Origin of the sequence: Streptomyces sp. x-80, from assembly GCF_046549095.1 — a bacterium.
Lineage (GTDB): Bacteria > Actinomycetota > Actinomycetes > Streptomycetales > Streptomycetaceae > Streptomyces > Streptomyces celluloflavus.
Map to the genome: position 1 here is coordinate 224895 of NZ_JAJPWM010000003.1, position 57671 is coordinate 282565.

At 71.9% G+C, this 57671-nt stretch carries 49 protein-coding genes and 2 pseudogenes (1 of these 51 only partly in view); 22 read left to right on the forward strand and 29 right to left on the reverse strand.

Going from position 1 to position 57671, the window contains the following annotated elements:
• Positions 1–75 precede the first annotated feature (75 nt).
• Both ACLJWH_RS06555 and ACLJWH_RS06560 read left to right on the forward strand, forming a co-directional pair.
• The gene (locus ACLJWH_RS06555) at positions 76–300 is read left to right on the forward strand and encodes an Atu4866 domain-containing protein (RefSeq protein ID WP_411140887.1); all 225 of its coding nucleotides are present in this window, start codon (positions 76–78) and stop codon (positions 298–300) included.
• Positions 297–1031, forward strand: a complete 735-nt coding sequence (locus ACLJWH_RS06560) for an SDR family oxidoreductase (protein WP_411140624.1) — start codon at positions 297–299, stop codon at positions 1029–1031. Before ACLJWH_RS06555 ends, ACLJWH_RS06560 begins: the two co-directional genes overlap by 4 nt.
• 943 nt (positions 1032–1974) lie before the next feature.
• On the opposite strand, the gene ACLJWH_RS06565 is transcribed toward ACLJWH_RS06560, so the two are convergent.
• A complete protein-coding gene (locus ACLJWH_RS06565) occupies positions 1975–2874 on the reverse strand; it encodes a hypothetical protein (protein ID WP_411140625.1) in 900 nt (299 codons plus the stop codon).
• A 335-nt stretch (positions 2875–3209) separates the two neighbouring features.
• Here ACLJWH_RS06565 and ACLJWH_RS06570 point away from each other — a divergent pair, with 335 nt between their 5' ends.
• From ACLJWH_RS06570 to ACLJWH_RS06600, 7 genes and pseudogenes are all read left to right on the forward strand, one after another.
• Positions 3210–3761, forward strand: a complete 552-nt coding sequence (locus ACLJWH_RS06570) for a hypothetical protein (protein ID WP_411140626.1) — start codon at positions 3210–3212, stop codon at positions 3759–3761.
• 108 nt (positions 3762–3869) lie between these two features.
• A pseudogene (locus tag ACLJWH_RS06575) lies at positions 3870–4667 on the forward strand (tetratricopeptide repeat protein); the annotation flags it as partial.
• 1 nt (position 4668) lies between these two features.
• Positions 4669–5201: pseudogene (locus ACLJWH_RS06580) on the forward strand (NUDIX domain-containing protein).
• Positions 5202–5318: 117 nt separating this feature from the next.
• Positions 5319–5759 (forward strand): hypothetical protein, encoded by a 441-nt coding sequence (locus ACLJWH_RS06585; protein WP_411140627.1) that lies wholly within the window; start codon positions 5319–5321, stop codon positions 5757–5759.
• Positions 5756–6193, forward strand: coding sequence for a hypothetical protein (locus ACLJWH_RS06590; protein ID WP_411140628.1), 438 nt, complete (start codon positions 5756–5758; stop codon positions 6191–6193). Before ACLJWH_RS06585 ends, ACLJWH_RS06590 begins: the two co-directional genes overlap by 4 nt.
• Before the next feature lie 6 nt (positions 6194–6199).
• Entirely contained in the window at positions 6200–6853 is a 654-nt protein-coding gene (locus ACLJWH_RS06595) for a hypothetical protein (protein ID WP_411140629.1), read from the forward strand.
• A gap of 10 nt (positions 6854–6863) precedes the next feature.
• Complete coding sequence (locus ACLJWH_RS06600; protein ID WP_411140630.1) at positions 6864–6986, forward strand: hypothetical protein; 123 nt, start codon at positions 6864–6866, stop codon at positions 6984–6986.
• A gap of 278 nt (positions 6987–7264) precedes the next feature.
• On the opposite strand, the gene glnA is transcribed toward ACLJWH_RS06600, so the two are convergent.
• Positions 7265–8674 (reverse strand): type I glutamate--ammonia ligase, encoded by a 1410-nt coding sequence (glnA, locus tag ACLJWH_RS06605; protein ID WP_411140631.1) that lies wholly within the window; start codon positions 8672–8674, stop codon positions 7265–7267.
• Positions 8675–8923: 249 nt separating this feature from the next.
• On the opposite strand from glnA, the gene ACLJWH_RS06610 reads away from it, so the two are divergent.
• On the forward strand, positions 8924–9391 hold the full coding sequence (locus ACLJWH_RS06610) for an RDD family protein (protein ID WP_411140632.1): 468 nt from the start codon (positions 8924–8926) through the stop codon (positions 9389–9391).
• A 289-nt stretch (positions 9392–9680) separates the two neighbouring features.
• Here the strand turns inward: ACLJWH_RS06610 and ACLJWH_RS06615 are convergent, their stop codons facing one another.
• From ACLJWH_RS06615 to lipB, 4 genes are all read right to left on the reverse strand, one after another.
• The gene (locus ACLJWH_RS06615) at positions 9681–10391 is read right to left on the reverse strand and encodes a DUF4191 domain-containing protein (protein ID WP_411140633.1); all 711 of its coding nucleotides are present in this window, start codon (positions 10389–10391) and stop codon (positions 9681–9683) included.
• Positions 10392–10401: 10 nt separating this feature from the next.
• Positions 10402–10617: a hypothetical protein gene (locus tag ACLJWH_RS06620; RefSeq protein WP_052860214.1), complete on the reverse strand. Its 216-nt coding sequence runs from the start codon at positions 10615–10617 to the stop codon at positions 10402–10404.
• A 200-nt stretch (positions 10618–10817) separates the two neighbouring features.
• Positions 10818–11762 (reverse strand): lipoyl synthase, encoded by a 945-nt coding sequence (gene lipA / locus ACLJWH_RS06625; RefSeq protein WP_411140888.1) that lies wholly within the window; start codon positions 11760–11762, stop codon positions 10818–10820.
• A 144-nt stretch (positions 11763–11906) separates the two neighbouring features.
• Positions 11907–12722 (reverse strand): lipoyl(octanoyl) transferase LipB, encoded by an 816-nt coding sequence (gene lipB, locus ACLJWH_RS06630; RefSeq protein ID WP_411140634.1) that lies wholly within the window; start codon positions 12720–12722, stop codon positions 11907–11909.
• Positions 12723–13045: 323 nt separating this feature from the next.
• Here lipB and ACLJWH_RS06635 point away from each other — a divergent pair, with 323 nt between their 5' ends.
• Entirely contained in the window at positions 13046–14500 is a 1455-nt protein-coding gene (locus ACLJWH_RS06635; RefSeq protein WP_411140635.1) for a regulator, read from the forward strand.
• 76 nt (positions 14501–14576) lie between these two features.
• On the opposite strand, the gene ACLJWH_RS06640 is transcribed toward ACLJWH_RS06635, so the two are convergent.
• From ACLJWH_RS06640 to ACLJWH_RS06650, 3 genes are all read right to left on the reverse strand, one after another.
• Positions 14577–15884, reverse strand: coding sequence for an NAD(P)/FAD-dependent oxidoreductase (locus tag ACLJWH_RS06640; RefSeq protein ID WP_411140636.1), 1308 nt, complete (start codon positions 15882–15884; stop codon positions 14577–14579).
• A 266-nt stretch (positions 15885–16150) separates the two neighbouring features.
• Positions 16151–17065, reverse strand: a complete 915-nt coding sequence (locus ACLJWH_RS06645) for a TIGR01777 family oxidoreductase (RefSeq protein WP_411140637.1) — start codon at positions 17063–17065, stop codon at positions 16151–16153.
• Positions 17066–17135: 70 nt separating this feature from the next.
• A complete protein-coding gene (locus tag ACLJWH_RS06650) occupies positions 17136–17654 on the reverse strand; it encodes a DUF4240 domain-containing protein (RefSeq protein ID WP_411140638.1) in 519 nt (172 codons plus the stop codon).
• A gap of 193 nt (positions 17655–17847) precedes the next feature.
• On the opposite strand from ACLJWH_RS06650, the gene ACLJWH_RS06655 reads away from it, so the two are divergent.
• Entirely contained in the window at positions 17848–19782 is a 1935-nt protein-coding gene (locus ACLJWH_RS06655) for a hypothetical protein (RefSeq protein ID WP_411140639.1), read from the forward strand.
• A 250-nt stretch (positions 19783–20032) separates the two neighbouring features.
• Complete coding sequence (locus ACLJWH_RS06660; protein WP_411140640.1) at positions 20033–20992, forward strand: SDR family oxidoreductase; 960 nt, start codon at positions 20033–20035, stop codon at positions 20990–20992.
• Positions 20993–20998: 6 nt separating this feature from the next.
• Here ACLJWH_RS06660 and ACLJWH_RS06665 read toward each other — a convergent pair whose 3' ends face one another.
• From ACLJWH_RS06665 to ACLJWH_RS06695, 7 genes are all read right to left on the reverse strand, one after another.
• Positions 20999–22030, reverse strand: a complete 1032-nt coding sequence (locus ACLJWH_RS06665) for a helix-turn-helix transcriptional regulator (RefSeq protein WP_411140641.1) — start codon at positions 22028–22030, stop codon at positions 20999–21001.
• A gap of 204 nt (positions 22031–22234) precedes the next feature.
• Complete coding sequence (gene aceE, locus ACLJWH_RS06670; protein ID WP_411140642.1) at positions 22235–24907, reverse strand: pyruvate dehydrogenase (acetyl-transferring), homodimeric type; 2673 nt, start codon at positions 24905–24907, stop codon at positions 22235–22237.
• Positions 24908–25130: 223 nt separating this feature from the next.
• Positions 25131–25754: a GntR family transcriptional regulator gene (locus ACLJWH_RS06675; protein WP_411140643.1), complete on the reverse strand. Its 624-nt coding sequence runs from the start codon at positions 25752–25754 to the stop codon at positions 25131–25133.
• A gap of 141 nt (positions 25755–25895) precedes the next feature.
• Positions 25896–27638 carry a 2-oxoglutarate dehydrogenase, E2 component, dihydrolipoamide succinyltransferase gene (gene sucB / locus ACLJWH_RS06680; protein ID WP_411140644.1) on the reverse strand — a complete coding sequence of 581 codons (1743 nt, stop codon included), beginning with the start codon at positions 27636–27638 and terminating at the stop codon, positions 25896–25898.
• 92 nt (positions 27639–27730) lie between these two features.
• Entirely contained in the window at positions 27731–29119 is a 1389-nt protein-coding gene (gene lpdA, locus ACLJWH_RS06685) for a dihydrolipoyl dehydrogenase (protein ID WP_411140645.1), read from the reverse strand.
• A gap of 300 nt (positions 29120–29419) precedes the next feature.
• Entirely contained in the window at positions 29420–30946 is a 1527-nt protein-coding gene (locus tag ACLJWH_RS06690; protein ID WP_411140646.1) for a leucyl aminopeptidase, read from the reverse strand.
• Between the two features lie 358 nt (positions 30947–31304).
• Complete coding sequence (locus ACLJWH_RS06695) at positions 31305–32120, reverse strand: adenosylcobinamide-GDP ribazoletransferase (RefSeq protein ID WP_411140647.1); 816 nt, start codon at positions 32118–32120, stop codon at positions 31305–31307.
• 84 nt (positions 32121–32204) lie between these two features.
• Between ACLJWH_RS06695 and ACLJWH_RS06700 the strand changes: the two genes are divergently transcribed.
• Positions 32205–32942 carry a hypothetical protein gene (locus tag ACLJWH_RS06700; protein WP_411140648.1) on the forward strand — a complete coding sequence of 246 codons (738 nt, stop codon included), beginning with the start codon at positions 32205–32207 and terminating at the stop codon, positions 32940–32942.
• Here the strand turns inward: ACLJWH_RS06700 and ACLJWH_RS06705 are convergent.
• The 8 genes from ACLJWH_RS06705 to ACLJWH_RS06740 all read right to left on the reverse strand — a co-directional run bounded on the left by ACLJWH_RS06705 (position 32917) and on the right by ACLJWH_RS06740 (position 41804).
• Positions 32917–33624 (reverse strand): hypothetical protein, encoded by a 708-nt coding sequence (locus ACLJWH_RS06705; RefSeq protein WP_411140649.1) that lies wholly within the window; start codon positions 33622–33624, stop codon positions 32917–32919. The genes ACLJWH_RS06700 and ACLJWH_RS06705 overlap by 26 nt on opposite strands.
• Positions 33621–35387 carry a phosphatidylglycerol lysyltransferase domain-containing protein gene (locus ACLJWH_RS06710; protein WP_411140650.1) on the reverse strand — a complete coding sequence of 589 codons (1767 nt, stop codon included), beginning with the start codon at positions 35385–35387 and terminating at the stop codon, positions 33621–33623. Before ACLJWH_RS06710 ends, ACLJWH_RS06705 begins: the two co-directional genes overlap by 4 nt.
• 120 nt (positions 35388–35507) lie before the next feature.
• Complete coding sequence (gene cobT, locus ACLJWH_RS06715; protein ID WP_411140651.1) at positions 35508–36554, reverse strand: nicotinate-nucleotide--dimethylbenzimidazole phosphoribosyltransferase; 1047 nt, start codon at positions 36552–36554, stop codon at positions 35508–35510.
• Between the two features lie 124 nt (positions 36555–36678).
• Positions 36679–37509 carry a class I SAM-dependent methyltransferase gene (locus ACLJWH_RS06720; RefSeq protein WP_411140652.1) on the reverse strand — a complete coding sequence of 277 codons (831 nt, stop codon included), beginning with the start codon at positions 37507–37509 and terminating at the stop codon, positions 36679–36681.
• Positions 37510–37571: 62 nt separating this feature from the next.
• The gene (locus ACLJWH_RS06725) at positions 37572–38900 is read right to left on the reverse strand and encodes a bifunctional adenosylcobinamide kinase/adenosylcobinamide-phosphate guanylyltransferase (protein ID WP_411140653.1); all 1329 of its coding nucleotides are present in this window, start codon (positions 38898–38900) and stop codon (positions 37572–37574) included.
• Positions 38901–39031: 131 nt separating this feature from the next.
• The gene (locus ACLJWH_RS06730) at positions 39032–39526 is read right to left on the reverse strand and encodes a hypothetical protein (protein WP_411140654.1); all 495 of its coding nucleotides are present in this window, start codon (positions 39524–39526) and stop codon (positions 39032–39034) included.
• A gap of 67 nt (positions 39527–39593) precedes the next feature.
• On the reverse strand, positions 39594–41189 hold the full coding sequence (locus tag ACLJWH_RS06735; protein ID WP_411140655.1) for an alpha/beta hydrolase: 1596 nt from the start codon (positions 41187–41189) through the stop codon (positions 39594–39596).
• Between the two features lie 3 nt (positions 41190–41192).
• The gene (locus ACLJWH_RS06740; RefSeq protein WP_411140656.1) at positions 41193–41804 is read right to left on the reverse strand and encodes a type VII secretion target; all 612 of its coding nucleotides are present in this window, start codon (positions 41802–41804) and stop codon (positions 41193–41195) included.
• A 271-nt stretch (positions 41805–42075) separates the two neighbouring features.
• On the opposite strand from ACLJWH_RS06740, the gene ACLJWH_RS06745 reads away from it, so the two are divergent.
• On the forward strand, positions 42076–42288 hold the full coding sequence (locus ACLJWH_RS06745) for a hypothetical protein (protein WP_411140657.1): 213 nt from the start codon (positions 42076–42078) through the stop codon (positions 42286–42288).
• Positions 42289–42382: 94 nt separating this feature from the next.
• On the opposite strand, the gene ACLJWH_RS06750 is transcribed toward ACLJWH_RS06745, so the two are convergent.
• From ACLJWH_RS06750 to ACLJWH_RS06760, 3 genes are all read right to left on the reverse strand, one after another.
• Positions 42383–44329 carry an ABC transporter ATP-binding protein gene (locus ACLJWH_RS06750; RefSeq protein WP_411140658.1) on the reverse strand — a complete coding sequence of 649 codons (1947 nt, stop codon included), beginning with the start codon at positions 44327–44329 and terminating at the stop codon, positions 42383–42385.
• 205 nt (positions 44330–44534) lie between these two features.
• Positions 44535–45242, reverse strand: coding sequence for a class I SAM-dependent methyltransferase (locus ACLJWH_RS06755; RefSeq protein ID WP_411140659.1), 708 nt, complete (start codon positions 45240–45242; stop codon positions 44535–44537).
• An 89-nt stretch (positions 45243–45331) separates the two neighbouring features.
• Positions 45332–45928, reverse strand: coding sequence for a DUF3043 domain-containing protein (locus tag ACLJWH_RS06760; protein ID WP_411140660.1), 597 nt, complete (start codon positions 45926–45928; stop codon positions 45332–45334).
• Positions 45929–46224: 296 nt separating this feature from the next.
• Here ACLJWH_RS06760 and ACLJWH_RS06765 point away from each other — a divergent pair, with 296 nt between their 5' ends.
• The 6 genes from ACLJWH_RS06765 to ACLJWH_RS06790 all read left to right on the forward strand — a co-directional run bounded on the left by ACLJWH_RS06765 (position 46225) and on the right by ACLJWH_RS06790 (position 54141).
• Positions 46225–47022 (forward strand): PspA/IM30 family protein, encoded by a 798-nt coding sequence (locus tag ACLJWH_RS06765; RefSeq protein WP_411140661.1) that lies wholly within the window; start codon positions 46225–46227, stop codon positions 47020–47022.
• Between the two features lie 57 nt (positions 47023–47079).
• The gene (pspAA, locus tag ACLJWH_RS06770; RefSeq protein ID WP_411140662.1) at positions 47080–47358 is read left to right on the forward strand and encodes a PspA-associated protein PspAA; all 279 of its coding nucleotides are present in this window, start codon (positions 47080–47082) and stop codon (positions 47356–47358) included.
• Positions 47359–47475: 117 nt separating this feature from the next.
• A complete protein-coding gene (locus ACLJWH_RS06775) occupies positions 47476–48756 on the forward strand; it encodes a sensor histidine kinase (RefSeq protein ID WP_411140663.1) in 1281 nt (426 codons plus the stop codon).
• Positions 48753–49439: a response regulator gene (locus ACLJWH_RS06780; protein ID WP_411140664.1), complete on the forward strand. Its 687-nt coding sequence runs from the start codon at positions 48753–48755 to the stop codon at positions 49437–49439. The genes ACLJWH_RS06775 and ACLJWH_RS06780 overlap by 4 nt, the downstream gene beginning before the upstream one ends.
• Positions 49440–49601: 162 nt before the next feature.
• A complete protein-coding gene (locus ACLJWH_RS06785) occupies positions 49602–52766 on the forward strand; it encodes an efflux RND transporter permease subunit (protein WP_411140665.1) in 3165 nt (1054 codons plus the stop codon).
• A 271-nt stretch (positions 52767–53037) separates the two neighbouring features.
• A complete protein-coding gene (locus tag ACLJWH_RS06790; RefSeq protein ID WP_411140666.1) occupies positions 53038–54141 on the forward strand; it encodes a methyltransferase domain-containing protein in 1104 nt (367 codons plus the stop codon).
• A gap of 113 nt (positions 54142–54254) precedes the next feature.
• On the opposite strand, the gene nadA is transcribed toward ACLJWH_RS06790, so the two are convergent.
• Positions 54255–55454 (reverse strand): quinolinate synthase NadA, encoded by a 1200-nt coding sequence (gene nadA, locus ACLJWH_RS06795; RefSeq protein WP_411140667.1) that lies wholly within the window; start codon positions 55452–55454, stop codon positions 54255–54257.
• Positions 55455–55772: 318 nt separating this feature from the next.
• Between nadA and ACLJWH_RS06800 the strand changes: the two genes are divergently transcribed.
• Positions 55773–56126 carry a HesB/IscA family protein gene (locus ACLJWH_RS06800; RefSeq protein ID WP_411140668.1) on the forward strand — a complete coding sequence of 118 codons (354 nt, stop codon included), beginning with the start codon at positions 55773–55775 and terminating at the stop codon, positions 56124–56126.
• A 178-nt stretch (positions 56127–56304) separates the two neighbouring features.
• Here the strand turns inward: ACLJWH_RS06800 and ACLJWH_RS06805 are convergent, their stop codons facing one another.
• Positions 56305–57671, reverse strand: the 3' portion of a protein-coding gene (locus ACLJWH_RS06805; RefSeq protein ID WP_411140669.1) for a hypothetical protein. Its footprint extends 232 nt past the window's final position; the window shows 1367 of its 1599 coding nt (coding positions 233–1599); its start codon lies beyond the right edge, outside the window; it ends in the stop codon at positions 56305–56307.

Below are 57671 nucleotides of genomic sequence, written 5' to 3' on the forward strand. Positions count from 1 at the left end.
GGATCCGCATCCATCGACGAGGGGAGTCCGTCCTTGACGGGCAATGCCGAGAAGGGCCGTGCCGATGTGGTCGGCATGTGGGTGACGGCGGACGGTCACATCCGCCAGGAGCCGCAGGCGGACGGACGGTACGACGAGGCCCGCGGCACCCACCGCAGCGCCTTCACAGGCCGCTACACGGTGACTGGCAGTCACATCGACTACGTCGATGACACCGGGTTCACCGCCACGGGCGACATCCGAGACGGGGTCCTGTTCCACGAACACCTCGTGCTCCACCGGGAGGAGAAGCAGGCATGACGCAGACATCCAAGGTCGTGCTGGTCACCGGAGCGAGCAGCGGGATCGGGGAGTCCACCGCCCGCCGTCTCGCCGCCGACGGCCACCGCCTGTTCCTCGGGGCTCGGCGCACCGACCGCCTCGACGAGCTCACCGGCGAGCTCACCGCCGCAGGCGGCACCGCGGCGTTCCGGCGCCTCGACGTCACGGACGCCGCCGACGTCCAGGCCTTCGTGTCCGCCGCCCGTGAGCGCTACGGCCGGGTCGACGTCCTGGTCAACAACGCCGGAGTCATGCCGCTCTCGCCCCTGGAGGCACTGAGAACGGACGAGTGGGACCGCATGATCGACGTGAACCTGCGGGGAGTCCTGCACGGCATCGCCGCCGCGCTGCCCGTGATGCGGGCCCAGGGCGGCGGGCACTTCGTGAACATCGCGTCCGTCGGCGCGTACGAGGCCTCTCCCACCGCCGCCGTCTACTGCGCCACCAAGTTCGCCGTCCGCGCGATCTCCGAAGGGCTGCGCCAGGAGTCCACCGGAGACATCCGGGTCACCCTCGTCTCTCCCGGCGTGACCGAGTCCGAACTCGCCGAAGGCATCTCCGACCCCACCGCCAGGGAGGCCATGAGGGCGTACCGCGCAGTGGCACTGCCCGCCTCCGCCGTCGCGGAGGCCATCGCCTACGCCGTGTCCCAGCCCCGGCAGGTCGACGTCAACGAGCTCGTCGTCCGCCCCGCGGCGAGCGCCCAGTGACCGCCCACGGCTTCCCGTCGGTCGCAGTGCCCCGCTCGCCCCCTGATCAGGTGGCCGCCCCGCCCGGCTGGTGACCGCCGACGCCACCGGTCTCCAGGCGAGCTGGCAGGTCGCTGGACCACGAGGCTCAGGTCTGCCGACGGGAACGATATGACCGACGATGATCTGCTGACGGCCCTGTAGGGCGGTGGCTCGGCTCGCGGCATCTGCGGTGAGCACGGGTGGTGGCCGCTACAGCTGGAGTTTCTGACCGTCCGGTGAAGCCTCTTCGGACAGTGGAATCACCGTCTGCTTGGGTGACAACCGGGCTGAAAAGTCGAGGCAGGTGACAACAAGGCCGACCATCTGGTGACAAGTAGCGTGACCACCGAGCCACTGAAGCCCAGGTCGGCCGTTGAACCGGTGACATCCATCTCGACCAGTCACAACGACACCCCACATCCCCCACATGCTGACTGCCGCATTGCCGCCCCCGGCGGGTGCCAACAGCTGAGCCGAAGCTCACCCCGGCCGAGGTCCCTCGGCCGGGACAGCACTGTGCCCCGTCACCACCGGATGGATGGTGACGGGGCACACGCGTCCGCGTCCGGACCTTGATCTTTAGATGTCGAAGTACAGATGGGGAACGGTCCTGAACTGCACGTTCCCTAGGATCGCGCGATTACCGGTGCACAAGGGGTGCACACGACAGACTCCTCCGCAGTCCGGAGGTCAGAACCTCACCGCGCCGCTGGATCGCTGGGCGACAGTTCGTCCCGCGGCTCGGCTTTCCCAGTCGTGTGTAATGAGGCAGCGAGGATCCGGCAGACCTCAACTCGTTGCCCTTGGTCACAGCCCGCTATAAGTCGTTCCAGGTGGCGAAGCACCGCCAGATCCCGTACGTAGCGTGCGACGACTCTCAGGACCATGCACGCCGGTAGTAAGAGCGCCATCCCGGACAGGGTCATGACTCGTAACCCTCCTTGATGGACTCCACGACATCCTCAGCACTGCGGCCGTACAGACATGACCCGTGCCGATTCAATATCACAGTGCGATCGCCGAGATGAGCAGAGTGCTTTGAGATCAACTCGATCGCCTTTTCCCCGGGCACGTCGTCAGCGAAGCCGTGGGCCAAGAGAACCGCACAGAGCGCTTCAACGGTGTCGCCGCAGCACCACTCGATCACGAGATCGCCAGCGTGATGTGTGTAGCAGTTGGCGAATCCGTGTGGCTCTGCAGTCCTGTTGACCAACCCTGGGAGCCGCAGAATTCGACTCAGCAGCAAATCGCGCACCCGCAGGTCCTCGATCCCCCGCGAGACTGTCCACTCCTCAGTCTCCTGCCTTTCGTCGCGAGAGAGGCCACCGGGAACTCGTTTCCAGAGAAGCACCTCGCCGTCGCGCGCGGAAGGCAGACGGATGGGTCCACCGTCCGCACGCGTTACGGTGACGTGAGCCGAGCTGGCCGCGTCATGGAGGTTCAATTCCCTTTCGTTGCCCCGAACGCGCAGGCCGGCGACCCCGCGCACGCCACCGTAGAAGTGATCGAATCGCGGGAGGAGTTCACGGAGGACCTCGTCCGCCATGTCGGACTCCAGGGTCAGCTTCACGCTCTGACCCTCTGGCTCTGCTTCTCGCACACCAAGGAGAGCAGCATTGAGCTGACGATCCCGGAAGCTGCTGGCCAGCACGTGGGCCATGTGCGCTTCCAGGCGGCGTTGACGTGGGTCGGGGGAATCTACGACCGAGGATCCGAGGTAGACATGGGCCTGCTTCGCCAGTCTTGAAGCAGTCGCCTGTTTGAGCGACGTCTGGCGAACGATTTTCTTCGCCAGACTGTTGGCATTGCGCGACTTGGACATACCTTGCCCCTTCCACTGCCGCCCGGCGACGACAGGAGAGACAGATCGGATGTCCTGATGCGTACTGACTGCCAACTGCGGGTGACTCTCAAGAGCCCACTGCTCGCTCCGGCGCCGGGACCGGATGTAGCGAGACGCACTGCCGCAGCAGCGCCACAGACAAGGTACGCCAGCATCTTGCGCTTGAGTCAGCAAACGGACGGTGAGTGCTGGACAGCGCTGCTCCTGGGCCCTTTCACCGGCATGCGATGGCGTCAGATCTGGGTAGTCCAGCCGTAGCCGTCACCGGGCAACCCTACGGTCATGACCTGTTCGCCGGCCCCAAGGAGGCAGAAGTGAACCGCGATTTGGAGATTCGGGCGTCGAAGATCTTCAAGAAGCAGCGAGGCGAGATTTTGTGGCCCTACGGGCTCGCTACCCCGAATCGGCGACGCAGTGGGCTCGGCGAGGAGCAGTATGAGAAGGCTGCTGCCCACGCGCGCGTGGCTCAACTGGTCATCGTCGAGTGGGCCGAAGACCACGGACTGTGCTGCAGCGAGAGTGGGTGCTGCCCACGATGGCTGTTGCGCAGCGCCAGCAGGCAGTGCGAACCCGACGCGTGTGGCAACTACGGTTCCCGGCCTCGCAACGACAGGCGCTGGCTTGATCACCCCATCTTCTGGCTCAAGGACGGGCTGCCGACCGCGATCACGTCCTCGCCGTATTCGGTGAGTGAGGACGACCGAAGCCGTATCGAGCAGTGGCAGGAGTCTGGCCTTGTGGCAGGGTTCGGTGGGCCAGGTTGGTACGGGTACGGCACAACACAGATCGTCATGTGGCATCCCGAGCGCCTTGCCTCCGTGTACCTAGCAGAAGACGCCGACAGGCTCTTGAGGCACAGCAAGTAGTCGGAGTGGACGGAGTTTCCGGCAGCAGCCCGCATGTTGCGACACCTCGTGCGCCGGAGTCAGACCGCAGCCCGGTACTGTTGTCCGATTGCCTTGCGCGCCTTCTGAACGGCCGCCCCCATGCTCCGCGGATGCTTCCCCAATGAAGCCTTACGCCAAGCCGCCTTCGGTGCAGTGGCCGAACTCGCCTACCTGGCTGGCTGGAAACACCACGACCTCGGCCAGGAAGGTGCCGCCCAGCGCTACTACCAGGTCGGCTACCAACTCGCCTGCGAAGCCGACCCACACGGCCACGCCGCCTGGATGATGCGCGCCCTCGCCCACCAGGCCATCAGCCTCAAACAGCCCCACCACTGCGTCGACCTCGCCGCCGCCGCGCTCACCCACGGCCTCGGCCGCATCGACGGCCAGACCGAAGCCCTCCTCCACATCACCCACGCCCGCGCCTACGCCGCCATCGGAGAGAAACCCTCCGCAGCCCGAGCCCTCCTCGCCGCCGAAGACGCTCTCCTCCGCGACGACCGCCCCCAGCCCAGCTACTCCCGCGGCAGCGGCCCGGCCGCCGGCACTGTCGCCAGCCACACCGCCCGCACCCTGACCGACCTAGCCGACCACATCGGCACCGAGCAGCAGCACCGCGACGCGCTCATCAGCTGGGACCCTCAGAAGTACAAGCGGGTCCATGCCCTCACCTACGCCGACCTCGGCGACAGCCTCGCCGCCCAGGCCCGCGCCGACGAGGCTGTCGCCGCCTGGTCCCAGGCCCTGACCCTCATGGAAGGCATGACCTCCGACCGGACGCGCAAGGCGATCACTTCGCTCAGATCAACCCTTGCCGTCTATCAGCGGCGCAAAGTACCGGGCGCCGCCGAACTCGCCCGCCGCACACGAGAAGTACTGGCCTAAGCTGCCCACCAACCGGCCGACGAAGGGATGCACCGTGGCCCAGCCGAAGATCGACGACCAGCCCAAAGCACTCAAGCCCGCCCTCGACTCCATGACTCTGCTGGTCGCCGCCGTCATCGTCCACGACAAGGCCACCAACCGCGTCGTCCTCCTCCAGCGCAGCGATCAGGCCAAGTTCGCCCAAGGCATGTGGGACCTTCCCGTCGGCAAGAGCGAACCCGGCGAACCGATCACCGAGACCGCCGTCCGCGAGCTCTACGAGGAGACGGGGCTGACGATTAAGCCGGAGTCCTTGAAGGTCGCCCACATCATCCATGGTGCCTGGGGCGTGGAGGCCCCCAATGGCTTCCTTACCGTCGTCTTCGCAGCCCACGATGGACCGGCGAACCCGAAAACTGTGAACCCCACAAGCATGCCCAGGTCTGCTGGATCGACGCCAACGCCATCCCCGAGGAGTTCGTGGACACAACCGCCCATGCCCTTCATCGCTACCTGACAGGTGGCCAGGAAGTCTCCCTCAACGGCTGGGGTTGATCATCCGTGCTTCGTGTAGCAACCATGGCTTGTCTATAAACGACGCAGAATCTCGGCAGCAGCGGTACGTTCCCCCCCCAGCATCACGTCGCACGTGTTACCCGGGGGAACCTGAACATGCTTGATCCCGAGCTTGTCTCGATAGCGACCGGCGCAGCGGGAACGATCGTTGCGTCCATGGTCACTGGCGGAGCGGTTGCTATCCGTCCGAAGATCGCCCAGCTCTTCCGCAAGGGCACCCAGGACGAACAGACCCTAGCCCTCAACGCCCACCACAACGACAGTCGGACGCTTGCAGAGTGGGCCCGCGCAGCAGACTCCGACGCCGCCATCGCGCCCGACCTCGCACGCGCCCAGGAACAGATCGTGCAGGAGTGGGCTCAGCGGCTGGCCGAGTATGTCGCCAGTCACCCGGAAACCCGCTCCGATCTTGAAGCCATCGTCGGGGCAGGGGGCTCCTCAAACAACGGGAGCCAGTACAACACCGGATCGGGAACGTTCGTCAACGGGACCATTGTTGGTGGCATTCACAACACCTACGGCGGGGGATCTCAGTGACGGCGGCAAAAGGAAACCCGGAGCCCGAACCTCGCTCGCAACACAACATCGGCTCAGGAACATTCGTTGCAGGCAACGTGCAAGGCAGCATTCACAACCATTACGAGCAGCTCAGCAAGGGGACCAAAGAGCACCTGAAGATCATCGCCAAGACGTCCCCCGGGCTTGCTGGGTTGCTCACTGCAGCTGCTGTACGGAGTACGCGGGACGCGGATACCGCCGAACTGATCGCCGTCGCAGCGCGGCGGTTCAACCTCGCCGACTCCGCCGAACTCCTCGCAAACGCCGCCGCTACCTTTCAGCGTATTGCGCTCCCCGATACAGCCGTGCTGCTCTCGGACACGGCGCATAAGCTCGAAAAGGTACTACCCAGGCTCCTGGCCGCGGCGGAAACTTTGGATTCCAACCGCAGAGGCCGTGGTGGTTGGACGTGATGAGCAGTGTCTGACAAACAGGGGCGCGAGCAGCGCAACGAAGGACCTGGAACTTTCGTCGGCCGCGACGTCCATGGTGGTGTGTGGAACTTCTTCGTGGGCCATGTATCCCCGAAGCAAGCCAATGCGCGTGCTTCGCGCTCCGCCCGGCGCGACGACAGTGACAAGGAACAGCCCGACGACGTTGACGACTACGACGACTTGCTATTCACCATCGGTGCCATTGCGGTCGTCATAGCTTTCCCTTCGGGAGCGGCCGTCTGGTACTGCCTGCTAGGGAAGCCCTTGACGGCTGGTCACCCACCGCCGGGACTTGGCACACGCATCATTGGAGCGTTGCTTGGCGCCGCGGCGTTTTTCGCCTCTCTGGCGGCAGCACTGGCCAGAGTGGCTCAGGTTTTCGAGCTCTGGTCAGAGCGGGCGGCACAGATAGCCGTGCGCAATGCTCCCAGGTGGAGGCTCATCGCGTGGGGGCCGGCCGCCATCTCCAGCGGGACAGCGTGGGTGGCTGGCGCCGTTGCGGTCGGTGCGGCGGTGCTGGCCGCGATGTACGGATGGACCGAGTTTGCGGGCGAGATTGCCGACCGGGCTCACTTCGCTCGATCGAGGGCAGCAGGTAACGGAGCAACCGCGCGCGCAGCCGTACGCGCCAAGCGCTGAGACTGGCGCCGTGGCTCTGGAGCCCGGCGCCGCGGTCACGCTGGTACAGAACTGGATCGTCAGTGTCACCGCGATCCGCCCACAATCCGTAGGCCACCCGATCGCGGCTGTCAGGCCCATCGCCACCGGCTGAAAAAAGTCGACGTTATCGGCCTACTGAGGGCATCCTCCAACCTGGCCAACTGGCCGGTAAGCGCCCCGCACTGCCAACCCAGTGAGGGCCGCTACCCGGATCCGGGTAGCGGCCCTCACTGGTCAAACTGACATCACGTCAGAAAACTAGCCGGGTGGTGCACACGCGGTGCACAAGGGGGTGGAAAACAGCTGGGAACCATGAGAACTCGCGAGAAGAGTTTTCGCAGGTCACAGTCGGTTTTCCGGGCTCCAGCCCAGGTCGCCCAACCCTACTCTTTAGATGTCGAAGTAAAGCTCGAACTCATGCGGATGCGGCCGCAGCTGGATCGGGGCGATTTCGTTCGTGCGCTTGTAGTCGATCCAGGTTTCGATCAGGTCGGGGGTGAAGACGCCGCCCTGCTGGAGGTACTCGTTGTCGGCCTCGAGGGCTTCGAGGACGGCCGGGAGGGAGGTCGGGACCTGGGGGACGCTCGCGTGCTCCTCGGGGGCGAGTTCGTAGAGGTCCTTGTCGATCGGCTCGGCCGGCTCGATCTTGTTCTTGACGCCGTCCAGGCCCGCGAGGAGGAGTGCGGAGAAGGCGAGGTACGGGTTCGAGGACGGGTCCGGGGCGCGGAACTCGACGCGCTTGGCCTTCGGGTTGGAGCCCGTGATCGGGATGCGCATGGCCGCGGAGCGGTTGCGCTGCGAGTAGACCATGTTGACCGGGGCCTCGAAGCCGGGGACCAGGCGGTGGTAGGAGTTCACCGTCGGGTTGGTGAAGGCCAGCAGCGACGGGGCGTGCTTGAGGATGCCGCCGATGTAGTAGCGGGCGGTGTCCGAGAGGCCCGCGTAGCCCTGCTCGTCGTAGAAGAGCGGGGTGCCGCCGGACCAGAGGGACTGGTGGACGTGCATGCCGGAGCCGTTGTCGCCGAAGATCGGCTTGGGCATGAAGGTCGCGGTCTTGCCGTTGCGCCAGGCGACGTTCTTCACGATGTACTTGAAGAGCATCAGGTCGTCGGCCGCGGCGAGCAGCGTGTTGAACTTGTAGTTGATCTCCGCCTGGCCGGCCGTGCCGACCTCGTGGTGCTGGCGCTCGACCTCCAGGCCGGCCGCCTCCAGCTCCAGGGAGATCTCGGCGCGCAGATCGGCGAAGTGGTCGACCGGCGGGGCCGGGAAGTAGCCGCCCTTGTAGCGGACCTTGTAGCCGCGGTTGTTCTCCTCCGACCCGGTGTTCCAGGCGCCGGCCTCGGAGTCGATGTGGTAGAAGGACTGGTTCGCGCTGGTCTCGAAGCGCACGCTGTCGAAGACGTAGAACTCGGCCTCGGGGCCGAAGTACGCGGTGTCCGCGATGCCGGTGGAGGCGAGGTACGCCTCGGCCTTCTTGGCGATGTTGCGCGGGTCACGGCTGTACTGCTCGCCGGTGATCGGGTCGTGGATGAAGAAGTTGATGTTGACCGTCTTGTCCCGGCGGAACGGGTCCACCCGAGCGGTCGACAGGTCCGCGCGCAGCGCCATGTCGGACTCGTGGATCGCCTGGAAGCCGCGGATCGACGAACCGTCGAAGGCCAGCTCCTCGGTCGGGTCGAACGCCTTCGCCGGGATCGTGAAGTGCTGCATCACACCGGGCAGGTCGCAGAAGCGGACGTCGATGAATTTGACGTCCTCGTCCGCGATGTACTTCTTTGCCTCGTCGGCGTTCTGGAACATCCCTACTCCTCCTAGCCCGGTCACCGGTCGGCGGACGCGGGGTTGCTACGCGGAGCGCGCCCATGTGCGGTGGCGCGCTTGCCCGACCATAAGCAGGCGTGATTTCCCAAGCATGACCCATTTGTTTCGCCGAGGTTAACCGGCGCGCGGCCCGTCGCACGCTCCGGCGTGCGCCGCCGACGGCCCGTCCGGTCCGCGTCTGCCGCCCCTCCGCGAGGTGCACGTATGCGGTCGCAGTACCGTGGACGGGTGGACAACAGGCAAGCAATCGGATCGTGGATCTCCGGGCCCCGCGCGGCAGCCGAGGACATGGGCGTCGAATTCGGCTACCGCGGCCAGCGGCTCGGGCTGCCGGAGGAGGGACCGGGTTCGGTCGCCCGTCCCGGGCGCCGCGTCGCCGCCCTCTTCATCGACTGGGCGCTGTGCATGCTGATCGCCTACGGGCTGCTCAGCGGCGGCAAGATGCAGTCGGCGAGCAACTGGGCGCTGGTCGTCTTCGCGGTGCTCAGCGTGCTGACGGTCGGCACGGTCGGCTTCACGCCCGGCAAGCGGCTGGTGGGCCTGCGGGTCGCCGCCGAGGGCGGCGGCCGGATCTCGCTGCCGCGGGTGGTGCTGCGGACGCTCCTGCTCGTCGTGGTCATCCCGGCCGTCATCTGGGACCGCGACGGCCGCGGCCTGCACGACCGCCTGGCCCGCTCGGTAGAGGTACGGATCTGAATGAAGAGGTAGGAGAGGTAGGAGAGGTAGGGGGCTGAGCGGTTCGGATCGCTCGCCTGCCAGCCTGCATCCCGCTCAGGTACGAGCCGGCTGTGTACGGGCCCCGTACGAACTCCCTGCCGCTCGTATACGGACGGCACCGCCCGTGCCCGTACCGCGGACCCCCACACCGCGTACCGCACCCGGACCGCCTACCGCCCCCGGACCGCATACAGAACGCCCCGGAGCTCTCCGCTCCGGGGCGTTCGTGGTTTCTCGTCGGGGCCGGGATGTCCGGCCGTCCGGCCGGTCAGCGCGTCTTGCCGCCGCCCTTGGGCATCCGCATGCCCTTCGGCATCGGGCCCTTAGGCACCGGCATGTTGCTCATCAGGTCGCCCAGCGCGCGGAGCCGGTCGTTGACGGCCGTGACCTGGGCGCCGGGCAGTACGCGCGGCAGCTTCAGCAGGGTCGTCCGGACCTTCTTCAGCGCCACCTGGCCCTCGCCGTCGCCCACGATGAGGTCGTGGACCGGGGCATCGGCGACGGTGCGCGCCATCCGCTTCTTCTCGGCGGCGAGCAGGCCGCGGAGACGGTTCGGGTTGCCCTCGCCGACCAGCACGATGCCGGCCTTGCCGACGGCGCGGTGCACGACGTCCTGGCTGCGGTTCATCGCCACCGCCGGGGTGATCGTCCAGCCGCGGCCGACGTTCTCCAGCACGGCGGCCGCCGCACCGGGCTGGCCCTCCATCTGCCCGAAGGCAGCTCGCTCCGCGCGGCGTCCGAAGACGATCGCCATCGCGAGGAAGGCCAGGACGAAGCCCAGGATGCCCGCGTAGATGGGGTGACCGATCAAGAAGCCGATGGCAAGGAGAACGCCGAATACGACGATGCCCACGCCAGCGACGACAAGACCGACCTTGGAGTCGACCCGACGGGTCATCTTGTAGGTCAGGGCGATCTGCTTGAGCCGCCCGGGGTTCTCAGCGCCGGCAGCGCCGTCTGATTTTGCCTTCCTCGCCATACAGCGAAGTTTACGTGGCCTGTGGACGCCTGGTCGCCGCGGCCTCCAGTACGTCCTGGGCCTCGTGCCGGTCCTTGGCCCGGCGGCGGTCCTCCAGCACCGACGTCCAGGCGTTCCGGCGGGCGGTGCGCTGTCCGCCGCGCAGCAGCACGGCCTCGACGGCACGCAGTGCACCGGTGACGGCGGGGATGGAGCGGGCGGTGGCGCGGAGCTGCGCGGCCTGCATGTCAGGTCTCCCTCAGGCGGTCGAAGGTGCGGGAGCGGTGCGTGCATCCATCGTCACCGAAGGGTGTTACCAACGGATGACCTGCCGGTCAAACACCTATGAAACGTTGACGCGGCCCGCACCGCCCCCGCCCTGGGGGAGCGCGGGCCGCGCGTCCTCTCAGCATGTGCCACGATTCACAAGATGGCGCGCCGGGCGGCTCAGACCGCCTGAGTGGACGCCTCGACCTCGCGCCGTTCGATCGCCTGCTGGTAAAGGCGGCCGGCGCGGTAGGAGGAGCGGACCAGCGGGCCGGACATGACACCGGCGTAGCCGATCTCCTCGGCCTCCTCCTTGAGCTCCACGAACTCGGCGGGCTTGACCCAGCGCTCGATCGGGTGGTGCCGCACGGACGGGCGCAGATACTGCGTGATCGTGATCAGCTCGCACCCCGCGTCGTGCAGGTCCTGGAGCGCCTGGCTGATCTCCGCGCGCTCCTCGCCCATGCCCAGGATCAGGTTGGACTTGGTCACCAGGCCGGCCTCGCGGGCCTTGGTGATGACCTCCAGGGAGCGCTCGTAGCGGAAGCCGGGGCGGATCCGCTTGAAGATCCGCGGCACCGTCTCGACGTTGTGCGCGAGCACCTCGGGCCGCGAGGAGAAGACCTCGGCCAGCTGCTCGGGGACCGCGTTGAAGTCGGGGATCAGCAGCTCGACGCCGGTGTCCGGCATCCGGGTGTGGATCTGCCGGACGGTCTCCGCGTACAGCCAGGCGCCGCCGTCCGCCAGGTCGTCACGGGCGACGCCGGTGATCGTGGCGTACTTCAGGCCCATGGTCTCGACGGACTCGGCCACCCGGCGCGGCTCGTCGCGGTCCAGCGCCTGCGGCTTGCCCGTGTCGATCTGGCAGAAGTCGCAGCGCCGGGTGCACTGGTCGCCACCGATGAGGAAGGTCGCCTCGCGGTCCTCCCAGCATTCGTAGATGTTGGGACAGCCCGCCTCCTGGCAGACCGTGTGCAGGCCCTCGCTCTTCACCAGGCCCTGGAGGTGGTTGTACTCCGGACCCATCTTCGCCCGGGTCTTGATCCACTCGGGCTTGCGCTCGATGGGGGTCTGGCTGTTCCGGACCTCCAGGCGCAGCATTCGCCGGCCGTCAGGCTTGGGCATTGACTGCCCGTCGGGTGCGACAGCGGACACGTCCGGCTCCCTACGACTTCGATTCTTCGGCGTCCACCAGGGTACGCCCGTAATTCGCACGTCTTTACGTGCAGAGCAACCCTGCATGCCAGGGGTGCATTCCCGCCGTGCGGTTCAGACGGCGCGGGGGAGGATCTCGGCGCCCTCCAGGACGTCCCGCAGATGCTTCTCGACGGCGGGCAGTACCTCGGCGATGGTGATCTCGCGGCCCAGCTCGGCGGAGAGCGAGGCGACGCCGGCGTCGCGGATACCGCACGGCACGATCTTGTCGAACGAGGTGTTGTCCGGGTTCACGTTGAGCGCGAAGCCGTGCATCGTGACGCCCTTGGCGACGCGGATGCCGATGGCGGCGAGCTTGCGGTCCTCCCGGCGCTGCCCGGCGTTGGACGGCGCGTACTCCGGGCCGTTCAGCCGCGCGTCGAACATCTCGTCCGCCACCCGGGGGTCGAAGTCCAGCGTCAGACCGCCCAGGGCCGGCCGCTCCTCGACCGGGTCGCCCAGCACCCAGACGCCGCTGCGGCCCTCGATCCGGGTGCCCTCGACGCCGAAGTCGGCACAGACCCGGATCAGGGCCTCTTCGAGGCGGCGGACGTGGGCGACGACGTCGACCGGGCGCGGCAGCTTCTGGATGGGGTAGCCCACCAGCTGGCCGGGGCCGTGCCAGGTGATCTTTCCGCCGCGGTCCACGTCGATGACGGGGGTGCCGTCCAGGGGGCGCTCGTCGTCGGCCGTGCGGCGTCCCGCGGTGTAGACGGGCGGGTGCTCCAGCAGCAGACAGGTGTCCGGCACCTCGTCGGCGAACCGGGCGGCGTGCACCCGGCGCTGTTCCTGCCACGCCGCCTCGTACTCCACGGCGTCCGCTCCGAAGCCCAGGTGCACAAAGCGCAGCCCCTCGGGTACGGGGGTCTCCCCCCGAGAGATCGCAGTCACGGCAGCTCCTCTTCGAACCTTTGGTGCGGTTCATCGCCACATTTGATGCCACTTCGCGGCCTTGCCACTGTACGGGCGCCCGGCGGCGTCGCCGCAGGCGGCCGGATCGGGACGGTGCGTACCCCGGGGGAGGGGCGGGTGCCGGACCGCCTGCCGCACCGTAAGCGCCCTGCTCACACGATCGGATGAACGCGGCGCACAGGCGGCGAGAAAGGCACCGAAGGCCGTTACATTCACGCCGTTCCACAAGGGCGAGGAGTGCACCGGGCGGGGCCGGCCGAATCCGGCGGCCCGGCCCGAAAGGCAGGAGACCGGTAAAGCCGATGACCGAACGACCCCCGCAACACATGCCCAACCGCCAGCTCGCAGGGCTGATCGCCGAGGCGGGATTCTCCAATGCCGGGCTGGCCAGACGGGTGGATCAGCTCGGCATCGAGCACGGCCTCGACCTGCGCTACGACAAGACCTCGGTGACCCGCTGGCTCCGCGGCCAGCAGCCGAGAGGCACCACACCGGCGCTGATCGCCGAGGTGTTCACCCGCCGGCTGGGCCGTCGGCTGTCCGCCCAGGACCTCGGCCTGGACGCCTGCGCACCGGTGTACGCCGGGCTCGAATTCGCCGCGACGCCCGGTGAGGCGGTGGACATCGTCACGGGCCTGTGGCGCAAGGACTCCGGCAGCCACGCCGAACTGCGGAAGATCGCCTTCACCCCGGCCGGGCTGGTGGTGCCCAGCCGGGACTGGCTGATCGGCCGCGCCGACGAACGGGTGGCCCGCGGCGACCCGCCGGCCGACGGCGCGGGCCGGGTGCCCGCCCAGGGCCGGATGCCGGTGCCCCGGCAGCGCCGGACCGACCGCACCGACCGTCCGCAGGGCGCCCGGGTCTGCGCCGGCGACATCGCGGCGCTGCGCTCGGTCGGCGAGCTCTTCCGGGCGCTGGACCACGCCTACGGCGGCGGCCACGCCCGGCAGGCCCTGGTGCGCTATCTGGAGCACGAGGCCGAGCCGATGCTGCGCGGCACGTACAGCGAGGCGACCGGCCGCCGGCTCTTCGCGGCCGCCGCCGACCTGACCCGGCTGGCCGGCTGGACCTCGTACGACATCGCCGCGCACGGGCTGGCGCAGCGGTACTTCGTCCAGGCGCTGCGGCTGTCCCAGGCGGCCGGTGACCGGGCGTACGGCTCCTACGTCCTGGTGACGATGAGCCGGCAGGCCGTCTATCTGGGGCACGGCCGGGAGGCCGTCCAACTGGCGCGGGTCGCCCAGCAGGGCGTCGGCAGCAGCGCGCCGCCCGTGGTCCAGGCGCTGCTGCACGCCGCGGAGGCGCGCGGGCACGGTCTGCTGTCCGAGGTCCGGGCCTGCACGGCGGCGCTGGCCCGCGCCGAACGGGCCCTGGAGACCGCCCGGCCGGGCGACGAGACCCCGCACTGGGCGCGCTTCTTCGACGAGGCGCAGCTCGCCGACGAGCTGGCGCACTGCCACCGCGACCTCCAGCAGTACCGCGCCGCCTCCCAGCACGCCGAGCGCTCGCTGCAACTGCGCGCCGCCGGCTTCGCCCGCAGCAGGCTCTTCTGCCGCGTCGTCCTGGCCACCGCCCGCCTCGGCCTGGGCGAACTGGAGCAAGCCTGCACGCTCGGTGCCGAGGCGGCTCTGCAAGCCTCCGAGATGCGCTCGGTACGCGCCCATGAGTACGTCCGGGACTTCGAACGCCGCCTGGAGCCGTACCGGGACGCGGCGCCGGTACGGGGATACCGGGACCGGGTCGCGGCGCTGGGCTGACCGGGCCGACCGATACGCGGGGCCGGGACCGGCGGGTGGCGGGGCGGCGGCCCCGCCACGGCCGGGCGGGGCCGGATCAGGCCGCGGTGCGCAGGGTGTTCGGCTCCACCAGCGGCGGCAGACCGAAGTCCCGGAGCAGGGCGCGGGCGGCGCGGTGGCCCGAGTGCAGGGCGCCCTGGACGGTGCTGATGTCGCGGTGGTCGCCGCACACATAGAGGCCCGACAGCACCCGCACGGGACGCTCCGGATCGTGCGGGACTGGCATCGCGGGCACCGCGTAAGGGTCGTGATGGGCGGTCAGCAGCTGCCAGTCGTCGCCCGCGGCGCCGTAGATCCGGTCGAGCTGGGGCCGGACCGCTCCGTCGAGAGCGGACAGCGGCAGCGAGGCCGCGGCGCCCAGCACGACGGTGGTGACCAGGGAGCGGCCGGGCGGCGTCCGGGACGGGTCGATCGCGCCCGCGGCGTACGAGTACGCCACCGGGCCCTCCGTCGGGAGGACCAGCGCGGTGCCGTGGTACGGCGCGGTGCGCGCTCCGGTGACGGTGCCCGCGGTGTGGTGCAGGACCGTCACCGGGTGGAACGCGGGCACCCGCAGCCCCGGCAGCAGTTCGGCCGCATCGCGCGCGCCCGTCGCCACCAGCACCGCCCGGCAGGGGACGAGACCGTGCTCGGCGGTGCGCACGCCGGTGGTGGAGACCGCCGTGGCGCGGACGGAGGTGCGGACCGTACCGGGCGGCAGCGCGGCGGCGAGGAGTTCGGGGACGGCCGAGGCGCCGCCGGCCGGCAGGCACAGCCGGCCCTCGGCGAACGCGCGCAGGACCTGCGCGGCACCGCGGCCGGAGCCGCGCAGCCCCGGATCGCACAGCAGCGCGCCGAGCAGCGGCCGCAGGAAGGCGTCGTGGCCGCGCGGCGGGAAGGCGGGGCGGCTCGCCAGGGCCTCACCGACCGGGCGGTCGGCGGGAGCAGGCGGGGTGGCCCGCTCGCCGTAGCGGTCGGTGTGCCGGTCCGGTCTGCGGTCGGTACGCCGGTCGGCGCGTGAGAGGGCGCGTGCCGCGGCCAGTGCGCCCCTTGTGCTCCGGGGCGCGCTGATGCGCTGCGCCCGTTGGCCGTTGTGGAGCCAGAGGCCGGCCGCGAACGGCCGCAGCGTCAGACCGCCGAGGCCGGGAATCCTGCGAAGTTCGGCGGCGGTGGCGACCAGCGGCCGTCCGCCGCGGTCCAGCCGGAAGCCGTCGAGATCGTCCGTGGCGGCCCGGCCGCCGATCCGCGGGGCGGCCTCCAGCACGGTGACCGACAGGCCCGCGCCGGTCAGCTGCCGGGCGGCGGCGAGTCCGGCCGGGCCGGCCCCCACGATGACGACGTCCACGGCCGATGCGATACGCACCACGTGCCCCTCCCGAGGTCGGTCCCGGCGGCCCCGCCCCGGGGCTGGCGCCCGGTGCGGCCGCGCGGGATGCCGAGATGTGTGCCCGAGACGGTAAGGGGGCCGGGCGGCGGCGGACAGGGGGCTCGCGGGGCGCGTCGGGGTTCGTCCCGGGGCACCGTCCGGCGGGGGCACCGTCCGGCCGGGGGCCGCGTCCGCGTCCCGCCCGGCGGGGGAGCGGGGCGGCCGTTCCCGTCAGGGGCCGGTGCGGGCCACCGCCGCCGGCAGCCTCACGCCGCCCGGACCGCGTCCGCGATGCCGGGATGGGCGAACGTGAACCCGGAGGCCAGCAGCCGTGCCGGGACGACCCGCTGGCTGCCGAGCACGTCCCCGGCGAACTCACCGAGCGCGACCCGCAGCACCGGCGCCGGTACGGGCACGAGCGTGGGGCGGTGCAGGACGCGGCCCATGACGGCGGTGACCTCGCGGTTGGTGACCGGTTCCGGGGCGGTGAGGTTGACCGGCCCGGACAGGCCGTCGGTGTCGATCAGGTGGCGCACCGCCGCCACCTGGTCCTGGAGGGAGATGAAGCTCCAGTACTGGCGGCCGTCGCCGAGCCGCCCGCCCAGGCCCAGGCGGAAGACCGGGAAGAGCCGGCCCCAGGCGCCGCCCGAACGCGCCACGACCAGACCGGTGCGGGCGAAGACGGTGCGGATACCGGCCTCCCGGGCGGGCGCCGCGGCCGCCTCCCAGTCGACGCAGACCTCTGGCAGGAACCCCGTACCGGGCGGTGCGCTCTCGTCCGTCCGCCGGTCGCCGGTGTCGCCGTAGTAGCCGATCGCCGAACCGCAGACGAAGACCCGCGGCGGGGTGTCCATCGTGGCGAGGGCCGTGGCGAGGGCCCGGGTGCCCAGGACGCGGCTGTCGTGGATCTCCCGTTTGTAGGCCGCGGTCCAGCGGTGGTCGCCGACGCCCGCGCCGGCGAGATGGACCACCGCCTCGCAGCCGGCGAGCCCGGCGGTGTCCACCTCCTGGCGCCGCGGATCCCAGCGCACCTCGTCCGGGGCGGTGGGCGGGTGCCGGACGAGCCGGACGACGTCGTGGCCGCCCGCCGGGCCGCCGGGCCGGGCGCTGTCCCCGGCGCGCAGCGACCGTACGAGCGCCGTGCCGATGAGACCGGTCGAGCCGGTGATCGCGATCCGCATGTGCCCATACTGCCCGCACCCCGTCCGCACCGCCGGGCGGGTCGCGGCGACGCCACGCCGGTGACCCGCCCTACGGCCGGAAGCGGTCCCAGAGCCGCGGGAAGCGTTCCGCCAGGGCCCGGTCGTCGTCGAAGTCGAGGTAGGTGCCGAGCGGTTCGGGCGGCTGCGGGGGCAGGCCGAGGTCGGGCAGCACGGCGCCGGTCAGCTGCTCGTACGCCTCGTCGGCCGCATAGCCCAGCTCCTCGGCGTCGCCGTCCACCGCCTCGTCGAAGTCGCCCACGAGGTCGGCGAGGCGGTCCGGATCGTGCAGCGCGCCCTCGAAGACCTCCCGGCCCTGGCCGATCAGCCAGCAGCGGAAGAAGTCGAACGCGTCGTCGCTCGCGCCGCCCAGCATGATCCCCGCCGCCGCCCACAGCTCCCAGGCGTACGCCCGGTTGTAGCGGGCCTCGAAGTGGCGGGCGAAGTCCACGACGGCGTCCGGATCCCGCCCCGCCAACCGCTCGACCAGCAGGTCGGCCTGTTCCTCGGGGTCGCCCTCGGCGGCCTCGCGGGAACCGTCGATCAGTTCCCAGAACTCCGTCTCGTCCATCACCGCTCCAGCATCCGCCCTGCCACCCGGGCCCGCACGCGGAAGACACCGGATGTGACAAGGGCGATATCCGCCGGTGTCCGCCGCCCGTCGGAGCGGTCCGCCGCCGGGTGACCGGCCCCGGATTCACTCGTTGGAAGGCGTGCAACGACGACATATCCCCCCACCCCGTGAAGGGCTGTTCAGCATGCCCATGGACGAACGCACCCGGGCCGATGTCGAACGGGCGGAGGCGGCCCTTGTCGAGCACTACCCACGGCTCGTCCGCCTCGCCTACCTCGTACTGCCCCCGTCGATGGGCCGTCACCGCCGGGTGCTCACCGCCCACGGCCTGGTCCAGCGGGCGCTGCCGCGGACCGGCCGCGGCCGGCCGGCCGGTGCGCCGCCCGGCGGGCCCGGCCGGGCGGCGGCCACCGGGTCCGGTTACGCCCTGGTGCGGCTGCGCGCCCTGCGGCAGGCCCTGGCGTACGAGCGGGTGCCGCGCCGCCGGTCCGCCCGGCTGCTGCCCGCCGTGCCCCTCGTCTGGGGGCTGCGGCTCTTCCCGCTGGCCGGTGGCGCCGACGAACTCGCCCTGGACCGGGCGCTCTCCGCGGTCGCGGCACCGGTCCGGGCCGCCCTCGGACTGTGGCATCTGGAGGGGCTGGACGAGGAGGGCACCGCCGCCGTGCTGGCGGCGGCCGGGATCGAGGACCCGGCCGCGGTGCAGCGGGCGGCCGGACAGCTGGACCGGGGGGCCGGCGCCGGTGCCGCGGCGCTGCTGAACTCGGGCGAGTTCGACCCGTGCACGGTGCAGACCCGGCCGACGGATCTGCTGCGCCGCCGGCAGCGGGTGCGGGCGGCGGTCGCGGTGGCGGCGGTGGTGGCGGCCGGCGCGGTGGTGGCCGCCGTCCCGGGCGGCGACGGCGCCGCGTGGGACACGGCCGGCCGCCGGCCGGCCGTCACCGAGGCGCGGCAGGCGCTGGACCCGGGACGGCTGGTGCGCACCCCCGATGAGCGGTGGGCCGCCACCTCGCGGACGGACTTCACCGCCTGGCCCGCCCGCGGACGCGCCGCGGGCGACCAGGCGCTGCTGGGGCGGGCGCTGCGGGTCTGGGCGGCACCGCCCGCCGGTACGCGGATCACGGCATCCGCCGGGACGTCCACCCGGCCGCCGGACCATCCGCCGCAGCTGCTCTACGCGGGCCTGATCGACAATGTGCGAGTGGTGGTCTGCCACGACGGCGAGCGGCTGGTGCGCTACGCGGAGCCGGCCGGCGCCACCCCGACGCTGCACTTCGCACGGGTCGACGGCGCCGATCTGACGACCGGCGCCGCGCTGGTGATCGGGCGGGGCGACGGCTGGCTGCGCTACCTGATCGCGCCGTGGGTCGCTGACGCCGCCACCCGCGATCTGCTCGCGCCCCGCGCCCCGGACCGTCCGCTGCACATCGCCCCGGACGGTGTCACCGACCGGGTGCCGGCACCGCCGGCGGCGGGCGGCGGCTGCGGGCGGTGGCCGGTGGTCCGGTTCCGGTCCTCGGCGCGGATCGTGGCGCACCACACCTTCCTCGTGACCGACCTCGGCGAGCCGGCGCCGGTGCACCTCACGTACCAGCCGCCGTCGGCCGACGGCGAGCCGCCCCGGCAGCCGGACGAGGCGACCGGCCCCCCGGCGCTGCTGAGCTGGGCCCGTACCGCCTGTGCGCTGCGGTCGCTGCGCGGTACGGGCGTACGGTCCGTCAACAACTGGGCGTTCGCCCGGCAGGACCTCCCGGAGGGCGGCGGCAGTGCGACCTGGGTCTGTACCCGCGCGGACACCTGGCGCGGGTCCGGCCAGGTCACGGTGCGGCTCCAGCCGGCCGCCGCGCGCCCGGCCGACCCCGGGCGGATCGCCGGACGGGCCCGGGACACCGCCGCGTGCGGCCGTTTCGGCCGCCAGGTGGTCGGCGCCGTCCGCTGGCGGTCGGCGTCCGGGACGTGGTACCTGCTCGCCGCGGGCAGCCGGGCGGTCACCGGTCTCGACGTCACCGGCGGGGTACGGGCCGCCACCGGGGAGGGCACGCTCGCCGTACCGGCCGCGCCGCACACCCGTGCCGAGGTCGCGGGCCGGCTGCGGACCGGCGCCGGTCCGCGCGCGCTCCGGCCGTAGTCCCGTCCCCGGGGCGGAGCCGTCGGGACCTCGCGGGGAAGCCGGGACAGCCGGGCGGGAGAACGGACGGAACGCCGGACGGAAACCCGGCGGAAAACCCGATGGAAAACCCGATGGAAAACCCGACAGAAGATGTCGGGTTTCGCTGCGAAGGTCGCGCTGTACGGATGAACGGCGTACGGGGCACGGCGTATGGCGCATGGTGCGCGGTGCCCGGTGCCCGGTGCGCGAACAGCGAGGAGTGGCGGACGTGACGGAGCAGGCGGGCGTGACGAGGCAGGCGGATGTGACGGAGCAGGGGCGGCCACTGACGGGGCGGGTGGCGCTGGTCGCGGGGGCGACCCGGGGCGCGGGACGGGCGATCGCCGTGGAGCTGGGCCGGGCCGGGGCCCTGGTGTATGTGACGGGGCGGACGACCCGGGAGCGGGTCAGCGAGGTCGGGCGGGCCACGGAGACGATCGAGGAGACCGCGGAGCTGGTCACGGCGGCCGGCGGCACCGGGATCGCCGTACCGGCCGACCACCTCGAACCGGACCAGGTCAAGGCGCTCATCGCACGCGTCGACCGGACGCACGGACGGCTGGACGTGCTGGTCAACAGCGTCTGGGGCGGTGACCATCTGCTCGAATTCGACACCACGCTGTGGGACCTCGACCTGGCCGACGGGCTGCGGATGCTCCGGCTCGGCGTCGAGAGCCACCTCGTCACCAGCCACTACGCACTGCCGCTGCTGATCCGGCGGCCCGGAGGGCTGGTCGTCGAGATGACGGACGGCACCGCCACCTTCAACCGGACCTACCGCGGCAATCTCTGCTTCGACCTCACCAAGAACGCCGCGCACCGCGTCGCGTTCGGGCTCGCGGCCGAGCTGGCGAAGCACGGCGGCACGGCCGTCTCGCTCACCCCCGGCTTCCTGCGGTCCGAGGAGATGCTGGATCACTTCGGGGTGACGGAGGAGACCTGGCGCGATGCGGTGGCGCAGGAACCGCACTTCGCCGTCGCCGAGTCGCCGCTCCTGGTCGCCCGCGGCGTCGCCGCACTGGCCGCCGACACGGACAAGGCGCGCTGGAGCGGCCGGTCGCTCTCCAGCGGCCAGCTGGCGAAGGAGTACGACTTCACCGACGCGGACGGCTCGCGGCCGGACGGCTTCGGCTACTTCGAGGACGTGGTCCTGGGCGGGAAGGACGGGAGCCCGGAGGACTACCGGTAGCGGCGGTCAGTCATAGAGCGCGGCGGCCCCCCGGGCGGCCGCCGCGAACCGCTCGCGCAGCGCGCGGGGCGCCAGCACCTCACCTTCCGGGCCGAGCGCGAGCAGCTGGGCGTAGGCGATATCGGCGGACTCCACGGCCAGCGTGACGGTCAGCCGGCCGTGCTCATCGGGTGGGCCCGCCCGCTCCGCCCGCTCGATCGCCTCCCGCGCCGCCGCGCGCTCGGTGACGTACGGCAGCTGCCGGACCCCGCGCGCGGAGAGCCGCAGCACCACCTCCGCGCGCAGCAGCGAGCGGGCGAACTGCTCGGCCCGTGCCGCCCAGAACGCGGGCAGGTCGAAGGTCTCGTCGCGGGTGAAGCGCTCACCGGTGGCGGTGACAGCGGTGAAGCGGTCCACGCGGTAGACCCGGTAGGAACCGGAGTCCGGCGCGGGCGCGGCCTCGGGGGTGCCGCCGGGGCCGGGCGCGGGGGTGCCGCCGGCGCGGGCCGCCAGATACCAGACCCCGGCCTTCAGCACGAGGCCGTACGGCTCCAGCTCCCGCCCGACCTCGCGGTCCTTGCGGTGGTAGCGGGCGGTCAGACGGCGGTCGTCCCACACCGCGTCGGCGACGGCGGGCAGCAGGGCGGGGGTCCCGGGCTCCTGATACCAGGCGGGCGCGTCGAGATGGAAGCGCTGGGCGGCGCCCGCCGCGGCGTCCCGCAGCTCGGGCAGCAGCGCCGCGGACACCTTGAGCCGGGCGGCGGACGCGGCGTCCGCGAGGCCCATCTCGCGCAGGGCGGTGGGCACTCCGGACAGGAAGAGCGCCTCCGCCTCGCTGCGGCCGAGGCCGGTGAGCCGGGTGCGGTAGCCGCCGATCAGGCGGTAGCCGCCGGCCCGGCCGCGGTCGGCGTAGACGGGCACGCCGGCCTCGGAGAGGGAGAGGACGTCCCGGGCGACCGTGCGCTCCGAGACCTCCAGCTCGCGCGCCAGCTCGGCGGCCGTCATCGACGGCCGGGACTGGAGCAGCAACACCATCTTGATCAGCCGGGCAGCGCGCATGCCGTCATCATGCCGGGCGGCACTGACACTCACCGGCGGCCCGGGAAGGGACCGCCGGTGCTGGGTGGTACGGCCCGGCCGCCGCCTCGAAGGCGCGGCCGGGCCGTACCGGTGCGATCCCGTGCGAAGACCCCGGGCGCGGTGGTGATCTCCGCACGGGAGCGGGGCGGGCGGCACCCGGCGCCGGCCGGTGCCGCCCAGGTCTCACAGGCCGTAGCGCTCCCTGGCCTCCTTGACGGTCTCCGGCTTCACCTCGCCGCGGCGGGCCAGCGCGGCCAGCGTCTGGACGACCACCGACTGCGGATCGACACCGAAGTGCCGGCGGGCCGCGTCACGGGTGTCGGAGAGGCCGAAACCGTCGGTCCCGATGGAGACCCAGTCCTGCTCGACCCAGGGCGCGATCTGGTCGGGCACCGCCCGCATCCAGTCGCTGACCGCGACGACCGGGCCGGGGGCACCGGACAGCGCACGGGTGACGTACGGAATCCGGTCCTCGCCGTCCAGCCGGGCCGCGTCGCACTCCAGCGCGTCGCGGCGCAGCTCCGTCCAGGACGGTGCCGACCAGATGTCCGCCGCCACGCCCCAGTCGGCGGCCAGCAGCCGCTGCGCCTCCAGGACCCAGTGGATGGCGGTGCCGGAGGCCAGCAGCTGCACCCGCGGGCTGTCGGCCTGCGGCCGGGGGCCCTCCTGGTAGCGGTAGAGGCCCTTGAGGATGCCCTCTTCGACGCCTTCCGGCATGGCCGGCTGGACCTTGGTCTCGTTGTAGACCGTCAGGTAGTAGAAGACGTCCTCGGCGTCGGGGCCGTACATCCGGCGCAGCCCCTCCTTGACGATCACCGCCACCTCGTACGCGAACGCCGGGTCGTACGAGAGGGCCGCCGGGTTGGTGGAGGCGATCAGGTGCGAATGGCCGTCGGCGTGCTGGAGGCCCTCGCCGGTCATGGTCGTGCGGCCCGCGGTGGCGCCGATGACGAAGCCGCGGCCCAACTGGTCGGCCAGCGCCCAGAACTGGTCGGCGGTGCGCTGCCAGCCGAACATCGAGTAGAAGATGTAGAAGGGGATCATCGGCTCGCCGTGGGTGGCGTACGAGGTCGCCGCGGCGGTGAAGTCGGCCAGCGAACCGGCCTCGGTGATGCCCTCGTTGAGGATCTGACCGTTCTTGGCCTCCTTGTAGTACAGGAGCTGGTCGCGGTCGACGGGGTCGTAGGTCTGGCCCATGGGGGAGTAGAGGCCGGCCGACGGGAAGAGCGACTCCATGCCGAAGGTGCGGGCCTCGTCGGGGACGACCGGCACCCAGCGCCGGCCGGTCTCCTTGTCCCGCATCAGGTCCTTGACCAGCCGGACGAACGCCATGGTGGTGGCGATCTCCTGGTTGCCGGACCCCTTCTTCAGGGCGTCGAAGGACTTGTCCGCGGGCATCGGCAGCGGTTTGGCGACGACCTTGCGGGCCGGCGCCGGGCCGTCCAGGGCGGCGCGCCGCTCGCGCAGGTAGCGCATCTCCGGGGAGTCCTCGGCCGGGCGCCAGTACGGCACCAGGCCGTCCGCGAGCGCGCTGTCCGGGATGGGCAGTTCCAGGAGGTCGCGCATGGTGCGGAACTCCTCCCCGGTCAGCTTCTTCATCTGGTGGTTGGCGTTACGGGACTCGAAACCCGTACCGAGGGTGTAGCCCTTGACGGTCTGCGCCAGGATGACGGTCGGCGCACCCTTGTGCTCGACGGCGGCCCGATAGGCGGCGTACACCTTGCGCGGCTCGTGGCCGGCGCGGGAGGTCTGGAACAGCTCCAGCAGCTTGGCGTCGGAGAGCGTGCGGCCGATCGCCTGGAGGGCGGCGTCGGCGCCGAAGAAGTGGTCGCGCAGGTAAGCGGCGTCGCGGGTGGCGTACGTCTGGAACTGGGCGTCGGGGACCTCGCGCAGCCGGCGCACCACGGCGCCGTCGGTGTCCTGTGCGAAGACCTCGTCCCAGGCCCGGCCCCACAGCGACTTGACGACGTTCCAGCCGGCCGCGCGGAACTGGGCCTCCAGCTCCTGCACGATCTTGAAGTTGGGGCGGACCGGGCCGTCGAGGCGCTGGAGGTTGCAGTTGATGACGAAGGTCAGGTTGTCCAGGCCCTCGCGGCCGGCCAGCGCCAGGGCGGCGGTCGACTCCGGCTCGTCCATCTCGCCGTCGCCCAGGAACGCCCAGATGCGGGAGCGGGAGGTGTCCTTGATGCCGCGGTGGTGCAGATAGCGGTTGAAGCGCGCCTGGTAGATCGCGGAGAGCGGGCCCAGGCCCATGGAGACGGTGGGGAACTCCCACAGCCAGGGCAGCCGCCGCGGGTGCGGGTACGAGGGCAGACCGGCGCCGCCGGCCTCCTGGCGGAAGTGGTCGAGCTGCTCCTCGGTCAGGCGGCCGTCGAGGAAGGCGCGGGCGTAGATACCGGGGGAGGCGTGGCCCTGGAGGTAGAGCTGGTCGCCGCTGTCCGTGCCCTCCTTGCCGCGGAAGAAGTGCTGGAAGCCGGTCTCGTAGAGCCAGGCAGCGGAGGCGAAGGTGGCGATGTGGCCGCCGAGGCCGTACCGGGCGCCGCGGGTGACCATCGCGGCGGCGTTCCAGCGGTTCCAGGCGGTGATCCTGGCCTCCAGCGCCTCGTCACCCGGGAAGTCGGGCTCGGCGGAGGTCGGGATGGTGTTGACGTAGTCCGTCTCCAGGAGGGACGGGAGGGCGGTGCCTTCGGTGCGCGCGGTGTGCTCCAGGGCACGGCGCATCAGATAGGCGGCGCGATGCGGGCCCGCTGCCTTGGTGACGGCGTCGAGCGACTCGCGCCACTCGGCCGTCTCCTCCGGGTCGCGGTCCGGGAGCTGGTCGAGCTGGCTGTACGGCAGGCGCACGGGATCGGGCATGGATGGCCCCTTTCCGGACGGGGGGTGAATGCGTGTTCGGCAGGCATTCGGCAGGCAGGGGTATCGCGCCCCAACGGCGACGATACGCCTCTGATCGATGATCGATCAACGCACTTCGGGCGAATAACCGCAGGTCGGCACGGGGTGCCGCCTTTTCCGGCACGCGGTGCCAGTCGGAAGGGGGTCGCGCGGCGCCGCCGTCCGGCCCCCTCCCGGACCCCCCTCAGACCCTCGGCGCGCAGCTCAGCACATGCGTCTTGAGCAGGGTGCCGATCCTCGGGTCGCGCCGCCGGAACGCGTCCACGATCTCCTGGTGGTCCTGGGCGTGCGAGCGCGGCTCCGGGCTGAACCAGCGGATCGAGAGCGTCGTCCAGACCTCGACGCCCAGTGACTCCCAGGTGTGCAGCAGTACGGCGTTCCCGGCCGCCCGCACGATCTCGCGGTGGAAGGCCACCGTGTGCCGCACCTGAGCCTCCCCGTCGCCCGTCCGGTCGGCCTCCCGCAGCGCCGCCACCTCGCGCTCCAGCGCCGCCGTGTCCGTCGCCAGCCGGCCGGCCGCCAGCTCCGCCGCCACCTGCTCCAGACCGGCCCGCACCGGGTAGCTCTCCTTGAGGTCGTCCGCGGTCAGATTCCGCACCCGTACGCCCTTGTTCGGGGCCGACTCGATCAGCTGGAGCGACTCCAGCTCGCGCAGCGCCTCCCGTACGGGGGTCTGGCTGACCTTCAGCTCGACCGCGATCCGCCGCTCCACGATCCGTTCGCCCGGCTGCCAGCGGCCGCTGACGATCCCCTCAAGGATGTGCTCGCGGATCTGCTCGCGCAGCGAATGGACGACCGGCGGGGTCATGACGTGCTCCTTCAGAGCGGTGGTGACAATCGGGTGGAGAAGTGACAAGGGGGCCATTATCCGGGAAACGCAAAGGGACCGGCCCCGGCTCGTCATGAGCCGGGGCCGGCCCCCTGTGCACCTACCGGAGGGCTACCGGATTCAGAGACCGATCTCGGTCTCGAACTCGGCGGCCTCCAGGATCTGCTTGACCGTGGTCAGGTAGCGGGCGGCGTCGGCGCCGTCCACCAGACGGTGGTCGTAGGAGAGCGCGAGGTAGGTCATGTCGCGCACCGCGATGGTCTCGCCGAGGTCCGGGTGGTTGATGACCACCGGGCGCCGGACGGTCGCACCGATACCCAGGATGCCGACTTGGTTCGGGGGCACGATGACCGTGTCGAACAGGGCGCCGCGCGAACCGGTGTTGCTGATGGTGAAGGTCGCGCCGGCCAGGTCGTCCGGGGTGATCTTGTTGCCCCGGACCTTGCCCGCCAGCTCCGCCGTCTTCTTGGCGATACCGGCGATGTTCAGGTCGCCCGCGTCCTTGATGACCGGGGTCATCAGGCCCTTCTCCGCGTCCACCGCGATACCGACGTTCTCGGTGTCGAAGTAGGTGATGGTGCCCTCGGCCTCGTTGATCCGGGCGTTGACGACCGGGTGGGCCTTCAGCGCCTGGACGGCGGCCTTGACGAAGAACGGCATCGGCGAGAGCTTGACGCCCTCACGCTGCGCGAAGGATTCCTTGGCCTTGTTGCGCATCCGCATGATCGCGGTGATGTCCACCTCGACCACGCTGGTCAGCTGCGCCTGGCCGTGCAGGGCCTTCATCATGTTGTCGCCGATGACCTTGCGCATCCGCGGCATCTTGACGGTCTGGCCACGCAGCGGCGACGGCTCGATGGAGACGCCGGGAGCCTTCGCGGCGGCGGCCGGAGCCGCGGCCGGCGCCGGGGCGGCGGCCTTGGCGGCCTCCGCTGCGGCGATGACGTCCTGCTTGCGGACCCGGCCACCGACACCGGTGCCCCGCACGGTGGCGAGGTTCACACCGCTCTCCGCGGCGAGCTTGCGCACCAGCGGGGTGACGTACGCGCCGTCGCCCTCACCCGCGGCCGGAGCCGGGGTGACGGGGGCCGGTGCGACCGGAGCCGGCGCGGGGGCCGGAGCGGGCGAGGGGGCCGGCGCCGGAGTGGGCGCGGGCGCCGCGGCGACCGGCGCGGGAGCCGGGGCCGGGGCGGGTGCGACCGGAGCCGGGGCCGGAGCGGGCGCGGGCGCGGGCGCGGCGGCGGGGGCCGCGGCCTGGGCGGCCGAACCGATGACGGCGAGCTTGGCGCCGACCTCGGCGGTCTCGTCCTCGGCGACGGTGATCTCCAGCAGCGTGCCGGAGACCGGCGCCGGGATCTCGGTGTCGACCTTGTCGGTGGAGACCTCCAGCAGCGGCTCGTCGGCCTCGACCGACTCACCGACCTCCTTCAGCCAGCGGGTGACGGTGCCCTCGGTGACGCTCTCGCCGAGCGCGGGGAGGACGACGTCGGTGCCCTGGGCGGCGCCGGCGGGGGCCGCCGGGGCCGCGGCGGCCGGAACCGGGGTGGGCTCGGGCTGCGCGACCGGCGCCGGGGCGGCCGGGGCCTCGACGGCGGCCGGGGCCGGGGCGGCGGCCGGCGTACCGGTGCCGTCGTCGATGATGGCCAGCTCGGCGCCGACCTCCACCGTCTCGTCCTCGGCCACCTTGATGGAGGCCAGGACGCCTGCGGCCGGGGCCGGGATCTCGGTGTCGACCTTGTCGGTCGACACTTCGAGCAACGGCTCGTCGGCCTCTACGCGCTCACCCTCGGCCTTCAGCCAGCGGGTGACGGTGCCCTCGGTGACGCTCTCGCCGAGCGCCGGAAGGGTTACGGAAACCGCCATGGTTTCTGTTGCTCCTTACGGATGGGATCTCCCCTGCTCGCTGATGCGAGAGCCTGGGGAAGTGCGGATGTGGTCGCGCCCGGGACTGGGGGTCAGTCGTGGGAGTGGAGAGGCTTGCCGGCCAGGGCCAGGTGGGCCTCGCCGAGAGCCTCGTTCTGCGTCGGGTGCGCGTGTACGAGCTGCGCAACCTCGGCCGGCAGGGCCTCCCAGTTGTAGACCAGCTGGGCCTCACCGACCTGCTCGCCCATACGGTCACCGACCATGTGGACGCCGACCACGGCACCATCCTTGACCTGGACGAGCTTGATCTCGCCCGAGGTCTTGAGGATCCGGCTCTTGCCGTTGCCCGCGAGGTTGTACTTCAGAGCGACGACCTTGTCGGCGCCGTACAGCTCCTTGGCCTTCGCCTCGGTGATACCCACCGAAGCGACCTCGGGGTGGCAGTACGTCACGCGCGGCACGCCGTCGTAGTCGATCGGCACGGTCTTGATACCGGCCAGCCGCTCCGCTACCAGCATGCCCTCGGCGAAGCCGACGTGCGCGAGCTGGAGGGTGGGGACGAGGTCACCGACGGCCGAGATGGTCGGCACGTTGGTCTGCATGTACTCGTCGACCAGGACATAGCCGCGGTCCATCGCGACGCCCTGCTCCTCGTAGCCCAGCCCCTGGGAGACCGGCCCGCGGCCGATCGCGACCAGCAGCACCTCGGCCTCGAAGGTCTTGCCGTCGGCGAGGGTGACCCGGACGCCGTCGGCGGTGTACTCGGCCTTGTCGAAGAAGGTGCCGAGGTTGAACTTTATGCCCCGCTTGCGGAAGGCCCGCTCCAGCAGCTTGGAGCTGTTCTCGTCCTCGACCGGGACGAGGTGCTTGAGGCCCTCGACGATGGTCACGTCGGTGCCGAAGGACTTCCACGCCGAGGCGAACTCGACGCCGATGACGCCGCCGCCCAGGACGATCGCGGACTTCGGCACGCGGTCCAGCTTCAGCGCGTGGTCCGAGGAGATGATGCGGTTGCCGTCGATCTCCAGACCCGGCAGCGACTTCGGCACGGAGCCGGTCGCCAGCAGGACGTGGCGGCCCTCGACGCGCCGGCCGTCCACGTCGACGGAGGTCGGGGAGGAGAGCCGCCCCGTGCCCTCGATGTAGGTCACCTTGCGCGAGGCGATCAGACCCTGGAGGCCCTTGTACAGGCCCGAGATGACCTCGTCCTTGTACTTGTGGACCGCGTCGATGTCGATGCCCTCGAAGGTGGCCTTGACACCGAACTGGGTGGCCTCGCGCGCCTGGTCGGCGATCTCACCGGCGTGCAGCAGCGCCTTCGTGGGGATGCAGCCGTTGTGCAGGCAGGTACCGCCGACCTTGCCCTTCTCGATCAGGGCGACGTCCAGGCCCAGCTGCGCCCCGCGCAGGGCGGCGGCGTAACCGCCGCTACCGCCTCCGAGGATCACTAGGTCGAAAACGGTGCTGGCGTCGTTCGCCACGTCACGTCCTCCATGCATGGGTACGCCGGAGCCGGTCTCCAATGACCGGACGGCGGCTGTTGATCGGCCGCTTTTACGTCGGCCCTGGGTAAGGGGGGCCCTGTCCTGCCGAGAACCCATCTTCGCACTTGTTGAACGAAGCCGGGACGCCGGGCCGGGCCGGGGGCGGCCGGAGGGCCGCGCCACAGGTGTTACTGCTGCGTACGCACGTGCGGATTTCGTCGAGGGCGAACGCATACGTACGGCCCCGGGGACGCTGCCCGGGGCCGTACGGACAAAACAGGCGAGACCGGGACGGCGTCAGCCGAGGTCGCCCGCGGCGGTGCGCTCGGCCAGCCGGACCAGGGTGCGGACCGCGGAGCCGGTGCCGCCCTTGGGGGTGTAGCCCCACGGCGCGCCCTCGTGGAAGGCCGGGCCCGCGATGTCCAGGTGTGCCCAGGAGATGCCCTCGCCGATGAACTCCTTCAGGAAGAGTCCGGCGGCCAGGCCGCCGCCCATCCGCCCGCCGATGTTGGCGAGGTCGGCGACCGGGGACTCCATGCCCTTGAGCAGCTCGGCGGGGAGCGGCATCGGCCAGGACTGCTCGCCGGCCTCCTCCGCGATCTCGTGGATCGAGGTGCGGAAGGCGTCGTCGTTGGCCATGATCCCGAAGGTGCGGTCGCCCAGCGCGACCATCATCGCGCCGGTCAGCGTCGCGACGTCCACGATCGCGTCCGGGGACTCCTCCGAGGCGCGGGCCAGCGCGTCGGCCAGCACCAGGCGGCCCTCGGCGTCGGTGTTGAGCACCTCGACCGTCTTGCCGCTGTACATGGTCAGCACGTCACCGGGGCGGGTGGCGGAGCCGGACGGCATGTTCTCGGCGAGCGCCAGCCAACCGGTGACGTTCACCTCCAGGCCCAGCCGGGCGGCGGCCACGACCGTGGCGAACACCGCGGCCGCGCCGCTCATGTCGCACTTCATGGTCTCGTTGTGGCCGGCCGGCTTGAGCGAGATGCCGCCCGAGTCATAGGTGATGCCCTTGCCGACGAGCGCCAGGGTCTTCGTCGCGTCGGCGTGCGTGTGCGCGATCCGCACCAGCCGCGGCGGCGCCTCCGAGCCCTGGCCGACGCCCAGCAGACCGCCGTAGCCGCCCTTCTTGAGCGCCTTCTCGTCGAGCACCTCGACGGCGAGGCCGAACTCCTTGGCGGCGGCCTGCGCCTCGGCGGCGAAGGACTTCGGGTCGAGGTCGTTGGAGGGCGTGTTGATCAGGTCACGGGCGCGGTTGATCTCCGCGGCCAGCGCCTGGGCGCGCTCGGCGGCGGCCTTGAACGCCTTGTCGCGCGGCTTGCCGCCGAGGATGGCGGCCTCGGCCAGCGGCGCCGACTTGGCGTCGTCCTTCTTCTTGCCGCCGTTGCTGCGGTACGCGGTGAAGGTGTACGCGCCGAGCAGCGCGCCCTCGGCGACGGCGGCCGCGGCCTCGGCGTCCTCGACCGGCAGCGCGAAGGCGGCCTTCTTGGTGCCGGTCAGCGCGCGGGCGGCGCTGCCCGCGGCGCGGCGCAGCGACTCGTGGCCGTAGCCGTCGCCCTTGGCCGGGGCGTCGCCGAGGCCGACCGCCAGCACGACCGGCGCCTTGAGGCCGTCGGCGGCGGGCAGCTTGGTCACCTCGCCCTCGGCACCACTCGCGCCGAGGGTTTCCAGCACGGCGGCGAGCTTTCCGCCGAACGCCTTGTCCACGGCCTCCGCGCCGGGGGCCGTGACGACGCCCTTGGCGCCCTTGGCCACGCCGACGACGACGGCGTCCGCACGCAACGTTGCGGCGGAAGAAGTACTGAGGGTCAGTGCAGTCACGGTGATGAAGGTCCTGTTCCGTCAGGGGAATCCGGTCGCGCCCAGGGCGCTGCTGCGGCCGAGCCTACGCTCGGCGTCGCCGCCCGGTCCCGTCCGCCGCCGCACCGGGGCGTCACCCGGCGCCGCCCACCGCCGCCCGCCCGGGGTGAACCGTCCGTCAATGCGGGGGAGTTATCCCCTTTCGGGTAGTTTCGGTTCCTTTTTCTGGCGGTTCTCGGCGGTTCCCGGCGGCGTATGCCCGTACCGATGAGACGCGCGCCACAGCGGCCGGTGAGGCGGCGTCACCTCTCCGGCGGCTCCTCCCCGGTGCTCCTGCTCGGCGGCGCCGCGCTGCCCGGTCCCGCCGTACGACGGGGCGTCAGCCGAGCGCGAGGACGACCAGTGCCGCCAGCCCCGCGCTCTCCGCGAGCGCGCCGAACACATCGCCGGTCACCCCGCCGAACCGCCGCCGGCAGTGCCGCAGCATCAGTTCGCCGGTCCCGAGGCCGGCCAGCGCCGCCACCCCGGCGTGCAGCGCGCCCCACGGGCCGGACAGCGCGCCCGCGGCGGCGCACAGGGCCGTCACCAGGGCGGCGCACAGCAGCGCCGCGCGGAGCGGAACGATACCCGCGACCGCCGCGCCGAGCCCGCCGGGCCGGGCGGCCGGCACCCCCGTGCGGGAGGCGAGGGTCAGCGCGCAGCGCGCGGTGACCGCCGCGACGGCGACGGCCGTCGCACCCCGCGCCCAGCCGTCCGCGTACAGTTCGGACACCGCCGCCACCTGGGCGAACAGGGCGAACAGCAGCGTGATGACCCCGAACGGGCCGATGTCGGACTGCTTCATGATGCGCAGCGCGTCCGCGGCCGGCCGGCCGCTGCCCAGGCCGTCCGCGGTGTCGGCGAGCCCGTCCAGATGCAGGCCGCGGGTGAGCGCGGCGGGCACCGCGGCGCTGCCGACCGCGGCGAGCAGCGGCCCGCCGCCCAGCAGGAGCAGCGCCCCGCCGAGCGCGGCCGCGGCCGCCCCGACGACCAGCCCGGCCAGCGGTGCGCAGAGCATCCCGCCACGGGCGGTCTCCCGGTCCCAGCGGGTGACCCGCACCGGCAGCGCGGTCAGCGTCCCGAAGGCGAAACGCAGCGCGTCGGTACGGGACGGGGGACCCGGGGCGGCGGTCGGGGCGTCGGGGGCTTGGCTCATCGCCGCAGGCTACCCCGGTTGCCGCGGCGTTAAATTGCCCTCATATGACGGAAAGCTTGCTGTGACAGAAGGGGAGTATGTGGCATGGGTCACTGGTGGGTCCGCAACATCATCGAGCCGGGGAAGCTGCCGCTGCTGCTCGCCCTCGCCTCCTTCGCGCTGACCTTCCTCGTGACCCGCGTCATCACCCGGCTCATCCGCGCGGGCAAGGGCCCGTTCCGCAACATCACACCGGGCGGGATACACGTCCACCACGTCGTCCCCGGCGTGATCCTCATGGTCATCGGCGGCTTCATCGGGATCGCCGGCGGCCCGCGCGGCTTCGGCTCCGCCGCCGCGGCCGTGCTCTTCGGCATCGGCGTCGGCCTGGTCCTGGACGAGTTCGCGCTGATCCTGCACCTGGACGACGTCTACTGGACCGAGGCCGGCACCAAGAGCGTCGAGATCGTCATCATCACCGCCGCGCTGGTCGCCCTGATCCTCTGCGGCTTCCTGCCGTTCGGCGTCAACGAACTGAGCCCCCACGAGACCCACGACCGCTTCCTGGTCGTCCGGACCGTCGGCATCAACTTCCTCTGCGCCCTGATCGCGCTGTTCAAGGGGAAGGGCCGGATGGCCGTCATCGGGGTGGTCATCCCCTTCGTCGCGCTCGTCGGGGCCATCCGGCTGGCCCGGCCCAACTCCCCCTGGGCCCGGCGCTTCTACGCCCGCCGGCCCAGGGCGCAGGCGCGCGCGAAGGTCCGCGCGTACCGCCACGACGTGCGCTGGTCGGGGATCCGCCGCCGGATCGGGCACCTCATCGGGGGTGCTCCCAGCCGCTGACGTGCTGGATACCGCCGGGTTTGCGGCGGCGCCCGGCGATCTCCCACACCGCGCACAGCACCAGCACCGCCGCGACGGCCGCGATGTGCTCCTTGCCCGCCAGGTTGTTCTTGATGAACAGCACCTCGACGATCATCGCGACCACCACCGCCGCGCAGGTGTACCAGGCGCGGTAGCGCCAGGTCACGACCAGCGCCAGGCCCACCACGGCCGCCGAGGGGCCGGTGTCGATGACGTACGCGTCGGTGGGCGGCAGCCCGACGGGGGTGCCGGGCCCGAGCCAGATGCCGAGCCGCGCGTACATCGTCCCGGCGAGCGTGGCGAGGTACGCGACGGCCAGCATCTGCCGCCGGCCCAGGCAGATCTCGGCGATCCCGAAGACCAGCAGAAGCTGCACCAGCGCACCCCAGACCGGCAGATCGAGGGCGGGCACGAACAGCGAGAGCGGGGTGCGCAGCAGCGCCAGCCACAGATGCTCACCGGCCTGCACGGAGCCGATGTTCTGGATCGGCCGGTAGCCCCAGGGCTGGTTCTGCACGATCTGGAAGACCAGCGTCAGCAGCACCGCCGCGAGCGTCACCGGGATCGCCCGCAGCTTCCGCTCCGCCAGCGCGGACGTCACGGTCCGAAGGAGCGGGCCCCACTCGGCGCGTACGGCACGACGCAGGGCCGGCTCCGTCATCTCATGTTCTCCAGGTGCTTGCGGTTCAGCCACTTCGGCAGACCAGGGGCCTCCAGGAAGCCTTCGGCGCGGGCGCCGGCGACTCCGATTCGCAACAGATCGGTGCTCTTTTCGAAGAGCATGTACCGCGGTTCCCAGATGGGCCGGTATTTGGCATTGGCGCGGTAGAGCGATTCGATCTGCCACCAGCGCGAGAAGAAGCTGAGCAGCGAACGCCATACGCGCAGTACCGGACCCGCGCCGAGCCGCGATCCACGTTCGAAGACGGAGCGGAACATCGCGAAGTTCAGGGAGATCTGCGTGATCTCCACCTCTTTCGCCCGCTGGATCATCTCCAGGACCATGAACTCCACCAGGCCGTTCTCGGAGTCCCGGTCACGCCGCATCAGGTCCAGCGAGAGGCCGCTGTCGCCCCACGGAACGAAACTCAGCAGCGCCCGCAGCCGCCCCTCGCCCTCCCCGTCGCCGGCGTCCCGGCATTCGAGCATCACGCACCGACCGTCCCCGGGATCCCCGAGCCGGCCCAGCGCCATGGAGAAGCCCCGCTCGGTCTCCCCGTCGCGCCAGTCGTCGGCCAGCCGCAGCAGCTCGTCCATCTCCGGCCCGGGAATGTCCTCATGGCGCCGGATACGGACGGTGTACCCGGCCCGCTCGACCCGGTTGTACGCCTGCCGGACGGTACGCATCGCGCGCCCGCCGAGCGTGAACTCCTCGGTGTCCACGATCGCTTCGTCGCCGATCTCCAGCGCGTCCAGACCGTGCCGGGCGTAGATCGTGCCGCCCTCCTCGCTGGCGCCCATCACGGCCGGCGTCCAGCCGTGCTCCCGGGCCTCGGCGAGCCACCGATCGATGGCACCGGGCCATGCCTCGGGATCGCCCAGCGGGTCGGCGGAGGCCAGCGACACCCCGCCCACCACGCGGTAGGTGATCGCCGCCTTGCCGCTGGGGGAGAACAGGACGCTCTTGTCGCGGCGCAGCGCGAAATAGCCCAGCGAATCGCGGTCGCCGTGCCGGGCGAGGAGCGCGCGCAGCTTCTCCTCGTCGTCCCCGGTGATCGGGTCGGTGCTGCGCACGGACCGGAAGGCCGCCCACAGGACGGCCACCAGCAGCGCCGTACTCATCACGTTGATGGCGACATCCACCCAGTTCGGGGCGGAGATCTTGAGGAATTTCAGTTCGTCGGGGGCGAGCGAGACCAGCCGCATCAGGCCGTACCGCCACCGCTCCAGGAACGTCGAGGACGCGTTCTGGGCGGTGTCGGTGACCGTGACCAGCAGCGCCGCCAGCAGCGAGGCGGTCAGCAGCCCGCCGACCGCGGTGACCGCGGCCAGCTTCGGGTTCGACCGGTCGCCCTTCGCGTAGAACTCCCGGCGGCCGACGACCAGCGCGACGACGAACAGCAGCGTCAGCACCAGCGACACCCAGTTCTGCGGATGCGCGCGGAACTCCGGGACGAACGCGAGCACGGAGCCGATCAGCGCCAGGAACAGCCCCGACAGCACCAGACTCAGAATCCAGGCCGCCCGCTTGCGCCGCCGCAGTGTGACGGCGAAGAACAGCGAGAAGGCGCCGGAGGCGAACCCCGCGGTGAGCAGATACGGGGTGAAGAACTCGTCGACGTTGTGCCGGCGGATGTTGTTGCCGAACGACACCCACACCGCACTGAGGAAATTGATGAACGTGACGGTGCGCAGATACCAGACGCCGAACGCGGCGCCGCGCTGTGACCAGGGGCCGCGGGGGCGGTCCTCATCCGGGCTCAAGCGACATCTCCCATGAAAAGTGATCCTGTGGGCGCCGCTGACGGACCGGAATGTGCGTGACGTGTGCGCGCTCTTCCGGACGCCGTGAACCGGCGGCCGGCCGCTCGGGTCCGGCGCCGCTCAGTCGCGTACGGGCAGTTCTGCCGACAGGGCCGCGGCCGCCCGTACCAACGGCAGAGCCAGCAGCGCCCCGGTCCCCTCACCGGCAGTGACGCCGTGATCGAGCAAAGGGTTGAGTGCGATCCGGTCCAGCGCCTTGCCCTGCGCCGGCTCCCCGCTCGCCTGCCCGGCCACCCACCAGTCCGGCGCCCGGAACGCCACCCGCTGCGCCACCAGCGCACAGGCCGCCGAGACCACCCCGTCCAGGATCACCGGCGTCCGGCGCACCGCGCTCTGCAACAGGAACCCGGTCATCGCGGTCAGATCGGCGCCGCCGCAGGTGGCCAGCAGCTCCAGCTGGTCGCCGAGGACCGGCCGGGCCCGCCGCAGCGCGTCCCGGATCGCCGCGCACTTGCGCATCCAGGCCAGATCGTCGATGCCCGCACCGCCCCGTCCGGTGACGACAGAGGCGTCCGTCCCGCACAGCGCGGCGATCAGTGTGCTCGCGGCGGTGGTGCCGCCGACGCTCAGATCGCCCAGCACGACGAGGTCCGTACCGGCGTCCGCCTCCTCGTCCGCGATCGTCATCCCGGCCCGGAACGCCGCCTCGGCCTCCTCGGGCGTCAGCGCGTCCTCGGTGTCGATCCGCCCGCTGCCGCGCCGTACCCGGTGCCGGGTGACCTCCTCGGGCAGCTCCGCCGGATCGCAGTCCACCGCCATGTCCACCACCCGCACCGGTGCCCCGGCGCCGCGGGCCAGCACGGCGGCCGGGCTCACACCGTCCAGCACGGCCCGGACGAGATCCTTGGTGCCGCCGGCCGGACGCGCCGAGACGCCCAGCTCCGCCACCCCGTGATCGCCCGCGAACAGCAGCACCCGCGGGTGTGCGAGGGGCCGCACCGGTACCTGCTGCTGGACGGCGGCCAGCCACGCGCCCAGCTCGTCGAGTCGGCCGAGGGCGCCCGGCCGCACGGCCAGCCGCGCCCGCCGTTCCTCGGCGTCACGGCGCGCGGCGCTGTCGGGGCGCTCGATCAGTGGGGCGAAGTCATCGAGGTTCAGGGCGCTCATTCGGCGCAGATTACCGGCAACGGACCGCGGGCGACGCGCCCGGCGGCCGATGACCGCGCACCGGCGGCGGCCCGGCGGCCCCGGACGGCGCTCCGGAGGTCCGCGGTCCGCCCCGGCCACGCGCTCAGGGACCGGCGAACCGCACCTCGCACACCAGCGGCAGCAGCGCGCGCAGCACCGGGACCCGGTGCCGGTACGGCGCCGGCCGCCCCCGGGGAGCGGCGGGGACCCGCGCCGGGGGCGGGGGCAGTTCGCGGACCGCGACGATGCCCGGATGCGCGCTCGCCACCCGCGGCAGCTCGGCGCGGTCCAGGCTCCAGCGCACCGGCGCGGGCCACCGGCCGCCGGACAGCGCACCGCACCGGCGGGCCAGCCCGGCCGTCCGGCGCGGCAGTACGTCGAAGACCAGCGCCCCGCCCGGAAACCGCTCCGCACAGGCCGCCAGCAGCGCCCGTACCTCGGGCGGCGGCAGCCGCATCAGCACCCCCGCCGCCGTGACGACGACCCCGCGCCGCGGCTCCGGCACCGCGTCCAGCCAGCCGTGATCGGTCGCGGCACGGGCGACCGTACGCCGCCGGGGGCCGTCCGGCAGCAGTATCCGGCGCACCGCGGCGGTCTCCGGCGGCTGCACCGTCAGCCAGGTCAGCCGCCCGTTGTCCAGCCGCCAGAACCCGGTCCCCAGCCCCTCCCCGAGCGCGACCACGGTCGCCTCCGGACGCCGGTCCAGATAGCGGCGCACGGCCGCCTCGACACACCGGCCGCGCGGGCCCGGATCCCGCGGGCCGCGGGCGTCGTACGGGCCGGGGCCGGACCGGACGGCGCCCGGCCGCGGCGCGGTGCGCGGCACCCGGCCGGGGCCGCCGCCCGGTGCGGGCACCGGCCCCACCGGGACGGCCGGCGCCGGGTGGCCCGCCGCGCCCGGCGGTTCGGATTCGGTCAGCTCGGATTCGGTCACGGTCCAAGAGCACCCGCCGCCACGCCCCCGGGCAAGCGGACACGGGCACCGGCCGGCCGCCGTCAGCCACGCAGCGCAAGCGCCTGGCCCGCGACGACCAGCAGCAGCTGCTCGCACTCGGCGCCGAACGCGGCGTTCAGCCGGCCCAGTTCGTCCCGGAAGCGGCGGCCCGACGCGGTCGCCGGGACGATTCCGGAGCCGACCTCGTTGCTCACCGCGACCACCGTCCGCCGGGTCGCCCGGACGGCCGCGACCAGGGCGTCGGTCCGCTCCCGCAACGCCTGCCGCCCGCCCGCCTCCCACGTCGCGTCGTCCCAGGCCCCGACCTCGTCCATGACGTGCGTCAGCCACAGCGCCAGACAGTCGATGAGCAGCGGCGCCGCGCCGGGCTTCCGGCCGGTACCGGTACCGGGCACCGCGCCGAGGTCCGTCCCGGCGCCCGGGGAGGCCCCGCCCCCGGCCTCGGCCCCGTCGTCCAGGAGCAGCGGCACCAGATCGCAGGTCTCGGCGGTACGCCAGCTGCCGGGGCGCCGCTCACGGTGCAGCGTCACCCGCTGAGCCCACTCCGTATCGCCCTCCCGGGTGCCGCCGGTCGCCACGTACAGCACGTCGGGGAAGGCCGCCAGCCGCCGCTCCGCCTCCGCCGACTTGCCGCTGCGCGCACCGCCCAGCACCAGCGTGCGGCGCGGCAGATCGGGCACCGCGTGGTACTCGCCCACCACCAGCGAACTGCCGTCCGGCACCGCGCGGGCGCCCGCCGCGGCCAGCCTGCGGTGCAGCTCGGGGCCGGGCGGCACCCCGTGGTCGATGTGCACGGCGACCACGTCCGTCGCCGCGTCGACCGCCTCGCCCGCCCGCAGCCGGGCCAGCGCGTCGGGGCGCGCCAGGACGTCCAGCAGCACCAGGTCGTACGGGCCGCCGCCCGCCCCGTGGGCATCACCGCGGCCCGCGGTGGTGCCGTTCCCCTCACCGAGGCCGGCCGGGGCCGCGCCGGGCGGCAGATAGAGCAGCCGCTCCCCGTCGGGGCCGCCGATCTCGTAGCCGGTGCCCGGGACATCCACCGCGACGGCCCGCACCCGGTGCCCGTCGAGCAGTGCCAGCTCCCGCCCGTCCGCGACCCGGCCCGGCTGCGGCAGCCCGGCCGGCACCTCCAGCGCGGGCCCGTCGTGCGGATGCGAGAGCAGCACCTGCCGTACGGCGGTGAGCGACTGACCGGCGCGGGCCGCCGCGAAGGCGGGGCCCGGCGTCAGATCGATGAGCAGCGCGCCGTCGACGAGCAGCGCGGTCGCCGCCCGCGCCTCGCCGCCGACGGCACGGGCACAGGCGGCGCACGGGCAGCCGGGGCGCGGCAGCCCCCGCGGGGCCCCGGTGCCGAGGAGAGTGAGTTCCACCTGCCGAGTTTCTCGCGTCCGCGCCCGGGGGGCGCGCGGGGGGCCGCCTCGGCACCGCCGTTGGACGGGCGGAACCGGACGGGCCCGTGCGGACGGCACCCGTATGGACCGGCCCGGCGGCCGGGTGCCCGTCAGAACTTCTGCTGTTCCGCCCCCGGGGGCAGGAAGCACGGGGTGCTGACGGACAGCCGGAGGGTGTTCGGGGGTTTGACGGTGTCGGCGATGATGCCGAAGTTCTCTCCGTCGTGGCGGCCGTAGAGGGTGACCTCCGAGTTTTTCTCCTGGTAGCCGGTGATTTTCACGCCCGCATGCTTTTCCAGTGCCGCGCGGAGTTTACGGACCGCCGGAATGTGTGCCGCCAGCGGAAGATCGGCGTACGCGGTATAGGTCAGGGTGTACCGGCCGTCGCCGGCCACTTCGTCATTTTCGCCGATGCATTCCTCGAAATCCGTGAAGGGGCCGAAGGCGTTGCCTATCTTCACCTCCGCGTAGTGCGCCATGGTCGAGGTGTACTGCTTCGCCCAGGCCAGGGATTCCGCACGGCTCTTACGCGGCAGCGGCTTGTTGGGATCTTCGGATTTCTGAGGCATACAGGCTCCGGCGTACAGGAGGACCGAGGCGGCCAAGGTGATCAGGACAGGGGTGAGGATTTTCCGCTTCACCCTGCGGGGAGATCCGCTCACGGATTGGCCTTCACATTTTGATGGGTGTATGCAGTGCTTCATCCGGCTGCTGACCGGCGATGATTTTCCCTTGATTGGCGAGACTTTCGCTGTTCTCGTCCCAATAGCCGCTGTGTCCATGGGTATCGGTGCTGAACCGGGTGCCGCCGAAGACCTGGGTGTTCGGGTCGGGGCCGAGCGTCAGATCCTGTGCGTTTTTGATGGGATCATCGTCGGCGAGTCCCGAGTAGAAGTGGCTCGGGTCGACGTGGAGATCGGACGCCTTGCCCACGGTCATGCCCGGACTGCCGACGACGGAAATACTGTCGGCGTCGAGGCCGTTTCCCCCGGCGTCCGCGTCGCCCACGACAGTGGCGCCATAACTGTGCCCCAGCACCGTCATGTGCGCTCGGTCCGGCCCCTCGTGCGAGGCCCGCAGACCGTGGGTGAAATCCCGCAGGTCCGGAGCCGCGGCATCCGCCCGGCCCGTGCCGGCGACGGCGAGATTCGGGGCCTCGGCCACGGGAATTTCCGGCGCGTCGTAACCGAGCCAGTAGACCATCGAGGTGTTCGCCGACGGATCGGCCCGCTCGGCCGATCTCTGAAGTTTGTCCATCCGCGCCAGCTGGCCGCCGGTCGAGTCCATCGTCGTGGCGGTGCCGGGCACCTGCACACCGATGTTGTCGGCGGTGTCCGGGTTTCCCATGGCGAGGACGGTTTTACCGTCCTCGAACCCGTCGAAATCGAGCAGATAGAGTTTCTTGTTTCCCGTTGCGCCGTCTCGTTTGTCGAGTTCGGCCTTCAGGACCTCAAGGTTGTGACGGTGTTCCGGAATGCCGGGGATGGACTGGTCGCTGCCGCTGACGAAGTTGAGCTCCTGGTCCAGCGCGAGCCGGTTCGCATCGTCGCGGACGGTGCTCGGGAGGCCGTTCGCCTTGCCGATCTGCTCCGGGTACATGGCCGCGTACTCCTGCCGCGACGCGTCGTCGAGGCCCCGCCACCAGTCGGCGGCGTCCTTGGGGTCCTCGGGGATCTGCGGCCCGTTGACGCCCAGATCCTTCATGGCCTGCCGGCTGTCGCCGGCGGATTCGGCGGCCATGTGGGTGTTGGTGCGGTCCATGATGTCGCCGCGCAGCTCCGACAGCGCCTTGCCGCCGTCGTCGCTGGCCTGCCGCGCATCCTGCACCGCGGTGTCGATGGCCTCCTGAAAGTGCTTCATCCGGGCCGGCTTCTGCTGTGCGTCGGCCTCCGCCACGTCCACCTCGCAGGAGGCTTCCCCCACGGAGCCGGAGTCGTTGACGAGGAATCCCTCGGCTTCCGCGCTCCGCACGGCGTTGCGCAGGTCCGTCTGCGCCTGCTCCATGCGGAAGCGCACCGTGTCGATCGACTTCGCGAGGGTCATCGACTCGCTGCGGACCACGTGGATGCGCGTCTCGATGTCCTCCAGGAACGTCAGGGCGGCCTTGGCGTCGTCCCCTTCCCAGGAGGCGTGCAGCGGACCGGTCACCTTCGTACGGTGCCGGTCGAAGGCGCCGTCCATCGCCTGCGACACCTGCCGCCAGGAGTCGGCGGCGGCCGTCATGTCCGCGAAGTCCTGCTTCAGCAGGCGTGCGTAATCGGAAGCCATGACTTATCCAAAGGGGGTGTCGTCGGTACGTGCGCCGGCCGCCCGGCCCGGCATCGCACGGACCTCGCCGGGGTCGTACACGGGCATCGCCGGCTTGGCGTGCAGCATCTCGTCCGTGCCGGGCGCGGGCGTACCGGGCGGCGGCGGCTGGTACGCACCGACGTCACCGCGTATCGCGTCGGTGTGCCCTGCACCGGGGCGCGGCAGCCCGGTGTGGACCGGTGGCGGCACCGCCTGTCCGGCCGTACCCGGATGCGGCATCCCGGGGCCGCCGCCCGAGGCGGGGGCCGACATGATCACACCCACCATGTCCCCGTCGAAGTCCTCGAAGTCCTGATCAACCATCTGTTCGTTCCACGCGTGGTTGTCGGCGGTGTCGCGAAGATTGCCGGCGCCCTGCCGCAGACGCTTGTGCAGCCCGTCGAGAGCGGGCTGCCAGGTCTCACTGATCATGTGCAGGGCCGAGGCGACGGACCAGCCCTCGGCGGAACCGGCGGCCGTACCGGTCTCGGTGACGGCCTTGTCGCAGGGCTTCTTGAGGTCTTCGGCGATGCCGTCCTGGGCGTGCGCGGATGCCCGCAGCTCGTCGGGCTGAACCGACATGTTGTCCGACACGGAACGTGCTCTCCCCCGTAACTATGTGCGAGGGAGACGTTATCAAGCCGCTTTCGCCCCAGGTCCGGGCGTATCGCCCGCGCCCGCCGCCTCCCCTGGCGGGCGCACGGCCCACCGCCGGACGCGCCGATCTAAGCTGCGGATCAGCACAGCAGGCAGGACCCGGAAGCAAGGCTCGGGAAGCAAGGCTCGGAAGCAGGACCGGGCGGGGCGCGGTGGACGCGGTCCGCGGTGGCTCTGACACGTACTCGGTGGGATCCAGGAGGCGGACATGGCGTGGACGTGGCGGTTCGAGAAGACGGACGGTACGGAGACCGCACCCGCGGTGGAACCGGAGGAGTTCACCACACAGGGCGACGCGGAGTCCTGGATCGGTGAGGTTTGGCAGGATCTGCTGGACGGTGGCGTGGACCAGGTCAGGCTCTTCGAGGACGGTACGGAGATCTACGCGGCCCCGATGAGCCTGCACGCCGAGGCGGGCTGAACCGGACGGTGAACGCGGCGCCCGCCGACCCGTCCGGGGCCGGCGGGCGCCGCGTTTCTCCGTCACCGTGCGGGGCCGCGCCGCACTCACACGGTCAGCCGGCCGCCGCCGGGCCGCCCCGGCCCGCCGCGGCCACCTCGTCACCGGCCGCCCTGGCGCCGGGCACGCCGGCACCTGGCCCGTCACCCTCCGGCCCGCCGCCGGTCTGCCCGGGGCCGGGCACCCCCGCGTCACCGGCCGTCCCGCCCCCTGGTGCGGACGCCAGGAACTGTGTCGCCGCCAGCTCCCCGTACAGCGGATCGCCGGACACCAGCTCCGCGTGGGTGCCCACCGCCCGCACCCGGCCCGCTTCCATCACCACGATCCGGTCCGCGAGGGTCACCGTGGACAGCCGGTGCGCGACCACCAGCACCGTCGTGGACTCGGCCGCCCGCGCCACGGTCTCCCGCAGCGCCAGCTCGTTGACCGCGTCCAGCTGGGAGGTCGCCTCGTCCAGGAGCAGCAGCCGGGGCCTGCGCAGCAGCGCCCGCGCGATCGCCACCCGCTGCCGCTCACCGCCCGACAGCTTGCTGCCGCGGTGGCCCACCGGCGTCCCGAGCCCCTCCGGCAGCCGCGCCACCAGTCCGTCCAGCCTGGTCCGCGCCAGCACCTCGGCGATCTGCGCGTCGGTGGCGTCCGGCGCCGCGAAGACGAGGTTCTCGCGGAGCGTGCCGGCCAGTACGGGCGCGTCCTGCTCGACGAAGCCGATCGTCGCGCGCAGCCGGTCCAGGGGCCAGTTCCGGACATCTTCGCCGTCCACCAGCACCCGTCCGCCGGTCGCCTCGTAGAACCGCTCGATCAGCCCGAAGACGGTGGTCTTGCCCGCGCCCGACGGGCCGACGAAGGCGGTCAGCCCGCCTCCGGGCACGGTGAAGCTGACGCCGTGGTGCACCGGTGCGAGCTCCGGGCCGTACCGGAACGACACGTTCTCGAACGCCACACTCGCCGGTGGCCCGGCCACCGGCCCCGCCGCCGGAGCCGCCCCGCCGTCCGCCGACTCCCCGCCGTCCGGCTCCACCTCCAGCTGCTCGGCCTCCGCCATCCGCGCGATGGCCGCCGACCCCACCTGGTACGAGGACGCCGCCTCCACCAGATGGGAGATCGGCTCGATCAGGTAGAAGAGGTAGAGCAGGAACGCCACCAGGGTCGCGATGTCCACGGCGCCGGACGCCACCCGCGCACCGCCCACCCCCAGCACCGCGAGGAACGACACCTGCACCGCGAGCCCGATCGAGGACATCGCGACCGACTGCCACTTCGCGGCCCGGACCCCGTGCCGCCACGCCTCGCGCGACGCCGCCTCGATGACGGCACCCTCCCGGGCCTCCGCCCCCGACGCCTTGACCGTGCGGAACGCCCCGAACGTCCGCTCCAGCGCCGCCGAGATCGCCCCCACCGACGCCTGCGCCTGCTGCGTCGCCTTCGAGATCCGCGGCAGCACCAGCCCCAGCGCGCTGCCGATCAGCACGATGACCCCGAGCGTGACGCCCAGCAGCACCGGGTCGAGCAGCGCCATCATCACGATCGCCCCGACCAGCGTCAGCGCGCCGGTCGCCGCGGAGACCATCGACCGGGTGGTGACCGCGCGCAGCAGCGTGGTGTCCGAGGTGACCCGGGACATCAGATCGCCGGGCGGGACCTGCTCCACCGCCGGCATCCGCAGCCGCAGCAGCCGGCCGACGAGCTGCCGACGGGCCACCAGCACCACCGACTCGGCGGTGCGCTCCAGAACGTACGCACCGACCGACGCGATCGCGGTGCCCGCCACCACCAGCACCGTCAGCCCCACCAGCAGACCGGTGATCGACCCCTCGCCGCCGAGCCGCCCGACCAGCGCCTTCGCGGCCATCGGCTGGACGAGACCGGTGAGCGTACCGATCAGGGTGAGGAGCCCGCCCAGCGCGATGGCGGCGCGGTGCGGCCGGACATGGCCATAGAGGATCCGCCAGGTCCGGCGGAACGGCAGTTTCGGCCCGGCCTCGGATGCGTCGGCCGCGGGCACGTCGGCCCGCTCCGGGGTACCGGGTACCGCCGCCCCGGGCCGTGCGGTGTCGGGGGCTCCGCTCCCGGGCGGGGCTACAGGGTCATGGCTCACGTCGGACAGGACGCAGCCGACGGCCGTTCACCTGACCGGAGAGCGGCCGGAACGCGCGCCGGAATATCTCCGCGGTACCGCACGCGGCCGGCTCCGCCGCGCACTCCGCGTTTCAGCCGCGCACTCCGCACAGATGCAGCAGCGCCGCGACCGAGCGGTACGGGTCCGTCCGGCCTGCCCGTTCCTCGGCGGCCAGCAGCCCGGCCAGACCGTCGGGGGAGGGCGGCGCTTCGCCGTCGGCCGCGAGATCGGTGAAGACCCGCACGCCGTACCAGGTGGCCAGCGGCGCGCCGATACCGGCGAGGGTGGCAGTCAGCGCCGTCAGCCGGTCCGCCCGTACGGGCCGTCCGATGCGGTTGGTGTACTCCGGCGAGTCGAAGGCCGCCAGCGCGGTGGCCCAGTCACCGGACAGCCCGGGGCGCATGGCCAGCGCGTCGGCGTTGCGCACGACCAGCGACAGCAGACCGCCGGGCGCCAGCACCCGCGCCAGCCCGGCCAGCATCGGGTCGGGCTCCGCCACGTACATCAGGACACCGTGGCACAGCACGATGTCGAAGGAGCCGGGCAGGAAGTGCGCACCGGTCTCCCGGCCGTCGCCGTCCCTCAGCCGCACCCGGTCCTGGATGCCGGCGGGTTCCTCGGACAGCGCCGCGCGGGCGGCCGCCATCATCTGCGGATCGGACTCCAGCCCGGTGACCTCGTGGCCCGCCCTGGCCAGCCGCAGCGCCTGGGTGCCCTGGCCGAGGCCCACATCCAGCACCCGCAGCCGCTGCCCGACGGGGAACCGCCCGGCTATCTGCTCCTCGATCTGGCGGGCCACCAGCTCCTGGCGGACGGTGTTCCGCAGACCGCCGAGGCCCTCCAGCCAGGCGCCGGCCGCGCCCCGGAAACCGGCCGTCGGCGTGGTGCTCAGGGCCGCTCTCCGCGCTTGACCTGCGGCTTGGGCAGCCGCAGCCGGCGCATCTGGAGGGTGCGCATCACCGCGTATGCCTTGACGCCCTTGAGGTTCTCGTTCGGGAAGCGCTCGTTGAGCCGCTTGCCCAGCCGGATCCAGATGCCGATCGAGTCGAGCACGATCAGCACGATGATCGCGAGCCAGAGCAGCAGCGCGATGGTCTGGATCTGCGGCACCCGGACCATGGTGAGCACCAGGATCACCACGGCCAGCGGCAGGAAGAACTCCGCCACGCACCAGCGCGAGTCGACGAAGTCGCGGGCGAACCGGCGGACCGGTCCCTTGTCACGTGCGGGCAGATAGCGCTCATCGCCGCTGGCCATGGCCTCGCGCTGCTTGGCCATGTCGGTACGGCGGGCCTCGCGCTGGGCCTTCGCCGCGTCCTTGCGGTTGGTCGGGGTGTGCGCGCGTGCCCGGCGCTGCGACTGGGAGTCGCTGCGCTTGGGCGTCGGGCGGCCTTTGGGGGCCTGCGGGTCGCGGGGCTGCTGGGGCTGGTCCGCGGTCACCTTGGCGGTCGCGGCCTGCTCATCCTTCGAACGGCTTCGGAACACAAGACCCAAGGGTACGGGGTAGCCGGGTGTGGACCCTTGTCGGCGGGGGAACGATCCGGCAACGGCACGGGCCCCCGAGGGGGGTCGTACCAGGACAGACCGGACGTGACGGCGGTTTCTCCGGTCTCCTCTACTCCCTGCGCCGGAGTGGACCGATCGCCTAGATCGTCCTCCAGGATGAGCGCATCGGGGCCCGAACAGTGCGGTAATGGAACCAAGGCCCGTACTGTGGGGTCTGTAGATGTGCTGGAGCCTAAGCCCGATGTAACTCGGTCAGAAGGGGGCGCGCGAGGCCCATGAGCGGTGTCATGAAGCGGATGGGGATGATCTTCCGCGCGAAGGCCAACAAGGCCCTGGACCGGGCCGAGGACCCGCGCGAGACCCTCGATTACTCGTACCAGAAGCAGCTTGAGCTGCTTCAGAAGGTGCGTCGCGGCGTCGCCGACGTGGCGACGTCCCGCAAGCGCCTGGAGCTTCAGCTCAACCAGCTCCAGGGGCAGTCCAGCAAGCTGGAGGACCAGGGCCGCAAGGCGCTCTCGCTCGGCCGGGAGGACCTCGCCCGCGAGGCGCTGTCCCGCCGCAGCGCGTTGCAGCAGCAGGTCAACGACCTCCAGACGCAGCACCAGACGTTGCAGGGCGAGGAGGAGAAGCTCACCCTCGCCGCGCAGCGCCTCCAGGCCAAGGTCGACGCCTTCCGTACGAAGAAGGAGACGATCAAGGCCACGTACACCGCCGCCCAGGCGCAGACCCGGATCGGCGAGGCGTTCTCGGGAATCTCCGAGGAGATGGGCGACGTCGGGCTGGCCATCGAGCGGGCCGAGGACAAGACCGCGCAGATGCAGGCGCGGGCCGGCGCGATCGACGAACTGCTGGCCTCGGGTGCGCTGGACGACCCGACCGGTATGGCCAAGGACGACATCACCGCCGAGCTGGACCGGCTGTCCGGCGGCACCGATGTCGAGCTGGAGCTCCAGCGGATGAAGGCCGAGCTGGCGGGCGGCCCGTCCGCCGGCAAGCAGGCCATCGAGCCGGGGCAGGGCGGCCAGGCCCAGCAGGCCCAGCCGCACGACCAGCCGCGCTTCGACAAGAAGTGACGGTCCTCCGCGGATAACCTCGTAGAGATCGTCGGACCGGAACCAAGGGAGACCGTCGTGATCGTACGGATCATGGGGGAGGGCCAGGTGAAGCTGGACGATGCCCACTTCACCGAGCTCAACAAGCTGGACGATGAGCTGCTCGACGAGATGGAGAGCGGCGACGAAGAAGGCTTCCGCCGGACCCTCGGCGGCCTGCTGGACGCGGTGCGCCGACTGGGCTCGCCGCTTCCGGACGACGCCCTGGAACCGTCCGAACTGATCCTGCCGTCCCCGGACGCCAGCCTCGACGAAGTCCGGGACATGCTCAGCGACGACGGCCTGATCCCGGGCTGAGCGGCCCCGGCCGGCGCGCCCCCCGGGGTGCGCCCCGACCCGGTACCGCTCGTACTCCAGCACATGACGGACAACGCCCCGGCCCCCGATGGGACCGGGGCGTTACCGTTTGCTCTTGTGACCTCCCACGACCCCGGCCAGGAAGTGCCCCGCGCCGGCCGTTTCCGCTGGCACCAGACGCACCCGCTCGCGTTCGACGCCGTCCTGGCGGCGGTCGCCCTCGTCGTGATCCTGTCCACCTCGGTGGCCGATGTGCACGGCCCGCAGGGTCCCCGGTTCGGGGTCCGTCCCCTCTCGGCCACGACGGTGTCGCTGGCCGCCGTCGCCTGCGCCGCCCTGGTGCTGCGCCGCCGGCTGCCCCGCACGGTGCTGGCCGTTACCGGTGTGCTGACCATCGTCGAACTGATCACCCAGGGCGGCGGACCGCGCGCCCCGGTCGTCGGCCCCGCCGTGCTCGCGCTCTACACCCTGGCCGCCGTGACCGACCGGCCCACCACCTGGCGGATCGGTGCGCTGACCATGGTCGTGCTCACCGCCGCCGGGATGATCTGCGGGACCCGCCCCTGGTACGCCCAGGAGAACCTCGCGATCTTCGCGTGGACGGGTATGGCCGCCGCCGCGGGCGACGCGGTACGCAGCCGGCGCGCCTATATCGACGCCATGCGGGAGCGCGCCGAACGCGCCGAGCGCACCCGTGAGGAGGAGGCCGGGCGCCGGGTCGCCGAGGAGCGGCTGCGCATCGCCCGCGAGCTGCACGACGTCGTCGCCCACCACATCGCGCTGGTCAACGTCCAGGCCGGGGTGGCGTCGCACGTCATGGACAACCGCCCCGACCAGGCCAAGCAGGCCCTCGCGCACGTCCGCGAGGCGTCCCGCTCGGCGCTGGAGGAACTCCGCGCCACCGTCGGCCTGCTGCGCCAGTCCGACGACCCCACGGCGCCCACCGAACCCACACCGGGGCTCGGCGTCCTGGACCAGCTCGTCGACGGGTTCGTCCGCGCCGGGCTCCCCGTCGACCTGGAGCTCCCGGAGCCGGCCGGCGCGCTGCCCGCCTCCGTGGACCTCACCGCCTACCGCGTGGTCCAGGAGGCGCTGACCAATGTGCACAAGCACGCGGGCGACGGCGCCCGTGCGACGGTGCGGATCGTCCGCACCGGATCCGGCCTGACGGTGACCGTCCAGGACGACGGCGCGGGCCGGTCCGGCGCGGACCGCCGCGGCGGCGCCGACGGGCCGGACGGCCGGCCCGCGCACGGCGGCGGCCACGGCCTGACCGGTATGCGCGAGCGGGTCCTCGCGCTGCGCGGCACGCTCGTGACGGGCCCGCGCGCGGCCGGCGGTTTCCAGGTGCTGGTCACCCTGCCACTTCAGTCCGTCCGTACGGGGGAGTCGATATGACGATCAAGGTGCTGCTCGCCGACGACCAGACGCTGCTGCGCAGCGCGTTCCGCATCCTGGTCGACTCGGAGCCGGACATGCGGGTGGTCGGCGAGGCGTCCGACGGCGCCCAGGCGTACGAGCTGGCCCGGTCCACCGGCGCCGATGTGGTCCTGATGGACATCCGGATGCCCGGGGTGGACGGCCTCGCCGCCACCCGCATGATCAGCCAGGACCCGCAGCTCACCGCGGTCCGGGTGGTCATCCTGACCACGTTCGAGGTGGACGACTACGTCGTGCAGTCGCTGCGGGCCGGGGCCAGCGGTTTCCTGGGCAAGGGCGCCGAGCCCGACGAACTGCTGAGCGCGATCCGGATCGCGGCGGCCGGTGAGGCGCTGCTCTCGCCGGTCGCGACCAAGGGCCTGATCACCAAGTTCCTCGCCCAGGGCGAGGGTTCGGACGGCGCCGGACCGGCCGGCCGCGGCGCCGAACGGCTGGCGACGCTCACCGGCCGCGAGCGTGAGGTGCTGGTGCTGGTCGCCGGCGGCCTGTCCAACGACGAGATCGCCGAACAGCTGGCCGTCAGCCCGCTGACCGTCAAGACCCATGTGAACCGCGCGATGGCCAAACTCGGCGCCCGCGACCGGGCCCAATTGGTGGTCATCGCGTACGAAACCGGACTCGTACGCCCACGGGTGCAGTGAGGGTGGAGGCCCCCGTACTCCGAACGCGGTACACAACCGGGCCGGAAACCGACTTGCGAGCGAGGAAATCGGGCCGGGGCATGACGGAGGGTGTAGGTGGGCCTGTGGAGGTGTTCAGGCCCTCCGCCGGCTTTTTTCAGATCAGAAGAGAGAACCCCACCCATGTCCTGGCTGTCCCGACTCAGCCTCGTACAACGGGGCCTGGTAGCGCTGATATCGGTCGTCGCGATCGCCTTCGGCGCCATCGCGATCCCGCAGCTCAAGCAGCAGCTCCTGCCGTCCATCGAACTTCCCATGGTGTCCGTGCTGGCGCCGTACCAGGGCGCGTCGCCCGATGTCGTAGAGAAGCAGGTGATCGAGCCGCTGGAGGACGGAATCCAGGCGGTCGACGGCATCAAGGGCGTCACCTCGACGGCGAGCGAGGGCTCGGCCGTCATCATGGCGCAGTTCGACTTCGGCAATGACTCCAAGCGCCTGGTCGCCGACGTCCAGCAGGCGGTGAACCGCGCCCGCGCGAAGCTGCCCAAGGACGTCGACCCGCAGGTCGTGGCCGGCTCGACGGACGACATTCCCACCGTCGTCCTCGCCGTCTCCGCCACGGACAAGGACCAGCAGACCCTCGCCGACCAGCTGCGCCGCAGCGTCGTACCGGACCTGAAGAACATCGACGGCGCAGGCCAGGTCACGGTGAGCGGCGTCCAGGACCGGATCGTCGCGGTCACCCCCGACAACGGGAAGCTCGCCGCCGCCGGACTCTCCCCGGCCGCGCTCGGGCAGGCGCTGGAGGCCGGCGGCGCGTCCGTGCCCGCCGGCTCGTTCGCCGAGCACGGGCAGAGCAAGACCGTCCAGGTCGGCGCCGGCTACACCTCCGTGCGGCAGGTCCAGGACCTGATGGTCGCCCCGGCGGCGGGCGGCGCGGGCGGGGGCGGCGGCCAGGCGGCCAAGCCGGTCCGGCTCGGTGACGTGGCCACCGTCAAGGAGGAAGCGGCCACCCCGGCCTCCATCACCCGCACCAACGGCAAGCCCAGCCTCGCCGTCACGGTGACGATGGACCGGGACGGCAGCGCCGTCGCCATCTCCGACGCGGTCAAGGACAAGCTGCCCAAGATCCGCCAGGACCTCGGCAAGGGCACCGCCGTCACGGTCGTCTCCGACCAGGGCCCGGCCGTCTCCAAGTCGATCGAGTCGCTGACCACCGAGGGTCTGCTCGGCCTGGTCATGGCCGTGATCGTGATCCTGGTGTTCCTGCTGAGCCTGCGCTCGACGCTGGTGACCGCGGTGTCCATCCCGCTGTCCGTCGTCCTCACCCTGATCGTGCTGTGGACCACGGACCTCTCCCTCAACATGCTCACCCTCGGCGCGCTGACCATCGCCATCGGCCGCGTCGTGGACGACTCCATCGTCGTCCTGGAGAACATCAAACGGCACCTGGGCTACGGCGAGGAGCGCCGCGAGGCCATCCTCACCGCGGTCCGCGAGGTCTCCGGAGCGATCACCTCCTCCACCCTGACCACCGTCGCCGTCTTCCTCCCCATCGGTGTCGTCGGCGGCATGGTCGGTGCCCTCTTCGGCTCCTTCTCGCTGACCGTCACCGTCGCCCTGCTCGCCTCCCTCCTCGTGTCGCTGACGGTCGTACCGGTGCTCTCGTACTGGTTCCTGCGCGCCCCGGAGATCCCCGAGGGCGCCGACCCGGAGCAACTGCGCCGCGAGGCCGAGGAGAAGGAGACCCACAGCGCGTTGCAGCGGCTGTACGTCCCGGTGCTGCAATTCGCGACCCGCCGCCGGGTCACCAGCGTGGTGATCGCCGTCGTCATCCTGCTCGGCACCTTCGGCATGGCCCCCCTGCTGAAGACCAACCTCTTCGACCAGGGCTCCCAGGACACCTTGAGCATCAAGCAGGAGCTGAAGCCCGGCACCAGCCTGGGCGCCGCCGACGCGCAGGCGAAGAAGGTCGAGACGCTGCTCGCCGGCACGGACGCCGTCGAGGACTACCAGGTCACCGTCGGCTCCTCCGGCTTCATGGCGGCCTTCGGCGGCGGCAGCGGCGCCAACCAGGCGTCGTACCAGGTCAAGCTGAAGGACGCCAAGGACTCCGACAAGGTCACCGAAGAGCTGCGGACCGGGCTCCACAAGCTCGGCACGGGCATCGGCGAGACCACCGTCACCGCGGGCGGCGGCGGTTTCGGCAACCAGAACCTGAGCGTGGTCGTCAAGGCCGGTGACGCGAACGTCCTCAAGACGGCCTCGGAACAGGTCCGCAAGGCCGTCGCGGGCCTCGACCACGTCACCGACGTACAGAGCGACCTGGCGCAGAGCGTGCCGCGGATCTCCGTCACGCCCAACGACAAGGCCGCGGCGGCCGGTTACAACCAGGCCACCCTCGGCGCCACGGTCGCCCAGGCGGTGCGCGGCACCACCAGCGGCAAGGTGCTGCTGGACGACACCGAGCGCGATCTCGTCGTCACGTCGGCCCACCCGGCCACCAGCGAGGCCGAGCTGAAGGCGCTGACCGTCCCGACCCCGGCCGGCGCGGTCGCGCTCGGCGACATCGCCACCGTCCGGACCGTCCCCGGCCCGGTCCAGATGACCCGGATCGACGGGGCACGTTCCGCGACGATCACGGCCAAGCCGACCGGCGACAACACCGGCGCGGTGACCGCCGACCTCCAGAGCAAGGTCAAGGCGCTGAAGCTGCCGGCCGGCGCGACCGCGGAGATCGGCGGCGTCTCGCAGGACCAGAACGACGCGTTCTCCTCGCTCGGCCTGGCCATGCTCGCCGCCATCGCGATCGTCTTCATGCTCCTGGTCGCGACCTTCAAGTCCCTGATCCAGCCGCTGATCCTGCTCGTCTCGATCCCGTTCGCGGCGACCGGCGCGATCGGTCTGCTGGTCGTCACCGGCACCCCGCTGGGCGTCCCGGCGATGATCGGCATGCTGATGCTGATCGGCATCGTGGTCACCAACGCCATCGTGCTGATCGACCTGATCAACCAGTACCGGGCGCAGGGCTACGGCGTGGTGGAGGCCGTCATCGAGGGCGGCCGGCACCGGCTGCGCCCGATCCTGATGACCGCCCTGGCGACGATCATGGCGCTGCTCCCGATGGCGCTGTCCATCACCGGTGACGGCGGCTTCATCTCCCAGCCGCTCGCGGTGGTCGTGATCGGCGGTCTGATCACCTCGACCCTCCTCACGCTGCTCCTCGTCCCGACGCTCTACGCGGTGATCGAACTCCGCAAGGAACGCCGGGCGAAGAAGAAGGCGGCCAAGGGGCCCGGGGCACAGCCGGCGGAAGCCGACCGCGCGCCGGAGCCGGCGGGCGTCTGACGCCGGTCCGTCCGATGCAGAAACGATGCCCCCGCGAGCGTGTGCTTGCGGGGGCATCGCGCTGGGCATGCCCGGTCCGGACACGGCACGGCGGGCGCCCGGCGCCCGGCCACGGCCGACGCTGAAGACCACCAACGGAGGGGCTGTTCATGGGGAAGCACGGTGACGGCAAGGGCGGCGCGGACGGCGACAAGCAGCAGAGCCCGAAGGAGTCCGACGGCCGGTGGACCAAGCCGGTGACCAACCCGCCCAAGAAGTAGGGAGCGACACCATGTCCTCGCCGAGCCGGCTGGTGGAGATCCTGCGCAACAAGGGCGCCCTGGAGCCGGAGTGGGCACCGACCGTGGCGGCGGTCGACCGTGCCCACTTCGTACCCGACACGTTCGAGGTGGGCGACCGTACCGTCTCCCGGTCCGCGGACGAGGCGGAGTGGCGCCGCATGGTCTACGCCGACCTGCCGCTCATCACCCAGCACAACGACGGTGACGCCACGGACGGCCGGGTCGCCTTCCCCACCTGCGCGACGTCGATGCCCTCCCTCATGCTCGCCATGGCCGCGATCGTCCGGGACGGCGACGCGGTACTGGAGATCGGGACGGGCACCGGCTACCACTCCGCGTGGCTCGCGCACCGGCTCGGCGAGGACCGCATCACCACGATCGAAACCGACAAGGCCCTGTACGACATCGCCCGGCACAACCTGCGCCGCGCCGGATTCAGCCCGCACACGGTGTGCGGCGACGGCCTCGCGGGCGTTCCCGGGCGGGCGCCCTACGACCGCACCATCGCCACCTGCACGGTCCGCGACATCCCGTACGCCTGGGTGGCACAGAGCGCGCAGGAGGGCACCATCCTCACCCCCTGGGGCTCGTCCTTCCACTCCTACTCGTTCGCGACCCTGACCGTCCGCGACGGACAGGCCACCGGCCGCTTCTCCGGCCGCCCGGCCTTCATGTGGGCGCGCCAGCAACGCCGCTCCTACGGCCGCATCCGGGACTGGTACCACGGTGAGCGGGGCGACCTCGCGACGACCACGATCGACCCGCGGATCCTGGAGGAGGACCACCACGCCCGCTTCGCCGTCGGACTGCGGGTCCGGGACGCCTGGCCGCTGCTGAGCCCCGCCGACGACGGCAGCGACGAGGCCACCTACTGGCTCTTCGACGACGCCCGCACCTCCTGGGCCACCGTCGAATACGTCCCCGGCCGCGACCGCTACGAGACGGAACAGCACGGCCCCCGCCGCCTCTGGGACGAGGTGGCCGCCGCCTACCGCGCCTGGACCGGCGCGGGCAGCCCGCCGCGCGACCGCTACGGCATCACCGTCACCGCGGACGGCCAGCGCGTGTGGCTGGACGACCTGCCGCGGAGCTGACCGCGGATCCCGGCGCGCCGCCGGGCCAGGCCCGTCCCGGCGCCGCGTCGAAAAGGGCCGGGGTCCGCACCGTCCGGCGCGGGCCCCGGCCCTCACGTGTATCCCCCGCGCCTCTACGGCAGCGCCAGCATCCGCTCCAGCGCGAGCTTCGCGAGCGCGGCGGTCCTGGGGTCCACCTCGATCCGGTTGACCGTCTTGCCGGCCGCCAGCGATTCCAGTGTCCACACCAGGTGGGGGAGGTCGATCCGGTTCATGGTCGAGCAGAAGCAGACCGTCTTGTCGAGGAAGACGATCTCCTTGTCCTGGTCGGCGAAACGGTTCGCCAGCCGCCGGACGAGGTTCAGCTCGGTGCCGATCGCCCACTTCGACCCGGCGGGCGCCGCCTCCAGCGCCTTGATGATGTACTCCGTCGATCCGACGTAGTCCGCCGCCGCCACCACCTCGTGCTTGCACTCGGGGTGCACCAGCACGTTGACGCCGGGGATCCGCGCCCGTACGTCCTCGACCGACTCCAGCGAGAACCGGCCGTGCACCGAGCAGTGCCCGCGCCACAGGATCATCCGGGCGTTCCGCAGCTGCTCTGTGGTGAGCCCGCCGTTCGGCTTGTGCGGGTTGTAGACGACGCAGTCCGCCAGGGACATGCCCATGTCCCGTACGGCGGTGTTGCGCCCGAGGTGCTGGTCGGGGAGGAAGAGCACCTTGCTCGTCGCGGGGTCGCCCTGCGCGAACGCCCAGTCCAGGGCCCGCTTGGCGTTGGAGGAGGTGCAGATCGTGCCGCCGTGCTCGCCGGTGAACGCCTTGATGTCGGCCGAGGAGTTCATGTACGAGACGGGCACGACCTGCTCGGCTATGCCGGCCTCGGTGAGCACGTCCCAGCACTCGGCGACCTGTTCGGCGCTGGCCATGTCGGCCATCGAACAGCCGGCGGCCAGGTCGGGGAGGACGACCTGCTGGTCGTCGCCGGTGAGGATGTCCGCGGACTCGGCCATGAAGTGCACACCGCAGAAGACGATGTACTCGGCGTCCGGCCGGGCGGCCGCGTCCCGGGCCAGCTTGAAGGAGTCGCCGGTCACGTCGGCGAACTCGATGACCTCGTCGCGCTGGTAGTGGTGTCCGAGGACGAAGACCTTGTCCCCGAGCTTCGCCTTGGCCGCGCGGGCGCGCTCGACGAGGTCCGGGTCGGACGGCGCCGGGAGGTCGCCGGGGCACTCCACACCGCGCTCGCTCCGCGGATCGGCCTCGCGACCTAGGAGGAGCAGGGCCAGCGGGGTCGGCTGGACGTCCAGGGGCTGGGCGGTGGTCACGACACGCACCCTCTCTTTTCTGCGGACAGCAGACGGTAGACAGCGGGCGGCAGCGGTGGGCGAACCGCCTTTTCGTCTATTTGACGCTATCTATCATAGCGGCTTCGTGTCACGTTGACGACGGCCATAGTGTCGATGTGACGCATCCGCCTCCGGGCTTTTCCGGGCGACCGTGAAGCGCCGTCCGCCGGTGTGCGAGCATGAAAGGGAGAGCCTTCCGGCGATGCCCGGAGGCTTCTTGAGAACTTGCGCCCAGCCGGAATTAATCCGGGGCCCCGTCGGTTGCAGCCGAGGGCAAGCGGTCCGTACAACCCGGGAGAGATGTAGATGAGTGTTCAGGACGAGACCACCGTCAGCGACGGCATCATCCTGTCCGACGCCGCCGCGTCGAAGGTGAAGGGGCTGCTGGAGCAGGAGGGCCGGGACGACCTCGCGCTGCGGGTGGCCGTGCAGCCCGGCGGCTGCTCCGGACTCCGCTACCAGCTCTTCTTCGACGAGCGTGCGCTCGACGGCGACGTTGTGAAGGACTTCGACGGCGTCAAGGTCGTCACCGACCGGATGAGCGCCCCCTACCTGGGCGGCGCCTCCATCGACTTCGTCGACACCATCGAGAAGCAGGGCTTCACGATCGACAACCCGAACGCCACCGGCTCCTGCGCCTGCGGCGACTCCTTCAGCTGAGTCCGCGGGTACGAAAGGCGGCGCCCCCCCGGTCGGGGGAGCGCCGCCTTCGTCGTTTCCCGCTCTGCCCGGTGCCCTCGACGGATTCCGGTGCCGCCGGCGCGCTCCGGTACCGCCGGCCGGCTGACGGGCCCGGCGGACCGGCCGGATCTCCACGGTTTCCGGCCGACGGCCGCCGTCAGCGCTTCGGCACGGTCCCGCCGCTCGACACATCGACCACCTTCCGGCCGTCCAGCGGCTCCGCCAGCGTCACCGTCGCCGTGAACTCCTTGGCGATCTTGACGCAGACCTGCCCCGGCTCCCGCTCCGTGCCGACCACCTCGGCCCGCACCGTCGTGGCCGACTCCACCGCGCTCGCCGCGTAGCTGCTGCACACCCCGCCCCAGAAGCGCAGCGTCAGCTTCTTCCCGTCCTCGGTCACGGCATACGAGTCCAGCGCCGTCACCCCGGCCTTCCCGGACGGCCGCGGACCGTGCGGCGCGCCGCCGCCCCGCCGCGTCAGATACTTCGGCTGCACCGCGGGATGCGCGACCGTGGCCGTAGCGTCCGGGCCGTCGCCGGTGGTGCCCGCCTGGCGCACCGTGAACAGCCACGACGGCACCAGCGCCGGGCCGCCGTCCACGTACCGCATCGCGAGCCCGAAGACCGCGCCGGTCACTTCAGCCGGCTGCGGCGCCTTCGCCGGCGACGGCTCGCACGGGGCGATCCCGCCGGTGCCGGCGCCCTTGTCCGGCCCGGTGTCGGTCTGCGGCGTCCCGGTCTGCGGTGACGTGCAGCCGTTGCCGGGGCCGGGCCGCCCGCCGGACGAGTTCAGCAGCGCCAGCGTCTTGTCCGCACTCAGCACCGGATAGTCGGCTCCCTTGACGGGCCGCGCCAACTGGCCGCTGCCGCCGACCACTTGGCCGTCGGAGCCGACCTGGAGGGTGCTCTGCCAGCCGTATGTCGGCAGCCCGCCGAGCACCGGACGCGCGGTCACGGTCCGCACCGCGCCGGACAGCCCGCCCGTATCGAGCTTCGCGTCCGCCTGGCCGAGCGCCGCCAGCACCGGCCGTACCGCCTGCTCCGCCTTCTCCGGCGGCACCGCGCCCCCGCCGCCCTCGTCCGGGGCTGTGGCACCCACGTCGGCCCGGTACGAAGGGCAGCCCGGCGGGCTCGACGCCGGGCCCGCGGCGCCGCTCCCGCCGGACCCGGCCTTCGGCGAGGCGGGCAGCGGACAGTTCGTGCCGCCCGGGGTGCCGTACCGCGTGTACGTCCACGCGCCGGAGCCGGTCCGGTTCACCTGGAGGACGGGACCGTGGCCGTCCTGGGTCGGCCCGCCGACCCGCCAGACCGTGCCCTCCGAACGAACCTTTCCGGCCATATCCAGGGCCTTCGCCAGCCGCTCCACCGCGTCCTGGCCGATCTGTCCCTGTGGGCGGTACACGGGCGCGGCCGCCGGCCCGCCGGGCAGCTTCACCACCGCCCGGTAGCGCGCGCCCCGCGGGTCGGGCTCACCGGCGGCGATTGAACCCCCGCCGGCGGCGCCGTCGAGTGCCAGCGGCGGCG

What these genes read in the sequence shown, in the direction of transcription:
- ACLJWH_RS06555 (WP_411140887.1), top strand. Translation starts at nt 76, where the DNA reads ATGTGGGTGACGGCGGACGGTCACATCCGCCAGGAGCCGCAGGCGGAC.
- ACLJWH_RS06560 (WP_411140624.1), top strand. Translation starts at nt 297, where the DNA reads ATGACGCAGACATCCAAGGTCGTGCTGGTCACCGGAGCGAGCAGCGGG.
- ACLJWH_RS06565 (WP_411140625.1), bottom strand. Translation starts at nt 2,874, where the DNA reads ATGTCCAAGTCGCGCAATGCCAACAGTCTGGCGAAGAAAATCGTTCGC.
- ACLJWH_RS06585 (WP_411140627.1), top strand. Translation starts at nt 5,319, where the DNA reads ATGCTTGATCCCGAGCTTGTCTCGATAGCGACCGGCGCAGCGGGAACG.
- glnA (WP_411140631.1), bottom strand. Translation starts at nt 8,674, where the DNA reads ATGTTCCAGAACGCCGACGAGGCAAAGAAGTACATCGCGGACGAGGAC.
- ACLJWH_RS06615 (WP_411140633.1), bottom strand. Translation starts at nt 10,391, where the DNA reads ATGGCGAGGAAGGCAAAATCAGACGGCGCTGCCGGCGCTGAGAACCCC.
- ACLJWH_RS06620 (WP_052860214.1), bottom strand. Translation starts at nt 10,617, where the DNA reads ATGCAGGCCGCGCAGCTCCGCGCCACCGCCCGCTCCATCCCCGCCGTC.
- lipA (WP_411140888.1), bottom strand. Translation starts at nt 11,762, where the DNA reads ATGCCCAAGCCTGACGGCCGGCGAATGCTGCGCCTGGAGGTCCGGAAC.
- ACLJWH_RS06635 (WP_411140635.1), top strand. Translation starts at nt 13,046, where the DNA reads ATGACCGAACGACCCCCGCAACACATGCCCAACCGCCAGCTCGCAGGG.
- ACLJWH_RS06645 (WP_411140637.1), bottom strand. Translation starts at nt 17,065, where the DNA reads ATGCGGATCGCGATCACCGGCTCGACCGGTCTCATCGGCACGGCGCTC.
- ACLJWH_RS06650 (WP_411140638.1), bottom strand. Translation starts at nt 17,654, where the DNA reads ATGGACGAGACGGAGTTCTGGGAACTGATCGACGGTTCCCGCGAGGCC.
- ACLJWH_RS06655 (WP_411140639.1), top strand. Translation starts at nt 17,848, where the DNA reads ATGGACGAACGCACCCGGGCCGATGTCGAACGGGCGGAGGCGGCCCTT.
- ACLJWH_RS06665 (WP_411140641.1), bottom strand. Translation starts at nt 22,030, where the DNA reads ATGCGCGCTGCCCGGCTGATCAAGATGGTGTTGCTGCTCCAGTCCCGG.
- aceE (WP_411140642.1), bottom strand. Translation starts at nt 24,907, where the DNA reads ATGCCCGATCCCGTGCGCCTGCCGTACAGCCAGCTCGACCAGCTCCCG.
- ACLJWH_RS06675 (WP_411140643.1), bottom strand. Translation starts at nt 25,754, where the DNA reads ATGACCCCGCCGGTCGTCCATTCGCTGCGCGAGCAGATCCGCGAGCAC.
- sucB (WP_411140644.1), bottom strand. Translation starts at nt 27,638, where the DNA reads ATGGCGGTTTCCGTAACCCTTCCGGCGCTCGGCGAGAGCGTCACCGAG.
- ACLJWH_RS06695 (WP_411140647.1), bottom strand. Translation starts at nt 32,120, where the DNA reads ATGAGCCAAGCCCCCGACGCCCCGACCGCCGCCCCGGGTCCCCCGTCC.
- ACLJWH_RS06700 (WP_411140648.1), top strand. Translation starts at nt 32,205, where the DNA reads ATGGGTCACTGGTGGGTCCGCAACATCATCGAGCCGGGGAAGCTGCCG.
- ACLJWH_RS06705 (WP_411140649.1), bottom strand. Translation starts at nt 33,624, where the DNA reads ATGACGGAGCCGGCCCTGCGTCGTGCCGTACGCGCCGAGTGGGGCCCG.
- cobT (WP_411140651.1), bottom strand. Translation starts at nt 36,554, where the DNA reads ATGAGCGCCCTGAACCTCGATGACTTCGCCCCACTGATCGAGCGCCCC.
- ACLJWH_RS06735 (WP_411140655.1), bottom strand. Translation starts at nt 41,189, where the DNA reads ATGGCTTCCGATTACGCACGCCTGCTGAAGCAGGACTTCGCGGACATG.
- ACLJWH_RS06745 (WP_411140657.1), top strand. Translation starts at nt 42,076, where the DNA reads ATGGCGTGGACGTGGCGGTTCGAGAAGACGGACGGTACGGAGACCGCA.
- ACLJWH_RS06765 (WP_411140661.1), top strand. Translation starts at nt 46,225, where the DNA reads ATGAGCGGTGTCATGAAGCGGATGGGGATGATCTTCCGCGCGAAGGCC.
- ACLJWH_RS06780 (WP_411140664.1), top strand. Translation starts at nt 48,753, where the DNA reads ATGACGATCAAGGTGCTGCTCGCCGACGACCAGACGCTGCTGCGCAGC.
- ACLJWH_RS06785 (WP_411140665.1), top strand. Translation starts at nt 49,602, where the DNA reads ATGTCCTGGCTGTCCCGACTCAGCCTCGTACAACGGGGCCTGGTAGCG.
- ACLJWH_RS06790 (WP_411140666.1), top strand. Translation starts at nt 53,038, where the DNA reads ATGTCCTCGCCGAGCCGGCTGGTGGAGATCCTGCGCAACAAGGGCGCC.
- ACLJWH_RS06800 (WP_411140668.1), top strand. Translation starts at nt 55,773, where the DNA reads ATGAGTGTTCAGGACGAGACCACCGTCAGCGACGGCATCATCCTGTCC.